Here is a 57,671-nt window from a genome sequence, read left to right as displayed (position 1 = left end):
ACACTTGTTCATGAAGTCGTATCGCCTTTACAATGGATTGGAATCATTTGTATTTTATCCGGAATTTTCATACCTCAAATGTTACAAGTACAAAAAGAGAAGAAACAAATCCGTTTTCGTGAAGAAACTACAGAACTTTAGGTAGGTATCTATAAAGTTATACAAACTAAAATCAACTTTTGATTTTTTCAAAAAAGAATCCATTTTGATCAAACCTTTTCAAAATGGATTCTTTTTATTTGATGTAAAATATATTAAACAATAGTTATCATGATTTCAGTTTCTCTACAGAAACAATCAAACATAAAGCCTCATATGTATTCCCCGAAAATTCTCTGGGCACTGTACCAGTTCAATCAAATCATCCGTATTGTTGGTAAGACCAACCATTTTCAGATAGCCCTTCTAATCCATTAACGAACTAATTCAAAATAATAAACTCAAAGAATAGATTATAGGACAAATGCATTTTATGTATTTTACTCTTCCTTTATAAAACTTCAAATTCCATTTTCCTCATACGTTCTTTTCTAAATATCGCTTTGGCATCTTTATAATTAACAGGTACAATAGGACGCATTATCGCACTTAACTTAATATTCGATTCTATAACATCAACACCCGTATATTCTAACAATCTATAAAAGTATCTATTTTGGTTTATAGTTACAGGTAATATATTCCCTAACTTAAAATCGTATATACGCGGATCATTAAACTCACACTGAATACTTACTTCTATTTCATCTCTAGCCCTAGTTTTTTTAAACTCTGTATCGTGTGGTATAAATTGATTTTTACTTAGATCTTGAACTATATAAACTATCTCTATCATTTTTTCTTGCGTAATCTCAAAACACTCAATACCTATAATCAAATAGTATTTCTCGTCGATTTCACTTACTTCACCAATTTTCTTTGTACTCTCAAAAGGATAAAAACTAACTTTCATTTTTCTGATTACACCTAAATCTATATCAAGCAATATTCCCACCTCACTAATGATTATTTATTTATTTATTTATTTATGATAAGCTTGTTTTTTTATTTTAATAACATATGTAAATATTATTTAGTCATCAGATTTTGTATTATAAAGAAATGTTTCGCAATCAAATTTATCACCCTCTCTTCAATTACCTATACCCGTTATCTTCTTTCTCGAATCATCTGAGAGCGTTTTAAATTTATAAAATTACTCGGACTTAATTTTAAAACGTATTTTAATTATCAATATACACTCGAAAAAAGTATCTATTCTGATAATTTTATCTAATAAAAGTAAATTAGTATATACAAATATTGTAAAGACATAAAAAATCTTTAACAACTCCAATATAAAGAGAGGAATTGATCTTCTTTCAACAATTCTTCATTTGGGTAAAGTACTTATTCGTATTTATTCCCTTTTAACAGATCTTCGTAGAATCCAACCTTACAAATCAAAACGTCCATGTTTTTTTCAAAGCTTTCATCTCCAATTCCACTAGACATCTATGACTTTCATGGAAATCCATCCTTTCAAATATAATTATTCCAACAATATTAGTAAAGGAAAAGCTGAGATAAATGTATATAAAATACTAGTATCTCAACCTCCATTCTCTTATTTAAAATTCATTTTTTCTACCCTCTGCTTCTGCTTCAGCTTTGTCTTGCATTTCCTTTTTCTTGACATATAGTTCTTGTTTACGACGTTGGTTTTTTTCTTGTAGATTTACTAATTCTTCTTCACCAGCAAATTCCATACTGATTTCAGCTTCACGAATATTTTTTTCCGTATTTTCAATCATGCTCTGTACTCTTGCCGCACTGTTTGATTTGTCATTAGACTTTGGGACATTTTGATCTGCCATTAATTGACCTCCTCATTCATTTAATTATTACTGTATTAGTTTGTTTTTCTTTGTACACTTTATACTGTAATAAAAAAAGAAAGCCCGCCTTTGATAGACCTATAAAAACTCCAGACGTGCAAAATTCTATATTAATGGAAAAAAGCCGCTATCGAAACTTCCATAGATAGCGGTTTTTTCATACCATTTCTTTTTACGAAACTGTTCCCAGCAGGCCTTCTTCTCTTTAATTTCATTGGAATATTTTACATTTTGAATCCGATGAAATTTTACAACTTACACCTAACATCGTTCTAATTCATAAGATAAGATACACACTTTTAGTTAGGAGGAATCCAATTGTATTACAGTCCTTACCCATATGTTCTCTATGCAAATCAGTATCCACAGTGGGTCATGGCAAATCATTCTTCATCTACTCAAATCCCTAGACAATTAGCAATGCCAACGAACCCAACAAACACCAGCCCATTTCCCCCTGTAAATACACATAAGTTTAAGACTTCAGCAAAAGAGATACAAAACATTATGCAACAAGCTCATCTGCTTGTAGATAAGATATCAGTTTCAGAGAAATTTGCACATGATCTAATAAACGCTGCACAACTTTCAAATAAAACTGAAGTCGACAGATTAATCTCTTCAACAGGAATTACCATTACATTCGATACTAAATATACACCAGACAGTATTCGAATTAATTTGACTGAGAATGGTTGTTGCGGGCTAACGGTCATTTTAAATTGGTGATTTAAGAATTTACAAACCTAAGACCTCTTTTATTATTGTCTTAGAATATCAGCATTTCGTATATTCACTACTTGAAAGAACGCATGAAATTGAATCTGTATACGGTCATAAAGCAGGAATAGCAAACATATTTAGATAGACTGTATCGTTTGTTTCAGTCCTTGCAACTGTTGCAATTCGTTCACTTTCAACCTCTAGCTGAAGTAGTCCCCTAAATAACATGTTTCCTTCAATTTGCTGAACATAATCAAGATAAAATCGGTTATTCTTGATTCATTCTATGAACAACCAATGTGGCTCTTGCCACATTAAAAGTTATGGACAAACCCATTTTAAGTATACGAGCTTAATTACAAAGATGACATCAAATTTCAATTTTTCTGTTATTTATCGATTGTTTCTTTAAATGATTTTCTCTGTGCTTTTATTTTATTAATTTCAACTTTGATATTGATCGAATCTTCATTTAACTCAACTTTCCCGTTCTTCTGTAACTTTTTCCATTCCTTTATATTTTTACGATATAAGTACTCTGATAAACGATAGATGTCTACATCATTTTCTAATCCCTCTTCATAAGTATCTTTAACTTCTTTTTTAACTCCCTTTATTACCGCCTTTTTAATTTCATCGATTGATACTTTGTCCTTAAACTCACTAATATTAAAATTCAATTTTATACGAACATTAAACTTCACTTTATCTTTAATAATTGGTTTCACTGTTACTTTTACTTTGTCTACTACAACTGTGAAGTGTAGTTCTTCGTTTGAACCTACGTTGGCCGTAACTTCTCCCCTCTTAGTATCATTTGTCATCCATTGTAATCCTCGTGACTTTTCAGCTGGTATAAAACCTTTAAACTCTTTAGGAGAGAGTATTCCAACTCCCAATAAATCAGCTTCGTTTTTGGTTTCTTTTTCTGTTTCCCAGTCTTTGATAGTAACGAAGGGTATACCTATTTCATGATTTGGTTCATTTAGTCCGATTATCAATGTTCGAAAATTAATAGGTTTAATAAAGGATTCTTGTTCATATGAGTTTTCAGGATTTCCTAATTTTGATAAAATTATCGATTTGTTAATATTTGGAGTAGTTAAAAGTATATCGTTTACTGGATCCTTAGTACCGTAAACCCATATTTGATATCTCGTTTCTCTATATCGAATAAAAGCGTCAATAATTTGATTAGATCTTCCGTTTTTTAATACTTCTTCAGATAATATAACATATGAAAAAAAACCCCAAAAAACCTGTTCATCCATTGAATGATATAAATTAAAAACCGCTTCATTAATGGTTTTACCTGAAGCATGCCCTACTTCAGCCTGTGGAACATTAGTGACTGGTTGTTCATTTTTCGCAGTATTAGTGAAATCAACTATTTGGGCATATACCTCATACTTCCCGTCCTTATAATCCAAGCCCATACCATGAATATATAACATTCTCTCTGGTGCGTTTACATCCCAACAACCTGTGAGGAGAGTCGTAAGCATAATAACTAATATTAATATTCCTTTATTCATTTGCGGCTTCTTTTGGACGTAATTTTTCTTGAGGGACTAACATAGCTGAACGTCTATAATAGAATTTTACTCTACTCGATATATCATCAATGAAGCTATTCATTGGTCTTTTTAAATTGAGTGTAAACCAAAGAAAATAAGCATCTTCAGACTTCGAAAATGACTGTCTCAAGTCATTAAAATCTATTGAATCTTTGGCATGCTCCATCCCACTCACTACTTTCTGCATTATTATTTTCCTGCAATAAAGAATTGTTCATTATTTGTTAGTTATCACCAACAACAAGGAATATTATAAGTAGGAAATTATAATGTTTCATTTGCTGATTTTTTTTACTACTAATTGTATCCTGGTAGATCAATTAAAAATCTTCGTAAAATAGAAAAAACCTTCAAGTTATTAACTTTGAAGGTTTTCTATATCTATATTAATAATTCTTTCGGTTACTATGTTATCCATAAATCGAAAATAGTTAGTAAATGTACATCAATTTTTTTCACTTCAATGTTCAGGAATTGATATTCGTATTTTATATCTTCTGTTTTACTAACATGAACGTTTCTACTAGTAATACTAGAAGTAGTGAGATACCGAATAGTGGCATAGCAATACCCAGCAAAATCATGATGATTATAAATCCAATAGAAGTACCTTTTGATGTACTAGGTGGTGCAGAAAATTCACCTTTCTTTTTACGAGAAAGCCAAGTTTTAATACCCCAAAAAATAACGAAAACAAAGGCAAGACATACAATCAAATTGATAATCTTATTTGGCCATCCAAATAAATGTCCTTCATGTAAAGGAATTCCCCAAGTAAACCACTTAGCTAAGATACCATAGTCTTCATAGCCCGCTTTAGAAATTAACTTCCCGCTATATTGATCAAAATATGATGTCATTTCATCGTATGGACTAACATCTAATCCAGTTACACCAGTGTTACTACTTTTAGCAACAGTATATACCCCCTCTTCATCAGAAGGGTAAATAATAGAATATGGCTTAGAAATATTGGCATCTTCTACTTTTAGCATCAGTTGATGGACATTTAGCATATTTTCATTATCAGACATATCCATACCAGACATATTCATACCTTTGTGAAGTGCATGTGGATCATCATTAGAAGAAGCCGGTGCTGCATTTTTTCGAGTAGCCCAAGGTATTTCACTCATATCAGAAGTAGGTGGGTTTACTTGTTTTTCTGGATTACCAATAGATGGGTGCTCTTGTGAGGCTATATAAATGAAATTCCCCATAAAAGCCGACCAAGGTAATCCAGTAAGGATGATAACAAGCATCGGAATAGTAATAATTGTTCCTACAAGTGCATGCCATTTCTTATTTTTTTGACGAGTGGAAGCATTTTGTTTTTTCTTCAATACCTTCCCTTTAAAAGTCATGTATACACCTGTAATTAGTAGGAATATAGCCCAACAAGCAGCTAATTCAACAAGATAATTGACAACTGTTCCTCCAACAAATAATGAACTATGAACATTTCGCATGATATTTGCAAATGTATATTTCGCATTTTGGGTTCCTACGATTTGATTGTGTTCATCTAAGAAAACATATTTTTCATCGCCTTCTTTATTTCCCATCGTTAAACGTGTATTATATGGGTCGTCAAGAACTATGATTTTAGATACTGAATATCCTTCATTTTGTTCTTTAGCTTTAGCTATTCCCTCATCAATCGTTAACTGTTCAGAATATGTACTATCACCAAAGAAGTAATCATCATATACATTATTTTCAACATTCGTATAGAACAAAAAGCCAATTCCACTAAGTGTTAAAGTAAGTAGTAGTGGTGTAATAAATAACGCAGCATAAAAATGCCATCGCCAAAAGCGATTATATAAACCCTTATTCATTTCTTTCCTCCTAGAAATAATCCCTTTTTATAGAACAATACTATTCTATAAAAAAAAAGTGAAATTTGAATGAAGTTATTCAACTTTTTTTATTTATTGTCTCTAGTAATTTATGGATAATATTTCAATAGTCTTGACAAAAATAGTTTGTGAATCAAGGCTAGAAAAATTACTAACTACTCTCTAATCATCTTTCAGGTTATTTTTCATATACTTGGCTGCTTTTAGTACGTAACTTTAAGTCTGATCGATTTTAAGCGTAAAAAATATTATACTAATTATAAGTATGTCCATTTTTGGACGATCGCTCATCTTCATAAACTTATCATCTTAGAGGAGAAAAGTTGGACCGGCCCTTTTAAATCGACCAATTAGCAAACATATTTCAACTCAAAAAATAAAATAATGAATACCTAGCTGTCTAAATGTCACTGATAGAAAGGAAAATAAACGAATAATACAGTAACAGGCAGTGACACACAAATAGCAATACCCTGATAATATTACGGAACTCATGATGGTTCTACAAGTATCATTGGATAAAAACAAAAAAAGCGATCCACTCTCAAATTGAGTAGAATGCCTTTTTTTTCTTATTTTCTCTGAAATCGTATTTTTAATATTACTAACAAATTTGATAAAACAATAAGAATTAGCCTATAGAAAAAACAAAACTAACTTCTCTTTGATAAGTTCTATTTGTTTAAGTTCATAAACGTATTTTTTTAGACCTAATTCATTAACTAGTATTTTAAAAAATGACTCTGAATTAGATAAAATCATGTTTAATAATAAATCTGTACTTACGAGTAATTCCTGATTATCAATTGAAATTTTCGTTTTACCATTTGTATTTTTTTCTAAACGAACCTCTATTGGCTGACTTGGATAATAAAAATTAGCTACTTCTTCATCCAAGAATTCTTCTATTGCATTCACATAATAAGCATATAGAGTAGCTAAATCATCAAAAATTGGGATTCCCCCAATTTCTTTATATCCTACTTTAAAAATTATCCCCCCCTCTAGATTTAACATGCCAGCTTCTACATATTTCTTTTTATTTTTTTTAACAACTTCCACCATAAATTCATTGTTAACTCCGCCTATGTAAGATAATGGACTATTTGTTAAATCACCTAAATCAAAAACTTCTTTTTTTAAGAAAAAATTTCTAATCTCCATTTTTCTACCTACCTAACTCCATTATTTTGGATAAAGTTGTTTAACATGTCCTTTAGGTAATTCCAAGAACATATTTAACTCCTCCTACACTTCCTTCAACTTGGAATGTAGAATTTGTTCCTTTTTTCGCTAAAGTTTTCGAGTTATCTTTAGCAATCGTCATAGCAATATTTTTAACTTCGGTTACTGATAGATTGGGATTATAAAATGTTTGTGATTTCTTAACAGTCCCATTCCAATACTTTGGATGATGTCTTTCCAACATATGTTTCATATCAGTTTTTGTTAATTTAAATGAGTGACTTCCTGTTTTATACGTTGCAGTTTTAAAAGATGATAAAGCATTAGTCACTTTAGATTTAGGTGCTATTTTAAATACTTTAGAACCCCATTTAATTACATACTTACCGCCACTAATAACAAGTCTTGCAACAGTTCCCCAAATAAAGGGTTGAACTGTATTATGCTCTGCCAATTCGATAGGAATCGAATCCCAATCAATATCATGAATACCATCAGCGTTTTCTATAAATGTAATATTTTCCTGATTAATCTCTTCAAGAGTTGAAAACAATTCAGGATTTTCATCATAAGAAACAGCATTATTTTCTTCTTCAATATCTACCCAAAGAACTTCTTCTTTATTCGCTCCATTTACTACTGGTTTCTCTATTGTTTTTGCTTCCATACCAAATGTTATTGATGGTACAAAAAGCGAAAATAATAAAGAGAATGAAGTAACAATACTAATTAATTTAAGCTTCATTTTATTCACTCCAACTATTATTTATATTAATATAATAATATTTATAATAAAAAATGAAAATTAAACCATTAATGTATATGATGTTTTAGACGCTATTAATATAATTTCTGATATTAAAGAGTTAGAATTCCATTCATATATTATGCCTCGTCTTGACCATTCCTGGTATTAATTTAATCGACAGTGTTATACGTAAAAGTATCAGCTATTACATGTGAATACGATTCAATTGGAGTAAAAACCATTTTTTTAGTACGAAAAAAGCCATTCATCTAAGTTAAGGCTTGATAAATGGCAGTTAATTTTTAAATGCGATTCAATATATCTTATTTCCTAATAAATATTGTTTTTTTGGGATGTCTCTTAATTAAGTGAAGCTCAACTAAATCACTTGATATCTTTTAACTCTCAAAGTTTTCTAGAACCACCTTACACTTTTAATTCATTAAATAGAAAAACTAGACCTTATTTAGATATATATTTTAATGTCCTTATATACTAAATAATCACCGATTCACTAGAATATTGTAAGTCTCCTACAGCCTTCACACGTATTAACAATGCATTGCCTGGTAAGTATGCGAGAGGGATATCTTCAATCGAAATGATTGATATTGTTTTTTCATCTGCACCTGCTTTTATTGCTTCATGAGTCGCTAGTTTCTTTGCATCTGTTAATGCTTCTTCACGATTCATTTTGTCTAAACTATATATTCTTTCAACATCACCGCTCACTTGACCAAGGGCAGCTCCTATAGCATTTGCCGCACCATAGTGCTCTGGCATAATGACTTCTGAAACCCCTTTTAATGATTTAGAAACGATGATACTTCCTCCACCTGATAAAATAAGTGGTACTTCTTTTGAACTTGTCTTCATTTGATCAATAGCATCTTCTAACATCTCCGTCATTTGATCATTTACTTTTTCACAGAATTCAAAGGAGAGATGTTCTACTTCTTTTGCTCTATCTTCAAAGGCATAGCCTAAGCGCGTCACTATATCCGAAGTGGTTAGTACATCTCCACCAAAAAGTAGTGCCTTTTTCGTAATTTCGTAACCTACGCTCTCTGGTCCAACAATGATTTTTTCGTTATTTTCAAGAATTCGAGTGCCCCCACCTAACCCAATAGATAAAATATCTGGCATTCTGAAATTCGTATTTACTCCACCAATGATAACTGCCAATGAAGATTCTCTAGGAAACCCTTTTGATAGTACACCAATGTCACTCGTTGTTCCTCCAACATCCAGTACAATCGCATTATCTAGCCCTGTTAAGTGAGCTGAACCTCGAATGGAGTTTGTAGGCCCACATCCCATCGTAAGAATTGGATAGCGTTCTGCATATGCTGCGTTCATTAAAGTCCCATCGTTTTGACTGAAGAACATTTCAGCTTCGATATTTAGGCTACTTAAAGCTTTAGAGAAGCCATTAATAACGGTTTGACCTGTAGTCATCAATGCTGCATTTAATATCGTCGCATTTTCACGTTCAAGTAAGCCAATACTGCCAATCGCATGTGATAGAGAAATAGGAATATCTCCAAGCTCTTCTCTTACCCAGGTTGCTACGATTTCTTCTTGTTCTTTATTTACTGGAGCATATACACCTGAGATAGCGATACTTTCTGCTTTGCCTCTGATTTCTCTACAAAACTTAGACACTTCTTCTTTGTCCAACTCAGCTATTAAACGTCCATCAAATTCATATCCACCAGAAACAATAATGGATGCTACTTCAATTTTTGCTCTTATGTCTTTTGGCCAATTAGTAAACGGCGGAATGGCTGTTGTAGCTGGCCTGCCAATTCTTATAACACCAACTTTATCTAAACGTTTACGCTCTACGATGGCATTCGTACAATGGGTAGTGCCAAGCATGGCATATTTAATATCGCTACTATCCACCTTACTCTCTTTCACCACTTTTGCGATTGCTTCGATTATTCCACTTTCCACCTCTTTAGTAGTTGGTACTTTTACCGTATGAAAAACCTTTAAATCTCCATCTATTAATGCAGCATCCGTATTAGTTCCACCAACATCCAATCCTAAGCGATACATTATACTCTCTCCTTTTGTAACTCTTCAACTGGCTGATACTCAAAATCATATCCAAAATAATAAGGTCCTACTGTTTCAATACCCTTTTTTGTTCTCCATTTACTATGACATGGAAAGGCTACAACCACTACACGGGCTCCGTATTTCATCCTCTCTGTTGTAATAGGAAAACCAGTCTCTGCATCTAATACTGCAATTAAATCTGGTGTTGAACATAATAAATGCTCGGCTTCTTTGGCCACTAGATGCTCATTTTGAAAATCGATGCTAAACGATCTTCCTTGTTCATTACGTATGCCTTCAAATATTGCCTTTCCTCTTGTAAAGCCTCCAATCAATCTACGTTCTATGTCTGTAATTTTTGCTTCAAACAATTGATATCCATTTAATTCCTCTAACATTTTATTAATACCTTGGCGTTCCTTACCTTTGTTATCAAGTAGATACCCACCAATTGTTTCAGCTAATGTAAGGGTGCCAGGAATAGCACTGCTCTTTACCTCTTTTCCTAATAAACCATAATCACAGACAGAAGCACTTCCTCCCATTTCTATCGTAATGACACGTGCTAGTCTTTCGTGCCAAACTCCATCTCGGGGATATAATACGACTACATTTCCTTTTTCATCAGACATTGTAACAGGTGAAGATTCTAAACCATCTAGATGAAAAGTAACCATTTGCGCTTCAGGGAAGGCACGTCCCATAGCATCTGCATCTAATAATGGTAAACCCTTTTTGGCAGCAGCAATAATAGGGAACAAGGAGTTAATACCCCCTATCTCAATAGGCATCACTACGTCAACCTTTTTTCCTATTACCTCTTCAAACTTATCAAGTGGTGCAGTGAATTCAATTTCTGACGGTATTTTCTCAATCGTTACAGAGGGTGCCCCCATCCCAGATATAGGAACCACTATCTGATTATCTCTTAACTCTTCTAATGAGATTAGTGCAACTGGTCCGTATTTGCGTATCGCTTCTTTTGCGATCAATTTCCCAATATAAGGATCCCCGCCTCCACCAGTACCTAATACAGCAGCTCCTAACGCTATCTTTTCAATAGCTTCTTCATCAATGTATCTCATTTTCTAAAGTTCCCCTCTTTCTATATGCTTATTGACGTTCATTTGATGTATAGATGCCTTTTGACTTGATAACTTCCCTATTACAGTTTGTACAACAAACCCTGTTATAAAGCCATCTAAAGAAGGAATCGTTGTAAGAGAAAATAATTCTAAACCCGAGGGCTGTGCTGTTGTCATAAAAGTAACCACCATTCCTATAATCCAGGCAATGTTGGAACGAACAACAATTGTCTGCTCTTCTAATTGATTCTTGTAGCGGTTAAATTCAGTTTTTACGATAAAGAATTCAGAAATATAGATTCCACCTATAGGAGCAATAACAACGGCTAAAATATTTAGGAAAGAGATAAATTGTTCAAAAATACCGAGAACTGCCAGGCTCGTTGCTATTAATCCTAAAATAATGGTTAACAACTTTTTTGATATCTTCGGAAATACTATTGAAAATCCAAGAGACGAGGAATATAGATTACTAGTATTTGTTGTCCATTGTGCCAGTGTTAATACTAAAATTCCTGGTATGGCCATTCCCAATATTATAAAAATTCGCATCATATCATCTGTTCCGATATATCTTGTCAACAGAATGGCTATGATGATCATAAAACTATTACCTATGAAAATCCCGAAAAACGTGGAGATAATAGCATCCTTTTTACTTTTAGCCCATCTAGAAATATCAGGTGAAATAGTTGCACCTACAATAAAAATACTGATAACAAGGGAAACTGCGCTACCAAATGTAAAAGCCCCAGTATTTTGAATTTCAACAGGTAATGAGTAATCTTTTAGAGTTAAAAATAAAGTTAGTAACATGATGCCCAATAAAAGCGGTACTGACCACATACTTAATTTTTCAATAGCACGGAATCCGTAAATGGCAGTTGTCATCATCAAAATACCACCTATAAAAGATAGCACTTTCACATTTATTGATACGTCAAACGAATCTAATAAAATAATGTGGGCATTTTCAGCAAAAAAACCTACTTGGACACCAAACCAACCTAATAAAGAGATACCAATAACAAGGGAAAATGCCAGCGCTCCATACTTTCCAAATACATACTTTGTAATCATAGAAGTGGACAAATTGGTTGAAGCACCTACGATTGCACAAATAGAACATAAAATAGCTAGAAGAAATGATCCTACACATACCGAAATAATCGCTTGATTCATTGCCATTCCGTTTGCTAATTCAGCGCCTAATAAAACAGAAGCTAAATCGACTCCTATGGCAACTAATACAGAGAACATGGAAAACCACGATCTACGCAAATGTTCCGGTACAGCTTCTCGTTCGTAATCTAATACCTTTTTACCTTCGTCCATTCATGTACCCCCTTGTTTTTTCACTCTGTTATTCTTTACAAATACCATTCCAATAAATGTTCCACGTCTGCTCAAAACGCCTTTTGAATTTATCTTCTTCGTAATAGTACAATTCCAAAAAGATACCATCCATTAAACAAAGAAACGAGGCAATTAAGTCTTCTATAGGTTGTCTTTTGATTTCACCTTGCTCTATTCCTCTAGTGAAAATTCCCAATAGAATTTCATAATAGAATTCCTCCTTTTCGTTAAAGGTTTTTTTTATGTCATCGTTTAATTCATGAGGTAGGAAAAAAGCAAGCCTCATATATGCCGCTGTTTTTTCAGGTTTACTCAAATGATAATCACTAACATCCTTTACCATTTGATAAAGCATTTGCTTTACAGTCGCATTCTTCAAATTTGCCATCGACAGTTTAATATATTGGAATTGATCATCCAACAAATCATTATATACAGCCATAAACAAATCTTCTTTCCCCTTATAAAACGCATAAATGGATGGTGTTTTTATACCTACTTCTGTAGCAATACTTGCAAGTGTGGCTCGTTCATACCCTTTTTCAGCTAATTGTTTACAAGCAACTTCTTTAATTTTGTTTTTCGTCATGTTTTCATCACCTAACTAATTTAGTTAGGTAAATTATAATTAAAGTTTTCTAAATATTCAATATTTTTTTGAAATAGAATTATCTATAATATTATTTAAAAAGTGTTTTAATTAATATATCTCTTTAATCTGCTTTTTAAGGCAAATTAAAAGAATCCATTTTGATAATATTAATCAATAATGGATTCCTTAATTGTAACTAGATATTAAGCTCTACTAAAAAAGTGCTGAAGTTAAGCAAAATTACTGCTAACTTCAACACTTTCTGTTGCTTTCTTTAATAATGTTTCTTATTAAAAGATAGCAATAATTTTATCGAGTATTCCAGTAATATCAAGGAATACGATGATAATTACTAATGGAATAATATATCTCATGATAAAGAACCATATGTTAAATGCAGTAGCACCTAAACTAGAATGCTGTAATACTTCTTCTCGCAATTTACTTTTCTTAATCTTAAGTGGAACGAAAATAGAGATTAAAAATACACCAAGTGGCATTAAAATATTACTAACTAAATAATCTGCGGAATCAAATATATTCTTAGAGAAGATTAAAATATTATCAAAAACACTATATGATAATGCAGATGGAACTCCTACAGCGAATATTAAAACTCCAATAATATATGCATATTTTGTTCTCTTCTCTTCTTTTCCTTTAACTATAGAAGCTACAATAATTTCTAACATAGAAAATGCCGATGTTAATGTGGCAAATAAAAATAAGGCTAAAAACCCTAATAAGAAAGCTTCTCCAAAAATGATTTGATCAAACACAGCAGGTAATACAACAAACAACAAACCAGGTCCTTCAGCAGGTTCTAAACCGAGTGAAAATACAGCTGGGAAGATTGCTAAACCTGCTAATAAAGCGATGAATAAATTCATTGTAACGATTGAAATAGCGGGTTGAATTAAGCTTTCTTTCTTTGAAAGATATGAACTATAAGTAACCATTACTGATACACCGACACTTAGGGAGAAGAAAGCTTGACCCATTGCATATAGAATACTTTGAGATGTGATACTTGCGAAATCCGGTGCTAAGAAGAATTTTACACCTTCCATAGCGTTATCAAGTGTAAGTGAACGAATGATTAGAACAAAAAATAGGATAAATAAAGCGGGCATTAAAATTTTGCTTACTTTTTCAATTCCATTTTGAATGCCTTTTGCTACAACTAAAACTGTGAAAGCTAAAAATGCAAATTGAGCTCCGATAACTAACATTGGATTTCCAATCGTGTCGTTAAAGACAGATCCATAATCTGCGCCTTCACTAATAATTCCACCAAATAAACCTTTTGTAAAATATATAACAATCCAGCCACCAATTACGCTATAAAAAGACAATAGGAGGAAACATGTGAATACTCCTAACTTGCCGATCCAATGCCAATTAGTATTTGGAGCTAAAGTACGATATGCACTAACTGCTTCTTTTTGCGTGCTTCTACCAATGACAAACTCTGCTAATAACAGCGGAAAACCTATGAATAATGAAAATAGGATAAACAGTAGAAAGAATGCTCCCCCTCCACTGATACCAGTCACATAAGGCAGCTTCCATATTGCGCCTACTCCTATAGCTGATCCTGCTGCAGATAAAATAAAACCAATCTTAGATGACCATTGCTCTGATGTTTTAATACATACCAATCCAATCTATATTTATTACGTCCTATCCTCATTAAAAACTAAGGAAAAGACAAAAAAGCCACGTCTCTATCTTTAACGATAGGGACGTGGCTGTTCACGCGGTACCACCCTAATTGGAAACAAATCTAGTTTCCCACTTACTTGGTAAAATAACGGTTTAATCCGTTTTTATACTACTATCACTAAGATGTAATATAAAAAAAGCTCTAAGAATGAAATTCACCAAAGTCTATGTATCAGTTTCCACCAACCACTGATTCTCTGTCAACAGGGAGACCCGGCTTAATATGTTCTTGTCATCGCTCATTTGCTATTTAGAATATTAAACGAAATTATAGTATGAGAAAACATTAAGGTCAAGACTTTTTTTCAGACTTTTAATATTATTCAACTTAATTAGTTCGCTATGCCTCTTTTATATACTCCCGCTCACAGGTATTTTCTAAGTTCAAAATCTGTGATTTAATCGCATTAATAAAAGGAAGTTTTATATGTATAGAGATAATAAATCCGTTTAATTTTTAAATAATAAATCCAATATCCTTACAACGATGAAATGACTTATAAGGGTATTGAAGTTATGTAATTCCATTTTTCAATGTATTCTTATACAGTAAATTTCCCACCATGATAACAATAGTAAGTTTCAGCCTTAAGATTTTTAATCTTTCTTAAAGACTGCTGCGCATTATCGACATCTAGACAAAAGTTAGGATTAGCAATGACGAATTCCTGTTTTTCATTAACAGCTGCATCACCTGTAATTACGCTATTCAAACAGGGGAAATACAATGAAATATGCCCTGAAGTATGCCCCGGTGTTGCTATTACCCTACATTTGTTATCTAAAATCATATCACCATCATGTACTTTTTCATCAATTGAAATATGCTTCAAATTCTTTAATTGCTGTATAAACCATTTACCAAAATCGACTTCGTTATTCGACATAGTCTTTAGCATCTCTTCAGCTTGAATCAATCTCTCTGACTTCATTTCACCACTAATGTATTTTGATTCAGTTTCACTAGCTATTATGTTAATCCAAGGATACTTTTCTTTGAAATCATAAAGGGAACCTATATGGTCATCATCATAGTGAGTAATAATTATATTCTTTAAATTCTTCACTTCATATCCATTTTTTAAAATTTCATTTTCAATTAAAGGTAAGAAATTCGTATACCCTGTATCGACCAAAGTTAGTTCATCATTTAATATAATTAAGCTAGGATAAATGTAATTTTTTTGTCCATTAAATTCAAATTCAATTGGTAGCTCTATTATCTTCATTTTCTTTCCCCCATTACTGCATGTTTGTTAAATTCGCTAACCGAATATGCTATACATTTATTATATTAGATATAGAAAAAAGAGGATATAAAACCTTTCATATCAACTAATTTTAAACAAACATTTTATTTTAGCTGTTTATGTGAGTTTCATTAAGATGAAAAAAACCACCCCTTTTGACGTAAAAAGCAACGACAGTAAGAGGTGGAAATTTAATCTATTTTAAAATATGTTTTAATTTATTTTACATCATCTTCATCAAATCTTGCTTTTGAAAATCCTCTTCCAAGTATTTCAGATGCATTTAAGAAAATGACAAATGAATTGGGTTCTCTATCTAATAAAAGCTTCTTAAAATAAACAGCTTCTGATTGTTCCACTACACATAAAATCATTGTTTTTTCTTGGTTAGAATAACCACCGAGCGTCTTAATTTTCGTTAAGCCTCTATTAATTTCATTCTTGATAATGGTTTGGATTTCTTCTTCTTTATCGGTAATAATCAGTACTAATTTGGTTGGTGATGTTTGTAGTTGCACAAAATCGATTACTTTACTTGTTACATAGATGGCAATCATGGCGTAAAGTGCTAACTCAAAGTCAAATACTAGTGCTGAAGTAATAACCACTAATCCGTCAACAAGTAGCTGTGCAAAGCCACTTGAAATTCCCGTGAATTTCTTCAATATTTGAGCTATTAGAGCTGTACCACCCGTTGATCCATTTCCTCTATAAACAATTCCAAGACCAACACCTAACATAATTCCTCCATAAATAGCACTTAACAACGGATTATCGATAGGCAAATGGATATCAGATGTTAACCATATTACAAGTGGAACAAACGTAGTGCCGACAAGCGTTTTCCAGCTAAAATCTTTCCCCACTACTAAAATCCCTAAAATAAACAAAGGAATATTAATCATCCATTGTACATAAGCGGGATTAAATTGAAACAGTTCGTATAGAATAGTACTTATTCCTGAAACTCCTCCAGCTGCAAGCCTAGCTGGCAACAGAAACATATTGAATGCAAGACCAACAAGCGCTGCTCCCAACATGATTTGAATATATTCAATGATAACTATCTTCTTCTGATTTTTTTTCATCATATAGCCTATACTCCCTCTTTGTTATAAATCCTTACTCATTCTAACAGAAAAGGGCCGTTATAACATAATTTTTTAATCTATTACGTCTTTTAAAATGGGTTTTAAGAACTAAAAAACACCCACTGCTATAAACTAACATCTAGAAACGCCAACCATACTAAAGTTAATAGAATTCAGCTGCAACTATTATTCAAATAACATCACAGCTTGTTCTTTCCCTAATAATGTTATGTACAAATGCAATTGCGCTCGGTGATGATTTAGATGAGCTAAAATCTCTAGTAACCACTCAAAATAGCTATAAGTTGTTCCCCAATACGATGTTACTGTATTAATAACATCAGGAATACTTTCATAATAACAAACTAATTCTTCATACCCCTCATTCAATTGCTCCAGCATTTCCTTTTTACTATTGACCGTATTAAGTTCATAAAATGCATTCATTTCCTCCATTGATGCTTGGCCAATTATTCGAAGATCTGCCTTGCATATAATGGCTAAATGGCTCACTAACTCCCCCACTGTACGCTTTTTTTCTATCGGCGCAATTTGAAAATCAGATTCATCAACTATTTCAATTAATGCTTTAATACTATTAATCGTAAATTGTATTTGATGGAATGTATTTCGTAAATATGTATTCATTTTATTCACTTCCATGATGAAATTATTTAATGCAGTCCAACTATTCCAACAAGTTTACCTTTATATCGAATCCCTGTATCCCATTATTACTAGCAGAATTGGTTATCCAAATTGGTATGATTCTCATCCTCATTAATAACAAAAACAGCAGAAATTTCACAGTTTCTGCTGTTAAATATTATTGTTGAAACTAACTTAATTACTTTAACGGAATCCAAATCTCAGAATACAAATCCGGACTGAATGGGTCATCGTCAGTGTATACTTCTAATTCTGGTGTACCTGCATGTTTATAATTATTTGATGGGAACCATTCTGAGAATATTTGTTTCCATGCTTTTGACATTGCATCAGGCATAGGTCCACGAACTTCGAATACACCCCATTTTGATGCAGGAATTTCTAACTTTGAATATCCTTCAGGTGTAGTACCCTCATGTTCTGTCGCTATCCAATAGTCGATTTTTTCTGCAGATTGAGTCTCTCTTTTATCTACACATACACCTAGAACACCTGTAATTTCTCCGTTGTTCAACTTAAATAGTTCCTGATCAGTTCCTTTTGCATTGATTTCATCCCAAAATACAGGGATGCCTTTAAGATTCTCATCATTCTTTAATGAAAATTCACGATTAATCCCTACAACTTGAAAGCTTTCTCGTTCAACAATTTTATATTCCATCGGTGTTGCTCCCTTCAGATTTACCTGGATAGCCAGGCGATTATAAGATTTCAGCTTTCCAATGTTCTTTCGTACATCACTAGGCGTTACACCGTGCTGTCTACGAAATGCTTTTGAAAAAGCCTCGGGAGTGTCATAGCCATATTTGTAGGCGACATCAATAATTTTGCAGTTAGAATTTGCTAACTCATGCGCAGCAAGAGTTAAACGCCTTCCTCGAAGATACTCTCCTATAGACGTATCGGTTAATATCGCAAAGGTTCTTTGAAAATGAAATTCCGATACATTCGCTTGCCTCGCAATATCCTCAATAGATATATTCTCCGTTAAATGATCTTCCATATAGTTGATTGCCTTCTGTAATGATTCAACCCACCCCATATCGCTCACTCCTTAATTGAATAATAACAATCTCAAATAACTAAATCCTGTCATTTTATGCTGAGATTAGACCGTATTCTATGTATTGTTTTACAAAACGTAACCTGGCACCCTCACCCCTGAAACGTAATCCACGTTGGACACGACTCATTAGGAAATAGCTCTAAAATTTCTAAAGCATATGGGCTTGTCGTATCGAATTCACCTATTAAAGCTTCATAACCATTTGTCTTTGCATATGTAATTTGGTTGTAGGTTAGTAGTTGAAGTAGAGGTAGATGCACTATTCGATCAACGCCACTCCACCCAATTTCCAATTCCGTTTCAACTTCTGTTTCGTGTAAAAATGAATAAGCGATAATGTTTTGATTTTCAGGATAACACATCAAAAAGCTACCTTCTAAAATGGCATCTTCATATAGTAGTTGCCATTCTTTTAGAGACAAATCTGCTACAGGATTTGCAAGATGCGTTTCTTCATAATTGCGCTTTACAAGTACTGTTAGTTGCTCCATCAGATGCTGATTATCTTTAATGTCTTTTAAAGTTTTCAATTCGTAATTGCTCTGATTCAATGTTTGAAAATGTTGGTCTAAATGTAATTTAGGCATGTATGTTTTTCTAATGATTTTCATATTAAATTGTTCAAACGTGTCCATTAATTTTCTTGACGTTTCCCATAAAGATGTTTGCAAAGGAAGCTCCAACACCTCTTTTTGTTTCACATATTGCAACAATTGATGCGCTACATTTTGAGAAGATGACGGGTTACTATAGACTCGAAAATACAAGCAATACGGATGCATTTTACTTTTCCAAGTAATTATTAGTCCTACTAATTTCTCTCCTTCATATGCCATATAAGCAAACTCATATTTTAGTTGTTCTAATATATGAACAAAGGGCTCTTCATAGTTATATTTCATCAAATCTTTCACTTCGTCTAACTGATTACCAGTGTACTTTTTCATGTTGAATTCCAAATGAATCCGCTCATTTCAATTTATTGTTTAGTGTAACTACTGCTTCCCACAAGCATAACAACGTTTATCTTTATCTGCTTGGCCATACATGCGTAGTTCCTTTTCAATCCCACAAGCTCGGCATTTCTCAAAATAGATTTGCGGTAGCTCTCCTGCTTCAGCCAATGGTACCCATTCCATTTCGTACAAACTTTTTGTCATACCAAAATCAATTAATACTAGATTCCTTTCAGCGTTTAAACCAAAGTTACTGCTATCTTTTAAATCAAAACTATCAAACCTTTGATCGAGTTCTCTTAAGAGTCCTCTCAATCTTGGGGACATTCTATTATCTTCAACTACGTTTAACTCATATGTCTGATTGTCTCTTAACTCTAAATTTTCGTAATAACGTTGTATACAAATATCCTCATTGACATAAACCATCTCCGCCAATAAATCTTCATTGTTTCGAGCTTTCATATATTCATATATTTCAATCTCATTCAATGATTGTTTGTACCCTATCGGATGTAAATGTACTTTTATGACAAACTCGTCCACACGGTATACCTTCCTTGATGACCCGATGCCGATACAGTTTTCTTCAATACAATAGGGTTGCCAATTTGAAATTATTCTGTTTACCATTTAATCATTCCTCACTGTCCGTTGAAATTCGAGAAAACTAGTACTCAACATATAAGTCTATTATTCGCTATATAACCTTGATAATAAGTTATATTCCGGATTTACTTCCCATGTTTCATACGGGACAAAAGATTTCGCTCTCATTGCATCGAGAGTGCGAGTTTTTTGTTGTGGGCGGGTTATATATTGATCAATATTAGATTCGTTTAGCTGAATATATTTGGCTTCTTTAATTTCTTCTGGTTGAATTTTTATTTCCCCGCTTACATACTCTGCTTTAAAAACAACAGATAAAACATGCTTTGTAGCATTAAAATAGACACCTGTTATGCCAACAGGACGTATTTCAATGCCAGTCTCTTCTAAAAATTCTCTATAAACTGCCCTATCTAATGGCTCTCCTACTTCAACATTTCCACCTGGCATTTCCCACGTATCCGAACGCCAGTGAGTTCTAAGCAATAAAACCTCATTTCTCTCGTTCCTTATTAAAGCTGAAACCGAAATAGTCTGTTTTGGCGGTTCATACTCCAATTGAAATCACCTCAATGTATAGATAATCTAAACTCTTTTTTAATCTTCATAATAACTACTAATTCAATAGTTCATTGTTTTAGCCAGCTATTTCTTTATTTGACCTATAAGTCCTTTATTTTTTCGTAATCACTTTTATATATACATAGTTTATTTTAACCTAATATTTAGTTATTTAGATAGATATATGTAAAAATTTAAATAATAATTTTTGTTACTATAGAAATAGTGAAAAAGTAACAATGCTATGAGAAATAGTGATTGCATGATGTTTAGATGCAAGTTAATAGTTTTTAATGTTGGTGTAATCCCTACTATGTCTTATAAAATCAGTTTCCGTTAAAACAAAAAAACAGTTGTAAAATTAGCAACTGTTTTTGAACTACAATATGAAAAATAAAGTAAAATAACTCCCCTTATTAAGTTGTTTCTTCCTTTTTCAAAATATCTCCCGATCCACTTTTAATTCAAAGCCCTTTTTCCAAGAAAGAATCACGAATCCAGAAGCTACAATCAATAACCCACTAAGTATAATAAAACAATATATGATTAAATCTGAGGATATCATTTGGGTAAAGAGAGCAAGTAAGACGATCCTAAATAATAATCCAATTGAGCGGAATAAACTATCCACTCTTCCAATGATTTCATTAGGAATTTGGTCCATCAAGAAAGAGTTTCTAGCAACTCGAGCTCCACTATTTCCTACTGCTATAAAAAACATAAGCGATAAATATAAGGGTAGGTTCACAAGAACAATCAATGATATAGCAATGGTGTACGTAATAACACTGAGGATGATTGTCTTCTCATTTCCTATCTTTCTCGCGAGTACGGGTATGAACATCCCAGCAATAATTGCACCAATAGCATAAATCATACTTTCGATCCCATAAGCACTTGCTGATGCCTTTAATACATCTCTTAAATAAACAGGAAACAAATAGTTTGTGACCATCACACCAATAAAGGGCATTATAGAGAATAGTAAAAACAAGAACATAGTAGGACGAATCATCATATATCTTAATCCTTCACTAACTCTTTTTTTATCCGTTTTCTCCGTTTTATCAATTGGTTTCCCCATATAAGGAAGTTTCATATAAAAGTAGATAGCTGCCGCATATGATAGAACATCAAGTAACAAAATATAGTGCAAATCCCATTTCAATAATAAAATGCTCGCTAAAGCTCCCGCTATCATACTTGAAAGCTGACTCTGAACTTCCATCGTGCCATTTAAAGCTTTGTATTGATCCTTATTAAAAATCTCTTGATTTAAAGCAAACATAGTAGGAAAAAAGATTGTATAATATAAACTTCCTATCATATAAATAATCGTGTAATGCCATACCTCATAAGTTAAACCGATAAATCCTATTAATGTGAAGAGCGTTAATAATAGAAAGCATACGAATTCACTGATTAACAGTATTTTCTTTCGATTCATCTTGTCGACTAGGTTCCCTATAAACGGCGTAATAAGAAAGTTAATAATTGTCATACATATCGATATGTAACCAAATGCTGTATTGCCATTTTCACTAGTCACCAACATCCAAGGTATAGCGATCATCGTAATACCTGAACCAATTGAAGAAGCGATATTAGCAAAAATAATCAAACGAAAACGAGAATCATTATATAAATCCCTCATATTAAAGTACCCCTTTTATCTAGTGAGTTAAATCTAATACTCCCCAGCTATTTAGTACTTTTACTATAATGGAAAATTCCAATTTCAAATTCAATCATAAGTTCGAACTTCACCTCATCTAATTGACTGAAAATACAGAAATTACCGTAATGGTTTTGAAATAATTACACCATCGAATTCTTTAATATATTGACACTTTCATCATAAAAATCTTTATGTTTCACTATCCCTCTCCTACTACACCAAGCAATTGATCCAATAGCATCTAATAAGGAATAGAACGGAAGTATTCTGTCTAAATCAATGATTGGACGGATACTCTCATAACCCTGCATATAAGCATCACGAGTTCCAAGGTGATTACTCCAAATATCTCTATTTATTTTAGTAAAATCTATTTCCGTAGAACCTGCTCTTGCACTTTCGAAATCAATGATGCCGGCTACTCCGGTATCGTTGATTAATATATTGCCTGGACGAAAATCTAGATGAACTAAGCATGGCCCATCCGGCTTAGGTAATGACTTGAATAGCTCGTTGAATTTATTTTCACTTTTATCAATTAGCTCAATAGGTAAGATTGCTCCACATTGAACCAAATACTGATTAAATAAATTTTTTATATATAATCTCCAGTCATTTTTCTCAAGATATCGAAAGCCATTTTGTTCTTCATACCCATAGCTTTGGAAACTCACTTCATGAAGCTTTGCATGATTTAGGCCGATTTGATAAGCAAGCCGAGTATCAACTTTGCTTGTACAAGGTACACCCTTTATCTCTGAAAGTAGCAAAGCTCCACTATCCGCATCATCACCTACCCAATAATCTAACACACGAGGAACAGGCAAATCTGATTCTAGCTTTTTTAGAATTGTATATTCACGAAACAGTTTATCTTTTGTAAAAGGAATTTTAATATATACATTTTCATTATTTGACAGACCGAGCTTATACACCTCTGAACTAAAAGACTCCGGGACATTTTCTATAGATTTGACATTTAATTTGAAATGATCCATTACAGTTTGTAATTGTGTGCTCTGCATAAAATCCTCCTTTTGAATGTAGTACAGTTAAGATATATACAAATTTAAACAATATTTTAGTTCATATCTATTATATCTCAATTTGTTAATATATTGGTATGGATCGTTTTTGAGTGGCAATATTGTATGAAGTGGGATATGGGGTATTGGAGAGATTATTGGCGCTGCTTGCGGGCTCTTTGGCGCTTCTCGGGCTTTCTTTAGCTCTACTCGCGGGCTTTGGCGCTGCTCGCAGACTCTTTGGCGCTACTCACGCTTTCTTTAGCGTTACTCGCGGGCTTTGGCGCTGCTCGTGATCTTTTTGGCGCTACTCGCGGGCTTTTTGGCGCTTCTCGGACTCCCTTTAGCGCTACTTCCAGACTTTGGCGCTACTCAGGCTATTTTTAGCGCTGCTCGCGGGCTCTTTGGCGCTTCTCGGACTCCCTTTAGCGCTACCCGCGGGCTTTGGCGCTAATCGGTCTCTTTTAGCGTTACTCGCGTGCTCTTTGGCGCTGCTCGAACTCTTTTTAGCTCTGCTCAAGCTTCCTTTAAATCTACTCGAGAACCTCCCACAATGATATCTTTTCAACTTTGACTTTCTTATTTAAGATATGATAATTTTAAATAAGGTTAATTTTTCCATTAAAATGAATTTAGGGGGTCTCATCATATATGTCAACCGCTCAATTTTATGCTCTCATTATATTTGCCATAAGTTTAATTGGCGTATTTTTCATAAAACGAATGGGGAAGTACATTTATGCGTTTATACTATTCGAAATTGGAATAGTCCTTATTGTAGTAACTGGATTTCTTCCTATAGATAATTGGGGTAAGATGGGATATGGAATAATTGGTCTTTCTGTAATGGTTTTGGCAATCGTAGTGGTAATACTAATTGGAGTATTCACTTTGATACTTAGTTATTTCAAAAAAGGAACCTCATATTAATTGTGAAGAGATTTATTGCATAAAAATTTGGTGATTTTTATTTTCCGTTTTAGAACTAATTTCTTTAATTCTATAAAATTAGTTTTTTAGCTTGTTTAATATTGAACTAACGAAAGCTGTTTTATCTTCAGCGTACTTGTGCTTGTTACTTTTATTTGTTGTAGATAATTTTTGCTTAAGCCGCTCATATTGTATTCTTGTATTTTCATTGTTTCTTAAATAATCTCTAAAACCAATTTGTTCTAATAAATATTTATTTCCACTTTCATACATATGGATTTGATGGGTTCTCGGTTCACCTTTATTAAAGTAATGTCTATTGGGTAAAATATTTATCCCTTTATATGAGTACCCCAATGATTCTAAGGGAGGAACACAGATCTCACCATCTTGAAAATTTTTTATTTCAATCGCAATATCAATAATTGGCTTTGCACTTAAATGTTTAACCGCTGTACTCCCTATATGATGAACAGCTACAATTTGCTCACCAATTACCTCTTCAATCTTGCTTTTCTCCAATAAAAACTCCACTTCCCACACACTCGTCCAAGGAACTAAAAATACCACTCCCTTTGGTAATCCAAGCATTATAATACCTCCCTATATCATTTAAGTAAAACAGGTCATCAATCAATCTTATAACTATTTCTATAATTATGGAATTTTTTTGTATCTCTAATCTGTCTGTTTTCCCCTTTATAAAACAGACATTAATAATAGAATCCCCTTTTCTACAGGTATTCTTGAATATCTGTAGAATCTAATTATTAGATTTATTAATACTCTTATTTCAAAGAATCAAAAGTTCGATGAGGAGGGATTGGGTGAAGCAAGTAACGTTTTTGCTATTTATTTTTACATTGTTCTTATCAGGATGTGGATTAAAGAATAATACAAAAGATGTTATGCCTGAAGAAATGCCAAGTGACTTTGGTTTTTCAGTTAAGTTCGGTGTTGGTAAAAAGAATGAAGTCAATACTTTTGAAGGGATAGTTACAAAGGATTTAGTAGCTGATGGAACTGCAACAATAAATCTGCCGCTTACAATAGAAGAAAAGTCCAATATTTATAAAAAAATGAAAGAGATCAATATAATAAACATGAAAGAATTAGTCCCTAAAACTAAGTGTATGACAGAGCCCTATAGTGAAGATGAATGGAAAATCATCATTAGTGGTGAAACGATAACACCATATATTTCTGGAGCATATTGTGAAAAAGCCACTGATGAAAATAAACTGATTGATTTACGAAATTACATACGTAATATAGTTCAAAGCAAAGTTGAATATAAAAAACTCCCAAAAGCTACTGGTGGATATGAATAGTTAGTTGTCTTATAAACACACGAAAACGCTTGGAAGACTATCCAAGCGTATTTACGTGTTAAATATGTTAATTATTTAATATAGAGTCTAGTTCTTCTATATTATTTACAATATAAGTTGGTTCCTCTAATGCCAATTCCTCTTTACTACCGTACCCATAAAGGACACCAATATTGGCTATGCCTTCCTTCTTCGCCCCGATTAAATCATGCTTACGGTCACCAATCATAATGACTTCACTTTTATCTGGAGAAGATAGTTGTAAAAGTACTTCATGAATTACATCAGCCTTTGCAATTCTAGTACCATCTAAATTACTTCCTACTATTACTTCAAAATATTGATCCAGTTTAAAATGCTGCAAAATTTTCTCAGCAAAGATAGTTGGCTTAGATGTGGCAACAGCTAGTGTTTTTTCTTTTTTCTTTAAAGTTTCAAGAAGTGTTTCGATTCCTGGATAGACTTCATTTTCATATAAGCCGTGCTGTTGAAATCTTTCACGATAATAACCGATTGCCTCATTTACTTGTTGTTCAGTTAAATCGTAATAAGCCTGAAAAGACTCTTGCAAAGGTGGTCCTATGAAAAAATCTAATTTTGAATAATCGACTATTTCTATATTCAGCTTTTCTAATGCGTATGCGACACTTTTTGTAATTCCGACTTTTGGATCCGTTAATGTGCCATCTAAATCAAATAATATATATTGGTAATTCATTCGTTCCTCACCTCTGAATATTAGTATTAGCTACATCTCTTTCGGTGCCTGAATTCCTAATAAACGCAAACCTTCTTCAATCACGATAGCAACACAAGCACATAATGTTAGTTTCACCTGCATTGTAGCTTTGTCTTCTAGTATTCTTGTGTGGGCATAATACTTATTAAATGCTCTTGAAAGTTCGATTAAATACTTGGCAATTTGCGAAGGGTCCGCAAGTTCAAGTGCTTTTGCCACAACTTCAGGGAAACCTTTTAGTGAGATGACAACTGGCCAAGCCTCATCAGATAACCCCTCAAATTGGCTGACCTCAGTACTATACTGACCTTTTCGTAGAAGTGAGCAAATCCGTGCATACGTATATTGAACATAAGGACCTGTCTCCCCTTCAAAATTCAACATTTCTTCAAGCGAAAACTCAATATCATTCATACGATGATTTTTTAAATCGTGGAAGATTACTGCTCCTGTTCCTACCACTTTCGCTATCTCTTCTTTTTGCTTTAGGTTTGGATTTTTTTCCTCAATATTCTTGCCTGCTAATTGGATAGCCTCATTTAATACTTCTTCAAGTAATACAACTTTCCCCTTACGAGTAGACATTTTTTTGCCGTCTTTTAACATCATGCCAAACGGAATATGCTGTAACTCTTTTGCCCACTCATACCCCATTCTCTCTAGTACGTTAAATAACTGTTTAAAATGTAGAGATTGTTCATTTCCCACTACGTAAAATGATCTTGTTGAATTATAAGTTTCATTTCTATATAGGGCAGCAGCTAAATCACGGGTCGCATATAAAGTTGTGCCATCCGTTTTCTTAATCAAACATGGTGGCATATCTTCTAAATTTACAACCATTGCACCGTCCGATACTTCAAGAAGTCCCTGTTCAGCTAATAATTCAACAACTCTCTCCATTTTATCATTATAAAATGCTTCGCCCGCAAACGAATCGAAACGTATGCCAAGTAATGCATAGACCTGTTCAAATTCCTTTAGCGATGCTTCTCTAAACCATTGCCATAATTGCAGTGCTTCTTCATCACCCTGCTCTAACTTTTTAAATGCTGCACGTGCTTGATCATTCAATGAGTCATCTTGATCTGCTACTTCATGAAATTTGACATATATCTTCAGTAATTCACGTACTGGAGACTGCTCAATCAGCTCTTTATTCCCCCATAAATGATAAGCGACAATCAGCTTGCCAAATTGAGTACCCCAATCTCCTAAATGATTGATGCGTACTACTTCATAACCATTTTTCTCTGCAATATTAGCTACTGCATTACCGATAACTGTTGACCGTAAATGCCCCATTGAAAAAGGCTTTGCAATATTAGGGGATGAAAAATCAATCGTAATCGTTTGACCTTCTCCAAATTTTTGTTGTCCGTATGCAGATTGAGAGGAAACTATGCTAGATAATACACCTTTCGAGATTTCCGATTGCTTTAGAAAAACATTCACATATCCACCAACAGCTTCAACCTTTTCAATAATGTCATTGTTAACTTTTTCACTTATTTCTTTAGCTATTATATTTGGTGATTTGCGGAAAATTTTCGCTAATGCAAAGCAAGGAAAAGCATAATCACCTAAATGTGCATACTTTGGCTTTTCAATTGTTTGTTCAATATCACTCTTTGCTAATTGACCTTCTACTGCTTCAAATAATGTATTGATTATCAATTGTTTGTCTTCCATTCTATTTCCCCCTCAAATAATAAAAACATTGTTCGTTCCAAACAAAATTTCCGTTGATACTCTGCCGTAATGGTACAGAAAGCCATAAAAAAAGCCCCCGTCTCAAAACAAGAGACGAGAGCATAGATCCCGTGGTACCACTCTGGTTGCCACAATATGTGACCACTTTCAATTGTTAACGAGGTGACTCCCCGATCTTTTCTACTGCTATTTCAAAAAGTTTCTCCAAAGTGCGCTTCATTCATGTTCCATGTATTAGGCTCCCACCATCCCTAACTCGCTTGACATATCCTCATAAACTACTCTCTTTATCAAAGAATTTTTTTATTAAATTGTAACTATGGTATATTTAATTTGTAAATAAGTCAATGTTTGAGAAAAAAATATAACTAGAAATTTATTTTCACATAAAAATCCCAAACCAATTTTTGGTATAAATCAAAATTTTAATAAAAAATTCAACTGTTTGTCATAGAAATTTCAATTAGTACTTAGTCATAACACTTTGTTGTAAAATCACAAAAAACACACTCGAATTCCTCGAATTTCTCCACTTTAATATTCTTTCATTTTAGATGAGTATTTCCAAAAAATTTCCCTTCATGTTTGGCAATAGTCAAATCAATTACAACTATTTGATAAACTTTTTGTATAATACCTTCCTATTTATTAAATCTACAAAACTCCTATTTGTTACGTTCTTTCCTATATATAATAACAAGTCTTCATACGTTAATAATTCAAGTTGAACTGACCATCAACTTAAAGCAGATTAAACCTCTCTATCTTTTACTTTAGAAAAATTACATTCTTCCATTTTTCACATACCCATTAATTTAGCCAGCTAATATATAACCTAGTCATAATATCAACCATTAATTAACTAACTACAAATTCTATGAATTAAATGATGGTCTCATACAAACTCCTAAAAAATACAAGTCTGTTTTTCTTCAAAACTAAGAAATTCATATTATTGACACAAATATTTTAATCGTATACTATTGAGACGTAAAGTAACTTGAAGTCAAAAAGTTACCATGTTTAAACGGTTCAGGAGGTAGAACTAATTATTTAAGTTCATGAGTAATAGAGTTTCAAATCAAAGTAAAAATTAATTGGTCAAGAAGTACTCAAAATTACATAATCATTTTGGGTCCTTATAAATTATTTTACGAAGACAATTAGATCATGAAAATATTTAAAGGGTATTTTATTTTAACGCTTTCTATAAATCTCATTAAAGAGATTTTGGGGAATAGAGAGTAAAATTAGACAAGCTCAGGTATTTTTCCGAATAAGCAGTCTGATAAGGTAAGTATATAGGTTAAAAAAACAAGAAAAAGAGGTACAATACGTGAGCACAAATAAGAAAAAAATCCACTACGCATGGTGGTTATTATTAGGTTTATCTATTATGGTCGGTTTGGCTAAAGGCGGAATCATGACTGCAGGTGGATTATTTTTAACTCCAGTAACAGAAGATTTAGGTATTGGAATGGGAAGTCTAACACTTTACTTTAGTATTTCCTCTATAGTAACAATGATTTTCTTACCATTGGCTGGTAAGATCATTGCTAAGTATGATATTAGAACAGTTTTAGTAACAGCAATTATTTTACAAGCGGGTTCGTTCGCAATGTTTGGTTTAATGAATTCTGTTTGGGGTTGGTACTTATTCTGTATCCCTATGTCAATCGGTTCAATTTTTGTCACTCAAATCGCAGGCCCAGTATTAATCAACAACTGGTTTAAAAAACATAACGGTTTAGCAATTGGTATCATGGTTGCATCTGGTGGTATTTTCGGTGCTATCCTACAACCTATGGCTGGTAACTTAATCGCAAGTGAAGGTTGGAGAACGACTTACTTCATCTTAGGTGGAATTGTTATAGCAATCGTTGTGCCTATCGTATTATTAACAATTAGAATGTCTCCTAAACAAAAAGGTTTACAACCATTAGGTTTAGAAGTTGAAATTAATAAAAATGAAGATCCTTCTTCAGTTAAAGTTGAATCTAATACAAACACAGGTATTTCAGCTGCAATCGCTAAAAAATCAAGTGCATTTTATGCATTATTATTATTCTTCTTCTTTATTACTGCTATTAGTAGTTTTGGTCAACACGTTGCTCCTTTTGCAATGGGCTTAGGCTATGACGTTAAATTTGCTGGTGGTGCAATGGGCTTCTGGCAAGTGGGTGTACTGATCGGTGCATTAGCATTCGGTATTTTAAGTGATAAAATTGGTGCAAAAAACACAGCTATCTTCGCGATGTTATTAGGTTTAGTTCCAATCGCAATTCTATTAACTGTTCCTGACAATTCTACTATGTTCTCTTTAGCAATTGGAATTTATGGATTTGTTGTTGCATCACTTGGAACATTAGGACCGCTATTAACTACAGCTATCTTTGGTAACAAAGAATACGGTCAAATTTACGCTTCTGCAGTTATCGGTTTAGCAGTTGCTGGTATCGTTGCATTACCAGGTTATGGATATGTATTCCAATTAACTGGTAGCTATACTTTTGTACTTTACGCAATTGCCTTCATGCTAGTTATTAATGTAGTATTAATCATTATGGCATTTATCGGTAAAAAGAAACTAGTACAAGCTGGTCATTGGAAATAATCACTATGTATCTCCCTTAAAACATAAGTGAAATCTTCCCTTTAAATTAATTTTTCTTGATGAATTGTTTACTTCACCATTTCATCAATCTTACTAACGAATTTGAAAACAATAACTCACATTCTATTCACTCCGTTTCAAACACTTCTGAAACAAATAGAGAGAATAAATAGACCTTATTGAGCAATGTAAATTGAACACTTCTAAGTTGATACAAACAACTTAGAAGTGTTTTATTATATTACAATTAAGTTTAACTTTTAAATATAGGTAGATAAAATGGTTTTCAAATAATCTGTTCAAACTCTTCTCTCAAAATAGAATACATTTTTAAATCACGATGGGTGTCTTTAACTAATAGCCCTTTTCGAATTAGTCCTTCATAAGACATACCGACTTTCTCCATAACCCGAGCAGAACCTACATTCTCAATCAAACATTTCGCTTGAATTCGAACTAAATCCATTTCTTCGAAACCATATGCAATTACTGCTGTTGATGCTTCAGTAACAATGCCTCTCCCCCAATATACTTGTGAAATTGCATAACCGATTTCAGCTATTTGTTGTTTTGGCTGCCAAGATACAAAATCTATTGTTCCAATTAATGTACCTGTCTCTTTTTCTTCAATGCCCCAAAGAGCATATTGATCCAACTCGTATTTGTTTAATATCAATCGTATAAACTCTTCTGTATCCTCTAAACTTTCATGCTTAGTCCAAGTACAGTACCGTGCAACTTCCTCATTCGAACAATATGTATGCATATCGTATAAGTCATCAAGTGAGATTTTCCTTAAACTTAATCGATCTGTTTCTAAAATAGGTAGCTTGCTGTAGACATCCTCCATTTTCATTACATCACCTCATTTCAAGTTTTCATACCAACGTAACGCTTTTTGTTCTATTTCAATAGCAATAGTCGATTTCCCTTGTATATATGCCTCCATATTAAATGGATATTGTGATGCATTTGCTTGCTTTATTCGGCCATATTTTGTCGCTTCAGCAGGATGGTTTCTTAAATAATCTCGAAAAGCTAGATGTCTATTAATTCCTGCATGTCCTATTTCATAAAAGTGGATATGATGTGTGCGATTGTCATCACCTTTTGTAAAATATCGTCGTCCTTGGAGACCATTCTCCCCTTTAGCTACATAACCGATTTCTTCTAACTTCTCATTAAATTGATCAACTAGTTCAATATGATAAACTACTGGCATTATATCAATAATAGGTTTCGCAGGAAGGTTTTCAACGGACGTACTACCAATATGAAAGATATCATGAATCTCATCACGTAAAATATCTCTTATCATCTTTTGTTCTTTGTTGAATAATGCCACCCATTCTCGATCGTATTCTACCACTTCAACCTTTCTCATTTTTCACCTCTATTTTGTCAGTCTTTTAAATTCAGTATATTCAGTCTACTATAATCATAGCATATTTATTTAAACTATCTATCAAATTGCATTAACTTATGAACACCAGTATAAATGAATAAAATTAAAATCCCCAATACAATAAAAATAAATGTAATTCCGTTTTCCGGAATAAACTGCATACCCCAAATAAATAAACTAGCTATCATCCCACCAATTACACTCATCAAACCTAATATAGATAAATGCGTTCCCCTTAACTCCTCTGGAATCGATTTAGCTACTATGGATTGGGGAGTAGGCAAATACAGTAGTGTGACAAATGACAGTACCATTAATCATTTACAGACTACAATAATATGTAACTACCTAATGATACTCTAAAGGAATCATTACTAATAAAAATTGATTCTAAAGAATCGTTAAATCGCATAAACCTAGTATTATTACGATTTTACATGAATTAAATATCAGAAAATTATAATCATTAATACCTTTTTATATAGGAATTATTTATCGCAATTATTATAGTATTCTGTTAACGAGTCTTATTACTATGCCATCTTAGACTTTTTTGTATATAATGGAGAGACACCCACTTTTAGGTGTAAATAAAAAGATAAAGGAAGTGAAGGTTTATGATTACTTTACGCATTCACAAGGAGAATTCAGATTACGTGGTGAAACGGATCAGTAACCAAAATGCCGATCAATATTCTGTGCACTCTGCTGAGTCACTCTATGAAAGTTTGTTTCATTTAGGTCGCAAAATGCATATTAGTAACATCCATTTCAACATTCCACATGATTTAAAATCCAAATTAATATCTTTTCTATCCGTCGAATTTCCTGCCGAGCTTTACGATTATCATATTAAGATTATTGACTAAACCGTTACCTCATTGATTATATCCTCTAGAAGCGACAGTCAGTAACCATCTAGGTGCGATTTTAAATCGTTCCTGATGGTTCAATTATACATATTGTATCATCTTACCAAAATACCGACACAAGCCTTCTAGCGCCATGTCGGTATTATTTCTTATTAGCATTAGCTATCATTAATCTTTAAATTGCAGCCCCTTTTCTTGTAGAGCTCCTTTTAAGACTTCTATAGATTTAGGTCCCATACCATGAAGCACATTTAAAGTCTTTTCATCAACTGTTGTTAATTGCTCCAATGTCGTGATTCCTACGCTATTAAGTGCTCTTACCGCTGGCTTTGATACACCTTTTGGCCAGATCTGCATGTCTTCACCCCATCCGTTTATTTTAAGTTGCAGAAAATATTATTTACCACTCATATACTTCGACATCATTTGTCTTCACTTTACGATATCTATTTTTACACAGATGGTTATTATTAAAAAGTCACGATACGCTTTCCTGTATATCTTCATATCTAATCCCCTACACATAAAAATCCCTTACTTTTATCGGATAGTGCTTTAACAAATAACTGAAAACCAACCAGTTTCTTTTGGGAAATCATTTCGGGTAAGCATTTGCCCAGAAAGCATTTGTCGATAAGAAGTAATCGTACCGTCGTGTGACACTATATAAATTTTTTCTTTATGTAACTTTTTACAATCACTAATAAACTTTTCAGCAAGGTTTGTGAATTGCTGTTCTGTAAGGGTATTGATACCATCCGACCAGAGTTCGATTGGCGCCTTACTATCTACTTCAAAAGTTGGGTAATCCTGTTCAATAATTTCTAAATCCATTATCTTATCACAAGGCAATGTTTTCATACTTGAGTGAATGGGAAAGATTCTTGGAGATACTAATGGACTTACAATCTTACGAACATTTTTATTTTCACTCCAAATGAATACTGTTTCAAGCGTTCTTCTAAGCGGACTAATAATTATTACATCTTCATCTGTTAGCGGAAATTGATTTCTTAATAACATTGCCTGCTCTACTCCTGTAGAAGTTAGTGCTGGGTCTTCTATTTGCAAACTTTTAGGTACATCCAATGTATGTTCACCTTGGCCGTGACGAATAAATACCAACTCCATTTAACTCCTCCTATTCTATTGTTTAAACTTGTGATCAATCTTTTGATTTTACAATACCGAAAACTTTATTATCCAATTATTCAAAAATAATAGAAAGGCTTTTTTCTAAAATGGATTGGGGTATTCGCTTAGCCATTTAATACTTTTCTCTACTAGTAAATATTTCAAACGAAAAGCGATTTTAAATAGTTTTGAAACCTTCAGCACAAAGCCATTTAGCATTATTCTGCTCATAAAATTTTATTGAATTGAACCCCGTTTTAATAAACAATTGCTCCAATTCTTCTCTCGTTTTATAAGTTTGCATATGATAATTTATTTTGTATAATTCTGCAATAATTAGGAAGTGACCATCTTTTTTCAATACTCTAAATGCCTCTTTTACTCCCTTTTCTAGATCTGGCCAGAAGTAATGTGTTTGAAAAGCTGTTATTATATCAAATGTATTATTTGAAAATGGCATGTCAGTAACACTTGCTTGGAGGATATTTACTTTACCCTTTTCCACATCTTGTTTATTTGCTCTAATTGAATCTTTTACTGCTTGTTCGGAATAATCTATACCGACAATTTTTCCGGACGTATTCCGCTTAGACAATAATTGTATTGTTTTACCCCCTCCACATCCTATGTCCAATATTACTGCTGATTCTTTTACTTTTACCTTTTCTAAAGCCCATTGGTTCATGCTAGTGTGTGCAGAGTTCATAATTCTCAACATTATTGAACCTATGATTCCTCTTGGGTTCTTAGCTTGTTCTATCAATTGGTTTAGTAAGTTCATTTTTCTCCCCCATAATCTATTCATTTAAGAAAGAATAATTACTACAAATCGCCCTTGCTTGTAAATTCACTATTACTTATATTTGAATATTTTTTACTCCCAATTTTTAACTCGATAAATATTTTAACATATTTTACCTAACAATAAATAAAAAGCAGTGGGATTCCTATTAGAAACCCACTGCTTATATATATTTCTTCATACGTGGAAACCTTAAAAAAAGTATCCCTTAGCACTCTACAAACAATGCATCGCTGCCTTGGCTTCTTTCCAAGGAACAGAATACCCCTTCCCTTTGGCACAGAAAATCGAAGTAGAAGTATACTCTGGATCTGCATTCTTATCATAACCAATTTCTTCAATCACTTGTTCAGTATTATGGCATTGATCATAGCCAGCAAAGTTAAGTGTGAGTGCGCCTTTACCGTTTGTAAAAGCAGCAAAGCTTGTACTGTAGTTCATAAAAGTGGCAACTGGAACACGTCCTTTAATGACAACCTTGTCCCCTATGTTTTCAGGCGGATTAAAACGACCATGAGCCTGTTGAACATCAGACATTACACGTCCAATATGATCCATGTCTACTTTAATCTTAAAATCATAATACGGTTCAAGTAGAATATTTTCCGCTTGTTCCAAACCTTGTCGTAACGCTCTATGAGTGGCTTCTCTGAAATCACCACCGGATGTATGCTCGTTACTTCCACGCCCTGTTAGTAGGGTTATTAACACGTCTGTAACTGCAGAACCTGTTAGTAAGCCGTGATGGTTTCTTTCAAGTACATGTTGATGGATTAAATTTTGATTGCCGATAGATAAATGATCTGCATGACATTTATTCTTGAATGTAACACCTGAACCTCTTTCAGCTGGTTCGATTTGTAGATGCACCTCTGCATAATGTCGTAGAGGCTCGAAATGTCCATACCCAGTTACAGTTGCCCCAATCGTTTCTTTATACAAAATCTTCGGTTCACCAAATGACACTTTATATGAAAAACGCTCTCTAACAATCTGTTCTAGCACTTCAAGTTGAATAACCCCCATTACATGAACATGAATTTCTTGAAAATGCTCGTCCCAAAAGATATGGAGAGATGGATCTTCAGCATCCAAAATCTTAAAACAACGGAACATTTCTTTCACATGAATATTAGAGTCGAAAATGACTTTCGATTTTAATGTAGGAATGAGTTCAAAAACAGCTTTTTCTCTAAGCACACCAAGACCTTCTCCTATTTCTACACCACTTAGGCCCGTAACCGCGAAAAGTTCACCTGCTCGAACTTCATTGACTGTTGTGAATTTATTGCCATTGTACAAGCGGATTTGTGTGATCTTTTCTGAAGTTTCTCCGTACTTCACTTCGTCCCTTACTTGCAAATAACCACTTAAACATTTCATAAACGTCACTCGTTGATCATTATCATCATGTCGTATTTTATAAACCCGTGCAGCAAAATCAATGTCTTTACTATAAGAAGTCACCGTTAATTGATCTAATTTTAAGAAAAATTCCAGCACTCCGATATCCTTTAATGCCGAACCACTTGCTGAAGGGAAGATTTCGCCAGATGCAATAAGTTTTTTGAATGCTTCAAGCCATTTCGCATTGTCATAACCTGAATCCATATACTGTTCCAGCAGCTCTTCATCCCGCTCTGCTATAAATTCAATGAGCTCCTCTTGCATTTGTCCATCTTGGAAAACAGTTGTTATATCACAAACATTTTCTGTCAGATTCGATCGGATTTCATTCAATACTAATTCCGTATTGACCCCCTCTCTATCTGTTTTATTTAAAAAGAAAAAGGTAGGGATGTTGTGTTTACGTAATAATTGCCACACCGTTTCCGTATGTCCTTCCACACCATCAATTGCACTGATAATTAAAATTGCATAATCCATCACTTGAATAGCGCGTTCCATTTCAGGTGAAAAATCGACATGCCCTGGTGTGTCAATAATGGTATACGTATGATCGTTGTATGTAATAATGCCTTGCTCAGCAAAAACGGTAATGCCACGCTCTCGTTCAATGGCATGATTGTCTAAAAAGGCATCCTTGTGATCGACACGCCCCCTCTGGCGGATACTATTCGTATGAAACAGTAACTGCTCAGAAAAAGTAGTCTTGCCAGCATCTACATGGGCAAGTATCCCAATTGTTTTATACATATATGTTCCTCATTTCGTGTAGTACAGATGACTATATTATAGCATCGAATTGGGGAGTTTAAGCTAGATTAGAAGTGCTGATTGATTTATACGAAATACAATAGACACATAGAAGCTTTACTGTGCCTTTTTCGTTGAATACTTTTGAACTTCTATTACAATATTTACCTTTAAACGGTTTTTCTTAGGGATTCAACTGAAGCTAGTGTATGATATATACGGAAATAGATTGAACCATTTTATTTAATTTTGAAAGGTGTAGATTTTACAATGACACATTTAATAGAGCAACAAAATATGAAAGAACTTCGAGTAGAGCTAACTCGTTTTATGATGGCCTATAAATTTGCATTAGATGAAATCGGGACTAAGGTTCGTATTTTAAGAGAAGAATTCCGGTTAATACATGAATATAATCCAATCGAACATGTCAATACACGTATAAAATCACCAGAAAGTATTTTGAAAAAGATGCATAAAAAGAATATCCCTACAACATTGGAAGGTATCCGTGAAAACATGAGGGATATTGCGGGTATCCGAATTACATGCTCTTTTGTTTCTGATATTTACATCATTAGTGAAATGATTCAGGCTCAATCAGACATCGAAGTCATCGATGTAAAGGATTATATTCAAAATCCAAAGCCAAATGGCTATCAAAGTCTTCATGTCATTTTGAAGATTCCTGTTTTTATGTCCGATCGTGAAGAGCATGTGTACGTAGAAATGCAAATCCGTACGATTGCTATGGATTTCTGGGCAAGTTTGGAACATAAAATCTATTACAAGTACAACAAACAAGTTCCTGAACGACTAACAAATGAGTTAAGAGAAGCCGCTTTTACTGCAGCTGAACTAGATCGTAAAATGGAACGACTAAACAAAGAGATCAACATCCTAAAAGAAATCGAGCATGATGATCAGGATATTTTATCCTTAGACGATACAGTATCAACGAAAGCTATCATTCAAATGATGAAAAAGATTGCTTTGGATAGGCTAATATAATAAATTAAACAAAAAAAGCTGTTCCCAAAAGTCAGTTTTCACCTACTTTGGGACAGCCCTATAAAAGATAAATCATTATTAAATTACTTGGTGTTTTTTTGTATTACTGAAAAAGGTCATGCAAATTGTAAAAATACAAATCATCACAATTGGACTACCTAACAATAAATAAGCAAAACCTTCAAATCCTCTTACTACTGTAGATCCATATGCAATAAGTGATACTCCCAAAGCTAATGATGTCAACGTGTAAATGATAATTGTTGTTTTAGAGTACCTTTTTTCTTCAGCATCGATGCTATAACTGCCAGAACTACACCAACGATAATGCCATATAATAAAGGTAAAAACATCATATACATTTCCCCCTTCTTGTTAGAAAATACCATAAAATAGAATGTATTTAAATATTTATCGTCTGTTTCTTGTTTTTTAAGTATATGCTCCGACATAATATATTTTATGCATTATTCGTAAAGAAATAGTACATTGACACAATAATTGTATCAATAACCGTCATACCTATGTTTGGTATAGTAGCATTCCTTAGAATGAACTCTCCGTACCGAGACCAATTTCTTTAAACACGCACACACGTTTACCTATGATATGAGCTAAAGCTTGTTTACTCTTCCGCATTGGCCTATTTAAGAGAAATTGTTTAACCCTGCTTGTTAGTTCAATTAAAATAACCCGAAATCATGGAGTGATTTCGGGTTATTAATAAGAAAGTGCATTTTATAAAAAACTTAAGTTTTTTATACCTTCTTCGTGTTAATCATAAAAATGGTTATGTAAGTCAGTTTACAAATAAACAATACAACCATTTTCTTCTAATTTCCCTAACCATTTCGGTATTTCTAAGTCATGATTCCATCTTAGATCTAAACGTTCTAACCCTTTAATGTCCATCAAAGATTCCGGTAATTTAATTAATTGATTACTTCTTAAATCTAATTCTAATAATTTTTCTAGCTTTCCAATTTCATCGGGTAAAGTAGTCAATTGATTATGTCTCAAATTCAAGCGTCTTAACTTCTTACAGTACTCAAGTGATTTCGGTACTTGTTTTAATTGATTTTCTTCCATATCTAGTACTCGTAATAACATCAAACTCTCAAAAATTTCTGGGAGAGTACTGAGTTGATTATTTCTCATATGAAGCTCTCTAATATTCGTTAACATACTAAAGCTTTCAGGAATGCTTTGAAGTTTGTTATTCATTATGCGTAACTCAACTAGATTGGTTAGTTTACCAATTTCTGATGGTAATTCACTGAAATTATTATCACTTAAATTTAAATATTTTAGCTTTTTAAGATTCTTAATTTCAGTCGGGAGCGTTTCGAATTTATTATTGTGAAGATATAAATAACCCTCTAGATTCGTAAGATTTCCTATTTCTGTAGGAATTGTTTCAATCTGATTGTGTCCTAAATCCATCATCGTAAGTTCTTTTAAATTTTTTATATTGGGAGAAATTTCTTTAAGCTTATTAGCAGAAATATTTAACACCTTTAAATTATTCATTTTATAGATTTCTTCTGGAATTGTACTTAAACTATTATCAAATAGGTTTATATCTGTAATTTCAGGTGATGGTAATTCTATTTTTGGCAAAGCATTAAGCTCGGCATGAGGTAAGTTGATTTCATGTAATTTCCTCCTAGTAATTGTACTATTCTCCAATTTAGGTTCAGTTATCTCGACAATAAATATACCTTATTTATATCAAAAGTAAATCAACTTTTTCCTCTTCTCTTAGTAAGACTCTGGATATCACTTAAGATAAAGAAGCTTTGAGAAACATTTTAAATCATCTCATAATTGGCAGATGCAAATGAAAAGGTGAATTACTAATTCTAGTAGTTTATGTTCAAAAAACTATAACCTTGCTACTCTCTTTTATATACCACCCAATAATATTATATCGTATTAATCCCCTAAAAGAGGCGGATGATTTAGGGATTTTATATAAGTTACATTCAGATTGCCCAATAACACCTATTTCAACACTATTCTCTGTATGGGCCGCTGTAAATCGACTTACAATTGATGATATCGTTCTTGGCCCAAATCAAAGAATTGATGTAGAAACTGCGTTAAAAGCAATGACAATCTATGGAGCGAAACTCAATTTTGAAGAAGATAAAATAGGAACTATTGAAGTCGATAAATATTCAGATTTTGTTGTTTTAGATCAAGACCCAACATCAGTCGAACCAATTCTAATTAAAGATATTCAGATTTTAAGCACCATTATTAATGGCGAAGTTGTATATGAAAACAAAGAAGTAGATTTTGTACTTAATTAGTTATTTTAAAAGAAAAAGCACTATGCAATCGAAATTGCGTAGTGCTTTTTAATGCTCTTTATCTTTATAACATCTTTCAATTCTAAAAGAACTTTTTAAAAGCTCATATCAATATAATCACTTCGTAGGTACATCTAAAGTTGGATGCGTATTACTCAAATCGTTATAGTGCCACCATTCTGAATTGATTGTTTTAAAGCCAGATTGTGTCATAATCTTTGTTAAATAGTCCATGTTTCTTTGTGCTGTTTTAGAGTTCCCTTTATATGAACGCCCTGCTTTAATAGAAAAAGAGTCAAATTTGGTAGGCATTTTTAGCTCTTTACCTTTAGAATCCACTAATGTTACATCGACACTAACACCTTTACTATGGTTGGAATCTAACGCAGGATTAGCTACATAGTTGTGGTTTTGAACCTTGTTGTACATTTCCCATTGCACAGATAAAGGTCTATATACGTCCCAAATCTTAATCTTATAACCTTTTTTATGTGCTAATTGATTGGCATTTTTTAGTTTTGCTGCTGTTGATTTTGCCACTAATGCTTTACTGTCTTTTGGGTATAATGCATATCCCATGAAGTTTTTCTTTGTCGCATATTTTAAGTCAATGATAAAGCCCTCTTTTTCGGATAATTCAACAAGACCTGCTTCCTTATAGTTTGCCGGTGCAGATGCTAGGTATTTACCAGAGACCCATCCTGTTTTACCGTTAGCACTTACTTTGTACCAACCTTTCGAGTACTTACTCGCAGTCACAAACAACCCTTTTTCAACTGTCATGATTTTTTTATATTTTGTGCCGACCCCTTTTCTCATATTCACAGCTGTTGTTGCTTTTAATGTTTTATTTAGGGACTTTTCAGCTGGTGAGGCTTGGGCAGCTGCTGTCTTTGACATCCCAGTGATACCAATCGTAAATAGTATGCCCAGCACCGAGCTAGCTATAAAAATTTTTTTGATATTCAATTTTAAGTTCAACTCCTTATGTACCTTGCAGCTTTGGGGGATTCACTACCAATCTATAACCTTTATTTAAGCAATACATTGATTGATGAATCATTTGTATGTGCTTGAATATACCAATTAATAGAAAGCATTTGCTCTAGAATAGGTTGCTCTTCTTTTGAAAGATTTAAATCCATTATTCCTGAATCACAAAGCTGATAGTCTTCCCCATCTATTTTATGAAAACGGAATTTCAATAAGCTTTTCAGACCATTGAAAGTTAAAAATTTCACGGAATAACCTTGAGTTAGTGCACTTTCAAGAGTGTTTTTATCATCTTGATATAAAGCTACTAAATCATCTAAGTTAAGCGTTGGATCATTTTCTTTCCAGTTTTCCATTTGTTGTTTTTCTAGTCCCTCAAGAATTTGTTCATTTGAAATGGCATTATCACGTAATTTTTCGATTGTAAAAGCATTCATCATATTTATTGCTACTACTGACATTGTCATACACCCTCTACTAAAATATTTTTAACAGTAAAATCCTCACAGAGAATTTTTCAGAATATAAAAACAATAACATTAGGAGTACATTTCTTCAATATGACGCATGATAAAAATATTTTGAAGATAAATTTATTTGACTTCGCAGAATCGTCTTCAACTAAGATGGATTACTATATTTGCGCCTTTACCTCCTCACTTTTTGAAATACAATTTTATACAAAATTATATTTCAAATCCTCGAATTATCAGTAATGATATCGAATTTCGCGAATATACTTGTATTAATACTAAAAAGGAGATGGATCGATTGGGTGCTAAATGGATTAAGATTGCTGTCCTGTACTTCGCGTTAGGAATTGGTTATGGTCTGTTTATGCATTACACTATTCAGTTGAAGTGGGCTGCAACACACGCTCATATTAACCTTGTCGGATGGGTTTCCGCTGCCATTATTGGACTTATTTATTCTGTTTATAAAGATGCAGGCGAGACGACTTTGGCTAAGGCTCAATTTTGGTTATTTAATATCGGTTTACCGTTCTTATTATTGGGCATGATCTTTATTTATGTCGATGTTCCACGCGTTATTATGGAGCTATGTGTATCGGGTGGTGGCTCAGCAGTCGCTTTATCTGTTGTCCTCTTTATTGTAAACGTCTACAAAAATGTAAAACCTAAAACTTAACTTCTCCTCAAAACAGATTCCTATCAATATTGGGAGTCTGCTTTTTTGTTGAAATTATATTTGGCTAACCACCTTGTCATACCAAACCTCATTTGCTAATGCTTGGGTTTGAATACTCCTTGTCAGACGCTTAATTGTTGTATAAATTGCTCCATGTAAATGCAGGATTTTTCCCAGCTTAAATGCATGAATAATTGAAAGTAAAGCGTTTCGATATAAGTCTTCATGCTCCTCAAGAGAAATATTTCTGTCGACTGCTGCTTTTGCTTTGTAAACAGTACCCGCTATGCAGTAAAGATCCTCCATCTGGAAAAATGATGCAATTGCTTTGATGGCAGAAGGTAATTTTGTTATCAAGCCTTCTTTTAATGCAATACTTTCATTTACTTGATCAGTTATTTCACGTTTTTCTGTATCATATGTATTTTTAGTATTGCTAGTTTTTATAGGGGCTTCTTTGGGCGGACATTGCGGTAGGACATCTGCTTTTGGCGCTTGAATGACAATAGCATTTGACGATTGCCTACGATCCCCATTATGTCGCTTTAATGGATATTGCTTAATGATGCCAAGAGATTCTAATGTATTACAAGCACGACGCACGGTTCGAATATTCACTTCCAACATATCAGCAATTTTCGATTTCGCTAAATAACAAACTCCAATATATTTACACGCAAAACGTGCAAGTAAATCTAAAGTGGCTTGTTCTGATTTAGTTAGCTGATTGCTGAAATTCTGACGATGCATCTTAACTGCTTCGTTTAATTTGCTAATTGACGTAAATGATTGAAGTTTTGAATATGTTTCTGTAGTATTTAGTAATTTGGATGTCATTAGTTTGTCCCCCTCTCCCTTTATTAGTTATATAGAGGCTTTTGGGTGATATGGGGACAGGTTGGTGGAAATTAGATATAAGATTTGGAATTTGATTGTTGCACTAACTTGGATGTTTGTTGCGTTATCTCTATTGTTTGTTGCGCTAACTCACCTCTTTGTTATTTAGCAGAATATTCACGTCCTAAATGCTGCATTTTCTATCGAAAGGTATTTTGGAATATTGGGAGAATACTATAAATAAGACAATTCGAATATATAATTACTCCTCGTATATAACTAGAAAATTCGTTTGGGAGGTATCGATGATGCTATTTATGTTCATTTTTCAGATTGTTTTTGCGCTGCTCATTGTTACTTTAGGTATAGTAGTTTGGCGGTATAACATGATTGAATTTATTGGTTTTTATAATAAATCTGAAAGAAGTAATGGCAAACCAGAAAAAGTCACAAGAAAAGTCGGATTATATTGCATATTATCAGGAATAGGTCTTCTTATTACTGCATACTTTGCATCTATTGCAGACTTTGGTGGAGTAGCATATGTCCCTCTTCTTACATTAATGATTACGGGTGCAATTTTCTTGAGACTAGGTTTGTGGCTTGATCAATAAAATAGCCAGCTAATCGCAGTGTTGAAATGCAATTAGCTGGCTATTGTTTATATAGTAGAAAAAAACTTATGTAGTAGTAATTATTGCCCTATTAGCAAAATAGTTATTTTTTTAATAACTTTATTTATTGAATGACAGCGAAGGTCATCGTTAAGTAGGTGGATAAAGGCATTTTAACGACCGTTCTTGATAGGTGCTCACCATTTGCTAAATTAAAAGCATTTATTTCACCACGTTCAATAGCATCATCACTATCATTATTGCGAAGATTATACATAGTGAAAATGTACGCTTTATTTCCTTTAACGGTTATTTGTTCTGTAAATGTACTTTTTTGTTCTAGAGCTGAACGTTGATCCTGTGGTATTTTGAAAGTAAGTTTTTTCATCTGTTCTTGATCATTCATCACATACGCTTCTGAATAGTCACTTAAAATAACAATTTGATCATCGACAACCGCTAGTGAGCCTGGATTAAAATTTTCATCACCAATCGAAATTTTTTTGACGATTTTTAAAGTTTTAGGGTCAATTTTCACAAGCTTCCCTGTATTTATAATTGTATCATCAGTATCCGATACAGTCTTCATTTGATTGACTGTATAATACAAATATCCTTTGTAATATACTAGTGTCGGATTGCTTGGTAAACCAGTTTGTGAATACTCCTCATCCTCTAAATCTAATTTTTTTGAGGAAATGACCTTATTGTTTTTTAAGTCGACGTGATGGATATACGTAATCGCATCCGGATCAGCCGTCGTAATGTATGCCTCATCCTTTTCAACATGCATGGAATGAGCAAAACCGTGTGGAATAACGATTGATTTCTTATCATTCGGTTTATTTTGTCGCCAATATACAAGCTTTTGACCGTTATTTAGACTCCCTGCAATATCATAAATAACATAATCATTATTCGAATAAAGTGAAAAGGAATTACTTGATTGTTTATTCATATTAATTGACTCAATCTTACCTGTTTTCAAGTCGATTGATGAACGCTGTAGAGAGCGGTTATTAACGACATACGCTTTATTGTTGGCTGTCGTCATACCGATTGGCTCTGATAGATCTTGCTTGACGCTTTGCGATAAAAAACGGCCTGTTTCATCAATAACGTAAAAAGCTCCTGTATCAGAATCACTTTGACTTTTTAATTCCGAAAAGGCTAATAAGTATTTTCCATTTTCCATCTCTAATGTGTCAGTTGCTTTGGGTAAGTTTTCTACGAGTGGTACTTCTTTCTCCCCTAATTGAGGGGAATACGCAATGTTAAGAAGAAGGCGTGGTAAAAAATAGCCTGCTGCTACAATCACAATTAAAATACCACTGATAATGTAAAACCATTTATTTTTCTTCATCTTAATCTCCTATTTTATTTCTGTAGTTATTAATACTATTTTAACCTCTCTATTTAATATAATATTTAACTTCATTATAACGATAAAATATATTCCCATTAAAGTATAGAGAGATATTTTTAAAGAAAATTCAATTAGCTACTGATAATTTAATTCTTCATCTTTTATTTTAATCTCATCTCTTCTAAAATTTGACGAATCCAATCTTTTACATATACCTCTTTTTGAATTTCTGTAAAATTTATCGGTAGATTAAGTGACTGTATATTCTTAGGCAATAGATGCATTTTATTTCTCATTTCTTCATTGTCGGTCGATTCAGTATCGATTAAAAATAAGTACTGACCTTTTATCGCTTCTCGATATACAGCTGAACAATCCAATGTTTTATATACAAGTGTAGAATAAAGCTTGTTATTAAGTTTCACCTCGAAATGTCCTCGTACATTGATATCACATCGAATATGCTTACCGGAATGTTGAGATACCTCATTTTCAAATTCAATCAATCTTTTTTCTTCAATATTAAATTTTCGAATTGTATACTTTCTTAATCAAATTCAACTTCTATAAAATCCTCGTTTCTTTTAACATCCTCTGATAAAAAATATTCTTCTATTAGCCGATGAATCGAATTATTATCCAAGTTACAGCCATAACTAAAAAATGTCAGTTGCTCCCGACCCTTGTTTGCAAATTTAAGCATTGCTTTATAATCATTTATATCCCACCCGTAATTACGGTGATAATGAATATATTCATTCTGAAGCATTTTACATTTCTCCTTTTTAAGTAATTTGCTATTTTACTCTATAAAATTATTAGTTCTATTTTAGATTACAGTATTTCTTTGGTAAGGTACTCACATGAAAAGTAACAATAATCTATATAGTATGACCTTTCCACATGGTCGATATTTCCATTTACCATACTATCACTAAACTAATTTGGAAGTTGCTTTTTGAAGGGGTATTAATATTTTGTGAGATTGGATCGAGTGAAAAAGCTGTTTGTTGCGCTATGTCAGCTGTTTGTTGCGCTAGGTACATTGATTGTTGCACTATCCAGGGCGTTTGTTGCACTAACTCCATCGTTTGTTGCACTAACTCGGTCCTTTGTTATTTAGCAAAATATTCACGTCCTAACTACCTCCCATATTCCGTCTCACAATCAAAAAACCTCCACAGAAAAAATCTGTGAAGGCCAATTTTTACATATTCAATTGTTTTTGTTTACATAGTGTTATTACCATACCACCTACGCCAATTATGCCGAATATTAAAGAGATGATGCTATAACTTAAAGCTTCTAATCCTCCTATATCAATGAAACTTACAAATGTGTAGATGACGCTTACTAATGAAATAAAATAAAATACGTTGAAGATTTTCGAGCTTTTCAAGTATTCAGAAAGTATGAGTATAAAAGCTAGCACGCTGCTGGCTAATATAAAGATCAACTAGACCACCTCTTTACTTTTTTTCATTATATGCAATTTTATATAAATATATTTGCTTTTAATAGCGCCAATTATGAGTCCATTTCATTGAAAGTACAGCCTAATCTAGGTGGCTGTTTGGAGAGCTTAAACTTTCATACTCTCAATATGCTCATTTCGTAAATGAACTTTTTGGATTTTACCCGATGCTGTTTTTGGTAATTCGTCTGTGAATGTCACACTTTTAATCGCTTTAAAATGAGCTAATTTTGAACGGGAGAAGTCGATGATTTCCTGTTCTGTTACTTCTGCATTTTCCCGTAGAACAACATACGCATGTGGTGTTTCTCCCCATTTCTCATGAGGAATAGCAATAACTGCTGCTTCTAAAATAGCGGGATGATCATATAGTACGCCTTCTACTTCAATAGAAGAAATGTTCTCACCGCCACTGATAATAATGTCCTTTTTGCGGTCTGTAATCTCGAAATAGCCCCTTTCATCAATGGTTCCCACATCACCCGTGTGGAGCCATCCATTTTGAATTGTTTCTAATGTTGCTTTCTCATTTTTCCAATAGCCTTTCATTACGCCATTACTGCGAACGACTATTTCTCCTGTTGCTGTACCATCATGAGGCACTTCTTCCCCGAACTCGTCCACTACTTTTACTTCGGCACCAATCATCTGATATCCTGCTTTTACTTTTAAACGTGATTTTTCGTCATCTGATAGGTCACTGAACTGTGGCAGAATTCTAGAAACGAGACTTAGTGGTGAAGATTCCGTCATACCGTAAACCTGGATAAATTCCCAGCCAAGTTCTTGTTCCACTTTTTTGATAAAAGCATGTGGTGGCGCAGACCCTGCAAGGACAACACGTACCTTTTGATCAACGACAGGCTTGTGCTCATCATAATATTGTAATAGTGAATTAAGTACAGTTGGAGCCATATGGACAATTGTTACTTTTTGCGCTTCGATTTCACGGAAAATTGCCTCTGGTGTGGCCTTCTTCAAGCAAATATGAGTCGCGCCATTCGCTGTATAATAAAACGGAGCACCCCAGCCGTTTACATGGAACATCGGTAAAACATGCAAGTAAATGTCCTCATCTGTTACACGCAAATGATGCATCGAACTTAATGCATGTAAATAATTGTTGCGATGCGTCAGCATAACTCCTTTTGGATCCCCAGTTGTACCACTTGTATAAAGTAAACTGCAGACATCATTTTCATCCAATTCAGCACGTTTAACTGGTTCTGGAGAAAATGTTGCTAACCACTCATCATAACCAATTTCCTCCGTAGCTTCTTCTTTATAATGCACAATAATATGCTCGATTGTTTGTAACAGGTCTTTAATTGGCAAGATTAATTCGTATAAATCTTGATCTACTAATAGCACCTTCGATTCACTATGATTTAAGATAAATAAATAGTCTTCTGGTTTTAATCGGATATTTAGAGGTACCATTATCGCGCCTAATTGGTATATGCCATAAAAGCCTTCAAGCATTTCTACTGTGTTAGAAGCTAGATATGCTACTCGGTCTCCCTTTACAACTCCAATTGATTGTAATCCTCTTGAAAGTTGATTTACACGCCCTTCCAACTGGCGGTATGTAAATACTCTCCCTTCGCATTGCACAGCTTCCTTATCACCGTATAGTGTTACAGCACGATCAAGGAACTCCGATAAAACTAGTGGTACATTCATTCCTAAACACCCCTTCTATTTTATGTAATTATTACCATTTTACATTTGTTAGATAATTCTGTCATCTCCTATTTATCAAAATGACATTTTATAAGTTAAACTCTCTACTTATAACCTACTAAACAAATGGAATATAATAGTGATATGCTGTGCTAGTACAGGAAATGACAAGAATGTTTAGTGCTTTAAAACAACGAAGTAATTAACGTTATAATTTATTGAATATAAATTTATTTTTGGAACTAACGTAAAAACGAATACATCAATGAAACAGCGCTTGGGAACACGAGCCTTCACACTGGCTGGAATTAGGAATAGTTTTCCATGAAGTAAATACCTAGAGAAAAGGACTCGGTACACGTACTTTGAAGTTATGGATTAACCACTTATTTAATACATTACCATTGGTTCGTGTTGCATTTAGTACATGGTCAGGGAATGAACGTATGATTCGTGTTGGTGAAAAGTTAGGTATGCAAATAGAAGCGAAAATTCACAAAGCACTTTATTACAATGGTCAGTATTATGATTCTATTCGTATGGTTTATTAAGAGAAAGCGTATTCGATTTTAATATCGAATACGCTTTTTTATTTGAAGAAAATCAATATTCAATTTAAACAGGTACATTACATAAAGGGTTCCTTTCTAACATGTTCAAAATAGCGCTTTATACCTTTACTATTCGATACAATCAGAACCTTATCCCGACAATCATCATATCGCGTAAAGAAATTTGGTTTTCCCACATCTTCAAAATATTTATTCCACTTAAACATCTTCAAGAATATTTCAAATGTCGGTTTGTAATGAGATTGCTCCACTTTCAACTTTTGCAAAATGAACCTTTTAATAATTCGATATGTTCTCACCTTATAATTTATATCTAAGAAAATGATTACTTCAGCATGTTTGAAACTATTAGCAACCCATTCTTCGTTATGTACGCCTTCTATAATCCAGGAATCAGACTTTATAATTCCATTTAATACATCTTTCCTCTCGTCAACCGTTCTCCTAATTTCATCTGTTTCACTTCGTTTCCAAACTACATTGTCTAGCTCATAATAAGGTATTTCCAATTTACGAGAAAGCTCTTTCGCCAAAGTAGTTTTACCACTACCTACTGAACCTATAATATGTATTTTCTTCGGAAGAGTTTTGTCCAATATGTTCACCCCCTACTACATATTCTATTTTGTAATTCCATTCCCTTTAAAAAGTTAATGTGAATGATAAAAAATAAGCCAAGAGTAGATCATCTCCTGACTCATTTCATTTATTCTTAAATTCATGTTTCACTATATAGTCATCTCTTCTTTTTCGGATAAGCTAAAATCATTTTTGTGAAAATATATAAAAACATCACGACTAATGTTATATGAATCATCGTGTTTGTTTTGTAAAAGAGATTAATTGTCGTATATAGTAAAACCGGGTATGTACATGCATACATGGCCATTTTCCAAAGAAGCTGATATACTAGCTTCCTCTTTGCAATGGTTCTTATTAGTAATCCTGTCGTTGCAAGAACTGAAATACTTGTAATACCTGTCAAGATGACTAATAAAGGGTATAAAGTGCAGACTATTAGAAAGGTTTTATCAATGTCACCTTTTGCTATAAACTCACTCGCCATCTGTATGCCATTTGGTAACGCCATTACAGAGTGCATTAGTAGAATATACAATAAGTAATCTTTCGTTTTGATACGGTTTAATTGATAAACTGCCTTCTTTTTTGGTAATGATAAACTTACTTTAAATGTAGTAACAATGCTCATTCGACTGATTTAACTCCCAATTTTATTAACTTTAAAATACTATGCTCTAAAGTGATTTATAGCCATTATTCTCGCAGGTTGATCTGCTTCTAGTAAATCATCTTCATGATAGATAGCTTCAACCGGACATACTGTTTCACAAGCACCGCAATCAATACATAGTCTAGGGTCTATCAGATACTGGTTACCTACAGGTTTTATACAATCTACCGGACATACATCTAAACAAGATGCTGCTTTTTCATCCTGACACGCCTCTGTTATAACAAAAGCCATTTTGTGTTCCCCCTCGTCTATATGAGTTTTTCCTTCAATATTTGCGGACTTTTCTCCCAGTACTCCTCATTGAAGCTTTTCAAAAAGTGACAGAGTAATTGTTTCGACTTCGAATCTAGATGATCTATAATCACATTACCCTTCATCGCCTTATCTAGCATATTAACTTGCTCAGGAAGGGATTTATAACCTAATTTGATGCGCCTTTCTTCTTTCGAAACTAATACTTCACTTGCCGTACAGCCTGCATAATATGCACCACTACTTGAGATTTGCATAGCAATCCAGACAATCCAATATTTAAAATAATCTTGCCCTGCATGCTCACGGTTTGGTGCAAAACGTACTTTTTTCTCTATTCTACTTCGCCCATGTAATGCTTCCATATCTATAAAAACGTCTTCACACTCTACATCTATAATGACAGGTGTAATATTATTTAAATCGAGTGTCCCTACTCCAAAACCACCATCGCCATTCGTTGAATCACTACTGAGAATGTTAAATTGTATCTTTTTCTTAATTGGTTCCATATCCCTGCCCCTCTCTTATATACGATTGAAATCATTAAGAGCTACTACTTCTATTCATTACTTGATTGATACGTTTAATATAAAGATTCTAAAGTCAACTAGCAATACAATCTAGCAAAGTTCATTCAATAGTCTGAATGTTGGTTTGGAATAATGTTTGATTAAATTTAACTATAAAAATAACTTTTTACAGTAAATAAAAAGAAAGCATTAATTGATCAAATGCTTTCTTTTCTGGTAATTTAATATACGGTTTGATAAAAAAAGTTTGATTTTTTATAGCTCTTCTTCAATGAAAGCCCCGTTAGTTGAAACTAGAAAATTACGATTTTATATCTTATTGAACAAATCTGCTCCGTTACTTGAAGTAGAAAAAGGCTTTGCTGCTAATTTATATAATCACAGGAATGTTACACTGTTAGTATGAATTTAAACATGCTAAAAAAGTTCCCTTTTATAGGCTCAATTTTACCAAATAGGTCTTGAGAATGATGATAATTTACCTTCATTTTCTTTGAAAATTAATTTTGATAAATCTCCTTTAAGCATTTGCATTCGTTCACTACCTATATTTTCACTCCACTGTCCCTCAACCTCAGTTAGTATCTTCTCTTTTGCTTTCACTACTAACCAACCTCGTTCAGTCAAAACAATAATTTTCCCTCTTTTATCAGTGGGATGAGTTTGACGCATAACATAACCATTCTTTTCGAGATAATCTACCATTTTACTTACAGCCTGTTTGGTAATTCCTAAATACTCAGATAGTTCTATACCAGTTGCTCCATTAGGTATGATACATTTAAACATAAAACCATGTGCAGGTCTTATATCTCCAAATCCCAATTCGCTTAATCTTTCATGTAGTTCATTAATCGTTGCACTATAGGATAATGATAAAAGTGATGTAAGATCCAATTCACTAAATTCACTATGATTCATACATAAACCTCCTTATAAAAAGTCAAACTGGTTGACTATATGTAAATTCCATTGTACTATCAGAAATACAGTCAATCAAGTTGACTATATTTTAGAATAAAAGAAATAAAATTCACCGAAACAAAAATAAAGAAATTATGGGGGTTTCTCATGCCTAACATCGTTAAAATTGGAGGGAGAGTATATGCTCCATATATATACACATAATTTCAGAGAAACTGGTGACACTCCAAAAGCGCTAGATGGAGATATGGAATACAGTTTTAAAAAGACAATCTAGATATAAATATGAATTAGAAGAGTATCATTATTTGAATAAGAAGCAGCAAATATTAAAGGAAAAGCAATTGACTATTATGCGAAAGAAATTGCGACTTGTTTTGCTGAATGAATCAATGCTATGGATTACTCAATATAAAATTAAAATTACAGAGGTGTTTCTTATTACTAGCATTATTAAAATTAGAGCAAGTGTATTTATTCCGACGTCTTGGACTGAACCTAAGAAGGATATTAAAACAGGAAACTTGATTCAATTCGAAGGTGACTCACGTGAATTTACACCTAATGCTGTAAACGCTATGCGTTCTAGAATAGAACAAGAAGTGGTTGTAGATTTTTATAAAAAAGAAATTTTCACACATGCAAATACTGGTATAACAACGGAAAGAATCACAACTCCAAATGGTTCCGTTAATAAAAGATCAGGGCAAGCTAGTACAAAAGATATTTTGTGCACTGATATTGTATGGAGTTCTGATGACGTCAGATTTCAAATGAGTGCAAGTGCTAGCAACCCATTAAATTCATTTGCACCTCCTGTTGACTACCTATTAACTGTACAGATCAAAATAGATGGTACTGTCGATATTCAAGGTGAACATGATGGATTCCCATGTTATGAATTTTATAAGCAAGTAAATTTTGGTCCGTTTGAAGAAATTCATACACACGATTTCAGGGAAACTGGTGATACAGCCGAGGCTCTAGGCGGAGATATGGAATATAGTTTCAAACAGATATTGTAAAGAAAAATAATACGCTAATCATAACTTAAGAGAAGCAACAGGAGAATAAGAGAATGACAAAAATTTTATTTGTAAAAGCAAACAATCGACCAGCAGACCAATCAGTGAGTGTGAAATTATATAACGCTTTTTTAGCGAGCTATAAAGAATCACATCCAAATGATACCGTGGTAGAGCTTGATTTGTATAATGAAGAATTGCCATATGTAGGCGTTGATATGATTAACGGTACATTTAAAGCTAGTAGAGGACTTGATTTAACAGAGGAGGAAGCAAAAGCAGTAGCTGTTGCTGATAAATATTTAGAACAATTCCTTGAAGCTGATAAAGTTGTATTTGGTTTCCCATTATGGAACTTAACAATTCCAGCTGTACTACACACATATATTGATTACTTAAATCGCGCAGGCAAAACATTTAAATATACGGCAGAAGGACCGGTAGGCCTTCTTAGTAATAAGAAAATTGTATTATTAAATGCAAGTGGCGGTGTGTACTCAAATGGAGCAGCGGCTGAATTAGAAATGGCTGTTAAATATGTAGCAAGTATGATGGGCTTTTTCGGTGTTAAAGATATAATGAAAGTAGTTATTGAAGGTCACAACCAATTCCCAGATAAAGCAGAAGAAATTATTTCCGCAGGGCTTGAAAAAGCTGATAATTTAGCAAGTACGTTCTAAATAACTAACCACTTATCGTTAAATTTAGCAGTACCAACACTTTTATAGTGGTGGTGCTGTTTTTCATTTGCTTATCTCGCTATATTTGAGAAGTAATAGTCCTATTGAGATTTTTTAATATCCTTTTTCAACAATACTGCCCTTTTTTATAAAATTAATTACCTAATCACCAAGATCAGCGAACTTCCAATACGGCCAAAAGCAATTTGATTAGTTAATTTAATTACAGCAAGTCTACCTAGTGAAGTGGTACGTATGCAGATAAAAGATTTTGATTTAGATGATTTGTCGGTGAATGTTTATTTGAAGAAACAAAAGGTCAATGAAGAAAATAGACTAACACTAGATACTGTGATGGCCATTCTGGAATATGTAAAAAAATATAACTTGCAGGATGAAGATTATTTAATTGGTAGTATCCCTTTCGAATGGTAATCACGAGAAGTATATAAGTAGAGAAATTTCAACTAGAGCTTACCTTAATGATTTTAAAAAATGGACTGGTTTAACAAAAGACACTCGTTACAGATATGCATGAGCGTGGAGCTGATTTAGCGACAATAGCAAAGCAAACAGGACATAAGTCTATAAAGACAATCAATGACCACTATCTGAAATTCTCAAATCGTACCGTAGATAAATTTTCACCTTAACTTGTTAAGTGATAATATTGGTATTTAATTTTGAAATGGAAATATAAAAGCTTTGCTACATTTTATTTAGTAACGCTCTTTAAAGTTGTTCAAAAGGAATGATTTTATAATTGATTAGATGAATATCATCTCTCCTTTCTATAACAATACATATTATATATTATAGAAAGGAGGGAATTTATTATGGGAAATCAAAACTATAATGACTATGGCAGACGTAACAATTCATCATTCGTTTTAATCGTTGTCCTATTCATTCTTCTAATTATTGTCGGCGCTAGCTTCCTACATTAATCTACAGCCTCTTTTGATAGCTAACCCATAATAATAATTGTATTGTTAAGGTAATTTAGCCTTACACACCCACACCCATTTTCTACTCACCGAGGGTCACTTGCCACCGAGTGACCCTTTTAATAGTTTCTTTCCTCATTTACTGTTGATAAAATTCTACTTTAAATCAAATAAAGAGAGTGAGGAATAGATAACACTCCCTCACTCTCTTTATAATTATTCACACTTTTCGAGAACTTTATCAATCGAATCCCATTCATATATTGATTCGTTTAATACTTTTCCGCCAATCTTTATTTGAACTGTCTTAACCAACTTGGCGCCATAATACTCATAAAAATAGCGCGTTTTATTTTCTTCTAATACCTCTACAAATACTTTTTTATAGCCTAATTTGTTGTAATGGAGAAATAACTCCTTAAATAATTTTTTACCTATGCCCATTCCCTGATATTCTTCTAGTAAATAAATAGACGTTAAATCACCGGTATTTTCTTCGAGATTCGTTTCTCTTTTCCAAGCATCCGCAAAGCCAATAATTTGTCCCATTTCATTTTCAGCTACAATAACATAGTTATCTTCTTTTGCAATGTTTTGTTTCCAAGCTTCTGTTCGTTTATCATAAGATAAATTCGTTAAAAATTCATCAGGTATAATCCCTTTATATGTCGTTCTCCAACTATCAACAGAAACTTTCGCAATTCCTTGTGCATCTTCTTCTTTTGCTTTTCTGACATGCATTTTATTCTTTATCACACTTTCAACTCCTTTAAATTTAGTCCGTTACTTATATGAATCTCATATTTTATATTCTTCTACAACCTTCTTAAAAAACCTGCTTATTCCATTAACCTGTCCCTTTAGTTGAGTAAGAAGAAAAAAAGAGCTGTCTAGACAGTTCAAAGATTTTCAACTAAAGCCCCCGTTAGTTGAAGAAGAATACTTCACATTATTCTTCATAATCAAATAATAAAGCGATGCCTTATTAAAAGCATCGCAACCCATTTGTGATTAATTAATGAGTCTTAAGTTTTAGTTTAATAAGTCTTGTGGTGTAAACATGTTTAATTTGAAATAAAATCCAAAGTAAAAATAAAACTCCACTTACACTAAACAATCCAATTGGGAATAAATAAAACCAATCTGGAAAATAGCGATGTACAACATAATATTTCCCTGCATCAAATCCTTCAGTTGGATAAAATGATTCAGTTATCAAGTTCTCTTTTATTCCTGCACTTATTGGAAATACGTATTCAGCTTCTATTAAATCTAAATAGAAATATTGTATGTCGTTGACTCCATCTTTTTTTTCATATATCGCAATGCTTTCAGATGTATGAAATTTTTCATTAATAGCTTGAAGAGTATTTTCAATTTTATTAATATCATTATTGCTAAGGTCTTTACCATTAATTTGACTAATAAAATTATCACGAACCACGCTGTATTTAGACTTTATAGAATCGGCGATATTAAAACTTATTAATCCCAATGCTAAAAATAAAAGGAAAATATATAATAACCCCTTAGTTTTCTTATTAAATCCAAAAAACTCCACTCTCATCCCTCCATTCATATGTAGTTATGATAATATTCTATATAATCTCATAAAAAACCTTCATATTTAGAATTTGTATCCATTTCTTATTCAACTAAACTGCCACGTTAGTTCAATAAGGAACTCAAATATTCAAAATATAATAAACAAATTTAACTTCTGACCATTCATTTCAAATTTTTCGCCTTTTAAATCGTTAAGTAATACAAACACACCCGAAAACCTTAAAACTTTGTAAAACCCAACTAAAAAAGAGCAAGCAATTTTATGCCTACTCTGCTTAGTTCAATCTTCATATTATTAAATAAACGTATTAACCATTTGACTTTTTTAAAAAGAAAAAACGTGCGCCTGAATGGCACACGTTTATAAATCAACTGGCTGTAAATCCCATCGACTTACAAAACCAATTTGATTTTTGTAAATAATTATTAAGAAATAACCATCATAAGCAAGTGCATTGACAAATTCCCCAGGTGGTACTGTACCAATCACCTTAGATGAGTTACTTGCTAATGCATATACTTTCGCCTTACGATCTACCGCAACTGTTGGGTCTTGACCAATTGCATATTTATATACAGTAACGTTCTTTAACTTTTTCAATTTCGACGGAACTTCTATTGTCTGCAAATACTTACGAGACACATATACCGTCTTCTTATTGAAAATTGTTTTTGCCCAATATTTATCGTAATTTGTATATTTCACAACATCGCCTTTTACGAAATGAGCAACAATTTCAGCAGAATTACTTGCCCCAGTTCTAATATTCAAGCCATCCACATTTACTTGTGCAGTTTGATAATTACTTGCTGCAGATATCTTCCCGGGAATAACACTTACAAATAAAAATACTACTAATGATAAAATAATTGTTTTTAATAACTTTTGCATGTTAGTATCTCCTTTTTCAAAATAGTATAATACTATCTCAAGTATAAATTATTAATATTTACTCTAAATTTCTTGTTTATAACTACTTCACAATAAATGCGATAACCCCTACTATAATACACAGAATTCCACTTAAAAATTGTCCTAAACCCGAAGCTTGTCCCGTTAACAGTAAATTGAATAA

The 57,671-nt window shown here is 33.0% G+C and carries 60 protein-coding genes, 3 pseudogenes and 2 other annotated features (1 of these 65 running past the window's edge); of the genes and pseudogenes, 15 read left to right on the top strand and 48 right to left on the bottom strand.

All coding sequences use genetic code 11. The features are described from left to right. On the top strand, positions 1-141 hold the 3' portion of the coding sequence (locus BK137_RS17245; RefSeq protein ID WP_038182639.1) for an EamA family transporter. The gene continues 774 nt to the left of window position 1, outside the view; 141 of the gene's 915 nt are visible here — the last part of the coding sequence; the start codon falls outside the window, past its left edge; the stop codon is at positions 139-141. Positions 142-490: 349 nt separating this feature from the next. On the opposite strand, the gene BK137_RS17240 is transcribed toward BK137_RS17245, so the two are convergent. After that, on the bottom strand, positions 491-985 hold the full coding sequence (locus BK137_RS17240; protein ID WP_038182642.1) for a hypothetical protein: 495 nt from the start codon (positions 983-985) through the stop codon (positions 491-493). Positions 986-1,610: 625 nt separating this feature from the next. Beyond that, a complete protein-coding gene (locus tag BK137_RS17235; RefSeq protein ID WP_038182645.1) occupies positions 1,611-1,856 on the bottom strand; it encodes a hypothetical protein in 246 nt (81 codons plus the stop codon). Between the two features lie 339 nt (positions 1,857-2,195). Between BK137_RS17235 and BK137_RS17230 the strand changes: the two genes are divergently transcribed. Further along, complete coding sequence (locus BK137_RS17230; RefSeq protein WP_038182647.1) at positions 2,196-2,606, top strand: YuzC family spore coat inner layer protein; 411 nt, start codon at positions 2,196-2,198, stop codon at positions 2,604-2,606. 383 nt (positions 2,607-2,989) lie between these two features. Here the strand turns inward: BK137_RS17230 and BK137_RS17225 are convergent, their stop codons facing one another. The 19 genes from BK137_RS17225 to BK137_RS17135 form a co-directional block, all read right to left on the bottom strand. Beyond that, positions 2,990-4,135 (bottom strand): Ger(x)C family spore germination protein, encoded by a 1,146-nt coding sequence (locus BK137_RS17225; RefSeq protein WP_038182648.1) that lies wholly within the window; start codon positions 4,133-4,135, stop codon positions 2,990-2,992. Then, positions 4,128-4,364, bottom strand: coding sequence for a hypothetical protein (locus BK137_RS17220; RefSeq protein ID WP_038182651.1), 237 nt, complete (start codon positions 4,362-4,364; stop codon positions 4,128-4,130). The genes BK137_RS17225 and BK137_RS17220 overlap by 8 nt, the downstream gene beginning before the upstream one ends. Positions 4,365-4,665: 301 nt before the next feature. After that, complete coding sequence (locus BK137_RS17215; protein ID WP_038182654.1) at positions 4,666-6,018, bottom strand: PepSY-associated TM helix domain-containing protein; 1,353 nt, start codon at positions 6,016-6,018, stop codon at positions 4,666-4,668. A 657-nt stretch (positions 6,019-6,675) separates the two neighbouring features. Next, positions 6,676-7,203: a hypothetical protein gene (locus tag BK137_RS17210; RefSeq protein WP_038182656.1), complete on the bottom strand. Its 528-nt coding sequence runs from the start codon at positions 7,201-7,203 to the stop codon at positions 6,676-6,678. A 52-nt stretch (positions 7,204-7,255) separates the two neighbouring features. Beyond that, positions 7,256-7,969 (bottom strand): hypothetical protein, encoded by a 714-nt coding sequence (locus tag BK137_RS17205; protein WP_038182658.1) that lies wholly within the window; start codon positions 7,967-7,969, stop codon positions 7,256-7,258. 498 nt (positions 7,970-8,467) lie between these two features. Then, positions 8,468-10,036, bottom strand: coding sequence for an ROK family protein (locus BK137_RS17200; protein WP_200866434.1), 1,569 nt, complete (start codon positions 10,034-10,036; stop codon positions 8,468-8,470). After that, positions 10,036-11,124, bottom strand: coding sequence for an S-methyl thiohydantoin desulfurase family protein (locus BK137_RS17195; RefSeq protein ID WP_038182665.1), 1,089 nt, complete (start codon positions 11,122-11,124; stop codon positions 10,036-10,038). Before BK137_RS17195 ends, BK137_RS17200 begins: the two co-directional genes overlap by 1 nt. Positions 11,125-11,127: 3 nt before the next feature. Next, positions 11,128-12,459 (bottom strand): cytosine permease, encoded by a 1,332-nt coding sequence (locus tag BK137_RS17190; protein WP_038182668.1) that lies wholly within the window; start codon positions 12,457-12,459, stop codon positions 11,128-11,130. A gap of 28 nt (positions 12,460-12,487) precedes the next feature. Next, positions 12,488-13,069: a TetR/AcrR family transcriptional regulator gene (locus tag BK137_RS17185; RefSeq protein ID WP_038182670.1), complete on the bottom strand. Its 582-nt coding sequence runs from the start codon at positions 13,067-13,069 to the stop codon at positions 12,488-12,490. Between the two features lie 293 nt (positions 13,070-13,362). Continuing rightward, complete coding sequence (locus tag BK137_RS17180) at positions 13,363-14,724, bottom strand: sodium-dependent transporter (protein ID WP_038183198.1); 1,362 nt, start codon at positions 14,722-14,724, stop codon at positions 13,363-13,365. An 86-nt stretch (positions 14,725-14,810) separates the two neighbouring features. Continuing rightward, positions 14,811-15,042: a binding site (T-box leader), on the bottom strand. A 297-nt stretch (positions 15,043-15,339) separates the two neighbouring features. Beyond that, complete coding sequence (locus BK137_RS17175; RefSeq protein ID WP_038182673.1) at positions 15,340-16,026, bottom strand: MBL fold metallo-hydrolase; 687 nt, start codon at positions 16,024-16,026, stop codon at positions 15,340-15,342. Between the two features lie 239 nt (positions 16,027-16,265). Beyond that, positions 16,266-17,135, bottom strand: coding sequence for a YitT family protein (locus BK137_RS17170; RefSeq protein WP_038183201.1), 870 nt, complete (start codon positions 17,133-17,135; stop codon positions 16,266-16,268). Between the two features lie 189 nt (positions 17,136-17,324). Then, positions 17,325-17,786 carry a DinB family protein gene (locus BK137_RS17165; RefSeq protein ID WP_038182675.1) on the bottom strand — a complete coding sequence of 154 codons (462 nt, stop codon included), beginning with the start codon at positions 17,784-17,786 and terminating at the stop codon, positions 17,325-17,327. Positions 17,787-17,985: 199 nt separating this feature from the next. Continuing rightward, positions 17,986-18,849, bottom strand: a complete 864-nt coding sequence (locus BK137_RS17160) for an AraC family transcriptional regulator (RefSeq protein ID WP_038182678.1) — start codon at positions 18,847-18,849, stop codon at positions 17,986-17,988. A gap of 113 nt (positions 18,850-18,962) precedes the next feature. After that, positions 18,963-19,820 carry a hypothetical protein gene (locus BK137_RS17155; protein WP_038183204.1) on the bottom strand — a complete coding sequence of 286 codons (858 nt, stop codon included), beginning with the start codon at positions 19,818-19,820 and terminating at the stop codon, positions 18,963-18,965. Positions 19,821-19,868: 48 nt separating this feature from the next. Then, a complete protein-coding gene (locus tag BK137_RS17150; RefSeq protein ID WP_038182682.1) occupies positions 19,869-20,462 on the bottom strand; it encodes a hypothetical protein in 594 nt (197 codons plus the stop codon). A gap of 60 nt (positions 20,463-20,522) precedes the next feature. Beyond that, entirely contained in the window at positions 20,523-20,996 is a 474-nt protein-coding gene (locus BK137_RS17145; protein WP_038182684.1) for an NUDIX hydrolase, read from the bottom strand. 439 nt (positions 20,997-21,435) lie between these two features. Continuing rightward, entirely contained in the window at positions 21,436-22,653 is a 1,218-nt protein-coding gene (locus tag BK137_RS17140) for an MFS transporter (protein WP_038182686.1), read from the bottom strand. 164 nt (positions 22,654-22,817) lie between these two features. Beyond that, positions 22,818-23,702 carry a phosphotransferase family protein gene (locus BK137_RS17135; protein WP_038182688.1) on the bottom strand — a complete coding sequence of 295 codons (885 nt, stop codon included), beginning with the start codon at positions 23,700-23,702 and terminating at the stop codon, positions 22,818-22,820. Between the two features lie 651 nt (positions 23,703-24,353). Between BK137_RS17135 and BK137_RS17130 the strand changes: the two genes are divergently transcribed. Then, entirely contained in the window at positions 24,354-24,632 is a 279-nt protein-coding gene (locus tag BK137_RS17130) for a hypothetical protein (protein WP_038182689.1), read from the top strand. A gap of 78 nt (positions 24,633-24,710) precedes the next feature. Here BK137_RS17130 and BK137_RS17125 read toward each other — a convergent pair whose 3' ends face one another. After that, complete coding sequence (locus tag BK137_RS17125; protein WP_038182690.1) at positions 24,711-25,223, bottom strand: GrpB family protein; 513 nt, start codon at positions 25,221-25,223, stop codon at positions 24,711-24,713. A gap of 236 nt (positions 25,224-25,459) precedes the next feature. Here BK137_RS17125 and BK137_RS17120 point away from each other — a divergent pair, with 236 nt between their 5' ends. Continuing rightward, positions 25,460-25,963: a hypothetical protein gene (locus tag BK137_RS17120; RefSeq protein WP_038182691.1), complete on the top strand. Its 504-nt coding sequence runs from the start codon at positions 25,460-25,462 to the stop codon at positions 25,961-25,963. Between the two features lie 67 nt (positions 25,964-26,030). On the opposite strand, the gene BK137_RS17115 is transcribed toward BK137_RS17120, so the two are convergent. Further along, positions 26,031-26,681: an HAD family hydrolase gene (locus tag BK137_RS17115; protein ID WP_038182694.1), complete on the bottom strand. Its 651-nt coding sequence runs from the start codon at positions 26,679-26,681 to the stop codon at positions 26,031-26,033. A gap of 30 nt (positions 26,682-26,711) precedes the next feature. Next, positions 26,712-28,394 (bottom strand): arginine--tRNA ligase, encoded by a 1,683-nt coding sequence (gene argS, locus BK137_RS17110; RefSeq protein WP_038182696.1) that lies wholly within the window; start codon positions 28,392-28,394, stop codon positions 26,712-26,714. A 107-nt stretch (positions 28,395-28,501) separates the two neighbouring features. Further along, positions 28,502-28,718: a binding site (T-box leader), on the bottom strand. 1,033 nt (positions 28,719-29,751) lie between these two features. On the opposite strand from argS, the gene BK137_RS17105 reads away from it, so the two are divergent. Further along, complete coding sequence (locus BK137_RS17105; RefSeq protein WP_038182698.1) at positions 29,752-31,029, top strand: MFS transporter; 1,278 nt, start codon at positions 29,752-29,754, stop codon at positions 31,027-31,029. Positions 31,030-31,315: 286 nt separating this feature from the next. On the opposite strand, the gene BK137_RS17100 is transcribed toward BK137_RS17105, so the two are convergent. From BK137_RS17100 to BK137_RS17075, 6 genes are all read right to left on the bottom strand, one after another. Further along, entirely contained in the window at positions 31,316-31,885 is a 570-nt protein-coding gene (locus tag BK137_RS17100) for a GNAT family N-acetyltransferase (protein WP_038182700.1), read from the bottom strand. Positions 31,886-31,894: 9 nt separating this feature from the next. Then, positions 31,895-32,413 carry a GrpB family protein gene (locus BK137_RS17095; RefSeq protein ID WP_038182703.1) on the bottom strand — a complete coding sequence of 173 codons (519 nt, stop codon included), beginning with the start codon at positions 32,411-32,413 and terminating at the stop codon, positions 31,895-31,897. A gap of 1,061 nt (positions 32,414-33,474) precedes the next feature. Further along, positions 33,475-33,663, bottom strand: coding sequence for a helix-hairpin-helix domain-containing protein (locus tag BK137_RS17090; protein WP_038182708.1), 189 nt, complete (start codon positions 33,661-33,663; stop codon positions 33,475-33,477). A 198-nt stretch (positions 33,664-33,861) separates the two neighbouring features. After that, entirely contained in the window at positions 33,862-34,437 is a 576-nt protein-coding gene (locus BK137_RS17085) for a histidine phosphatase family protein (protein WP_038182714.1), read from the bottom strand. Positions 34,438-34,618: 181 nt separating this feature from the next. Continuing rightward, positions 34,619-35,221 carry a class I SAM-dependent methyltransferase gene (locus BK137_RS17080; RefSeq protein WP_051448653.1) on the bottom strand — a complete coding sequence of 201 codons (603 nt, stop codon included), beginning with the start codon at positions 35,219-35,221 and terminating at the stop codon, positions 34,619-34,621. A gap of 237 nt (positions 35,222-35,458) precedes the next feature. Further along, positions 35,459-37,399, bottom strand: a complete 1,941-nt coding sequence (locus BK137_RS17075) for a GTP-binding protein (RefSeq protein ID WP_038182716.1) — start codon at positions 37,397-37,399, stop codon at positions 35,459-35,461. Positions 37,400-37,669: 270 nt separating this feature from the next. Here BK137_RS17075 and BK137_RS17070 point away from each other — a divergent pair, with 270 nt between their 5' ends. After that, entirely contained in the window at positions 37,670-38,410 is a 741-nt protein-coding gene (locus tag BK137_RS17070; RefSeq protein ID WP_038182718.1) for a GTP pyrophosphokinase, read from the top strand. A gap of 804 nt (positions 38,411-39,214) precedes the next feature. Here the strand turns inward: BK137_RS17070 and BK137_RS17065 are convergent. After that, on the bottom strand, positions 39,215-40,099 hold the full coding sequence (locus tag BK137_RS17065) for a leucine-rich repeat domain-containing protein (RefSeq protein WP_235175701.1): 885 nt from the start codon (positions 40,097-40,099) through the stop codon (positions 39,215-39,217). Positions 40,100-40,302: 203 nt separating this feature from the next. Between BK137_RS17065 and BK137_RS17060 the strand changes: the two genes are divergently transcribed. Continuing rightward, entirely contained in the window at positions 40,303-40,725 is a 423-nt protein-coding gene (locus BK137_RS17060) for an amidohydrolase family protein (RefSeq protein WP_038182720.1), read from the top strand. Between the two features lie 117 nt (positions 40,726-40,842). On the opposite strand, the gene BK137_RS17055 is transcribed toward BK137_RS17060, so the two are convergent. Together BK137_RS17055 and BK137_RS17050 are read right to left on the bottom strand one after the other, a co-directional pair. Then, positions 40,843-41,694 carry a M15 family metallopeptidase gene (locus BK137_RS17055; RefSeq protein WP_051448654.1) on the bottom strand — a complete coding sequence of 284 codons (852 nt, stop codon included), beginning with the start codon at positions 41,692-41,694 and terminating at the stop codon, positions 40,843-40,845. A gap of 62 nt (positions 41,695-41,756) precedes the next feature. Then, positions 41,757-42,179, bottom strand: a complete 423-nt coding sequence (locus BK137_RS17050; RefSeq protein ID WP_038182723.1) for a hypothetical protein — start codon at positions 42,177-42,179, stop codon at positions 41,757-41,759. A gap of 310 nt (positions 42,180-42,489) precedes the next feature. On the opposite strand from BK137_RS17050, the gene BK137_RS17045 reads away from it, so the two are divergent. After that, a complete protein-coding gene (locus tag BK137_RS17045; RefSeq protein WP_038182725.1) occupies positions 42,490-42,867 on the top strand; it encodes a hypothetical protein in 378 nt (125 codons plus the stop codon). Positions 42,868-42,921: 54 nt separating this feature from the next. Here the strand turns inward: BK137_RS17045 and BK137_RS17040 are convergent, their stop codons facing one another. After that, positions 42,922-43,704 (bottom strand): helix-turn-helix domain-containing protein, encoded by a 783-nt coding sequence (locus BK137_RS17040; RefSeq protein ID WP_051448655.1) that lies wholly within the window; start codon positions 43,702-43,704, stop codon positions 42,922-42,924. Between the two features lie 305 nt (positions 43,705-44,009). Here BK137_RS17040 and BK137_RS17035 point away from each other — a divergent pair, with 305 nt between their 5' ends. Beyond that, entirely contained in the window at positions 44,010-44,318 is a 309-nt protein-coding gene (locus BK137_RS17035) for a hypothetical protein (RefSeq protein WP_155981174.1), read from the top strand. A 124-nt stretch (positions 44,319-44,442) separates the two neighbouring features. Here the strand turns inward: BK137_RS17035 and BK137_RS17030 are convergent, their stop codons facing one another. The 6 genes from BK137_RS17030 to BK137_RS17015 all read right to left on the bottom strand — a co-directional run bounded on the left by BK137_RS17030 (position 44,443) and on the right by BK137_RS17015 (position 48,841). Further along, positions 44,443-45,681: an NHL repeat-containing protein gene (locus BK137_RS17030; protein WP_038182730.1), complete on the bottom strand. Its 1,239-nt coding sequence runs from the start codon at positions 45,679-45,681 to the stop codon at positions 44,443-44,445. A gap of 164 nt (positions 45,682-45,845) precedes the next feature. After that, the gene (locus tag BK137_RS21750) at positions 45,846-46,190 is read right to left on the bottom strand and encodes a hypothetical protein (protein WP_051448656.1); all 345 of its coding nucleotides are present in this window, start codon (positions 46,188-46,190) and stop codon (positions 45,846-45,848) included. A gap of 41 nt (positions 46,191-46,231) precedes the next feature. Continuing rightward, positions 46,232-46,453: a hypothetical protein gene (locus tag BK137_RS21745; RefSeq protein WP_051448657.1), complete on the bottom strand. Its 222-nt coding sequence runs from the start codon at positions 46,451-46,453 to the stop codon at positions 46,232-46,234. 151 nt (positions 46,454-46,604) lie between these two features. Next, positions 46,605-46,784: a hypothetical protein gene (locus BK137_RS21970; protein ID WP_143691078.1), complete on the bottom strand. Its 180-nt coding sequence runs from the start codon at positions 46,782-46,784 to the stop codon at positions 46,605-46,607. Positions 46,785-46,891: 107 nt separating this feature from the next. Beyond that, positions 46,892-47,140 (bottom strand): hypothetical protein, encoded by a 249-nt coding sequence (locus BK137_RS17020; RefSeq protein ID WP_038182732.1) that lies wholly within the window; start codon positions 47,138-47,140, stop codon positions 46,892-46,894. Between the two features lie 126 nt (positions 47,141-47,266). After that, positions 47,267-48,841 (bottom strand): long-chain-fatty-acid--CoA ligase, encoded by a 1,575-nt coding sequence (locus BK137_RS17015; RefSeq protein WP_038182734.1) that lies wholly within the window; start codon positions 48,839-48,841, stop codon positions 47,267-47,269. 278 nt (positions 48,842-49,119) lie between these two features. Between BK137_RS17015 and BK137_RS17010 the strand changes: the two are divergent. Then, positions 49,120-49,392, top strand: a pseudogene (locus BK137_RS17010) (GNAT family N-acetyltransferase); the annotation flags it as partial. Positions 49,393-49,469: 77 nt separating this feature from the next. On the opposite strand, the gene BK137_RS17005 reads toward BK137_RS17010, so the two are convergent. The 5 genes from BK137_RS17005 to BK137_RS16985 form a co-directional block, all read right to left on the bottom strand. Next, positions 49,470-50,009, bottom strand: a complete 540-nt coding sequence (locus BK137_RS17005; protein ID WP_038182737.1) for an AAA family ATPase — start codon at positions 50,007-50,009, stop codon at positions 49,470-49,472. Between the two features lie 140 nt (positions 50,010-50,149). Next, positions 50,150-50,623, bottom strand: coding sequence for a DUF1189 family protein (locus tag BK137_RS17000; RefSeq protein ID WP_038182740.1), 474 nt, complete (start codon positions 50,621-50,623; stop codon positions 50,150-50,152). A 39-nt stretch (positions 50,624-50,662) separates the two neighbouring features. Next, the gene (locus BK137_RS16995; RefSeq protein WP_038182741.1) at positions 50,663-50,899 is read right to left on the bottom strand and encodes a ferredoxin family protein; all 237 of its coding nucleotides are present in this window, start codon (positions 50,897-50,899) and stop codon (positions 50,663-50,665) included. Positions 50,900-50,916: 17 nt separating this feature from the next. Next, positions 50,917-51,423: a YwhD family protein gene (locus BK137_RS16990; protein WP_038183220.1), complete on the bottom strand. Its 507-nt coding sequence runs from the start codon at positions 51,421-51,423 to the stop codon at positions 50,917-50,919. A gap of 477 nt (positions 51,424-51,900) precedes the next feature. After that, entirely contained in the window at positions 51,901-52,374 is a 474-nt protein-coding gene (locus tag BK137_RS16985) for a MarR family winged helix-turn-helix transcriptional regulator (protein WP_038182742.1), read from the bottom strand. A gap of 136 nt (positions 52,375-52,510) precedes the next feature. Here BK137_RS16985 and BK137_RS16980 point away from each other — a divergent pair. The 5 genes and pseudogenes from BK137_RS16980 to BK137_RS23005 all read left to right on the top strand — a co-directional run. Next, positions 52,511-52,654: pseudogene (locus tag BK137_RS16980) on the top strand (DUF3238 domain-containing protein); the annotation flags it as partial. A gap of 163 nt (positions 52,655-52,817) precedes the next feature. Continuing rightward, entirely contained in the window at positions 52,818-53,402 is a 585-nt protein-coding gene (locus BK137_RS16975; protein ID WP_038183223.1) for a DUF3238 domain-containing protein, read from the top strand. 53 nt (positions 53,403-53,455) lie between these two features. Next, a complete protein-coding gene (locus BK137_RS16970; protein WP_038182744.1) occupies positions 53,456-54,082 on the top strand; it encodes an FMN-dependent NADH-azoreductase in 627 nt (208 codons plus the stop codon). A 255-nt stretch (positions 54,083-54,337) separates the two neighbouring features. Beyond that, positions 54,338-54,517 carry a hypothetical protein gene (locus BK137_RS16965; RefSeq protein WP_051448658.1) on the top strand — a complete coding sequence of 60 codons (180 nt, stop codon included), beginning with the start codon at positions 54,338-54,340 and terminating at the stop codon, positions 54,515-54,517. 440 nt (positions 54,518-54,957) lie between these two features. Further along, positions 54,958-55,029, top strand: a pseudogene (locus BK137_RS23005) (YjcZ family sporulation protein); the annotation flags it as partial. Positions 55,030-55,245: 216 nt separating this feature from the next. On the opposite strand, the gene BK137_RS16955 reads toward BK137_RS23005, so the two are convergent. The 3 genes from BK137_RS16955 to BK137_RS16945 all read right to left on the bottom strand — a co-directional run bounded on the left by BK137_RS16955 (position 55,246) and on the right by BK137_RS16945 (position 57,487). Next, a complete protein-coding gene (locus BK137_RS16955; protein ID WP_038183226.1) occupies positions 55,246-55,770 on the bottom strand; it encodes a GNAT family N-acetyltransferase in 525 nt (174 codons plus the stop codon). A gap of 274 nt (positions 55,771-56,044) precedes the next feature. Further along, positions 56,045-56,590 (bottom strand): hypothetical protein, encoded by a 546-nt coding sequence (locus BK137_RS16950; protein WP_038182746.1) that lies wholly within the window; start codon positions 56,588-56,590, stop codon positions 56,045-56,047. Positions 56,591-56,956: 366 nt separating this feature from the next. Further along, a complete protein-coding gene (locus BK137_RS16945) occupies positions 56,957-57,487 on the bottom strand; it encodes an SH3 domain-containing protein (RefSeq protein ID WP_038182748.1) in 531 nt (176 codons plus the stop codon). Between the last annotated feature and the right edge of the window lie 184 nt (positions 57,488-57,671).

Source organism: Viridibacillus arenosi, assembly GCF_001955655.1.
In the GTDB taxonomy this organism is placed as follows: Bacteria; Bacillota; Bacilli; order Bacillales_A; family Planococcaceae; genus Viridibacillus; species Viridibacillus arenosi.
This window is presented reverse-complemented; position numbering and strand designations above follow the sequence as displayed.

Coding starts and splice junctions, on each gene's coding strand:
- BK137_RS17235 (WP_038182645.1), bottom strand. CDS start 1,856: ATGGCAGATCAAAATGTCCCAAAGTCTAATGACAAATCAAACAGTGCG.
- BK137_RS17225 (WP_038182648.1), bottom strand. CDS start 4,135: ATGAATAAAGGAATATTAATATTAGTTATTATGCTTACGACTCTCCTC.
- BK137_RS17220 (WP_038182651.1), bottom strand. CDS start 4,364: ATGCAGAAAGTAGTGAGTGGGATGGAGCATGCCAAAGATTCAATAGAT.
- BK137_RS17215 (WP_038182654.1), bottom strand. CDS start 6,018: ATGAATAAGGGTTTATATAATCGCTTTTGGCGATGGCATTTTTATGCT.
- BK137_RS17210 (WP_038182656.1), bottom strand. CDS start 7,203: ATGGAGATTAGAAATTTTTTCTTAAAAAAAGAAGTTTTTGATTTAGGT.
- BK137_RS17205 (WP_038182658.1), bottom strand. CDS start 7,969: ATGAAGCTTAAATTAATTAGTATTGTTACTTCATTCTCTTTATTATTT.
- BK137_RS17200 (WP_200866434.1), bottom strand. CDS start 10,036: ATGTATCGCTTAGGATTGGATGTTGGTGGAACTAATACGGATGCTGCA.
- BK137_RS17195 (WP_038182665.1), bottom strand. CDS start 11,124: ATGAGATACATTGATGAAGAAGCTATTGAAAAGATAGCGTTAGGAGCT.
- BK137_RS17190 (WP_038182668.1), bottom strand. CDS start 12,459: ATGGACGAAGGTAAAAAGGTATTAGATTACGAACGAGAAGCTGTACCG.
- BK137_RS17185 (WP_038182670.1), bottom strand. CDS start 13,069: ATGACGAAAAACAAAATTAAAGAAGTTGCTTGTAAACAATTAGCTGAA.
- BK137_RS17175 (WP_038182673.1), bottom strand. CDS start 16,026: ATGAAGATAATAGAGCTACCAATTGAATTTGAATTTAATGGACAAAAA.
- BK137_RS17170 (WP_038183201.1), bottom strand. CDS start 17,135: ATGAAAAAAAATCAGAAGAAGATAGTTATCATTGAATATATTCAAATC.
- BK137_RS17165 (WP_038182675.1), bottom strand. CDS start 17,786: ATGAATACATATTTACGAAATACATTCCATCAAATACAATTTACGATT.
- BK137_RS17160 (WP_038182678.1), bottom strand. CDS start 18,849: ATGGGGTGGGTTGAATCATTACAGAAGGCAATCAACTATATGGAAGAT.
- BK137_RS17155 (WP_038183204.1), bottom strand. CDS start 19,820: ATGAAAAAGTACACTGGTAATCAGTTAGACGAAGTGAAAGATTTGATG.
- BK137_RS17150 (WP_038182682.1), bottom strand. CDS start 20,462: ATGGTAAACAGAATAATTTCAAATTGGCAACCCTATTGTATTGAAGAA.
- BK137_RS17140 (WP_038182686.1), bottom strand. CDS start 22,653: ATGAGGGATTTATATAATGATTCTCGTTTTCGTTTGATTATTTTTGCT.
- BK137_RS17135 (WP_038182688.1), bottom strand. CDS start 23,702: ATGCAGAGCACACAATTACAAACTGTAATGGATCATTTCAAATTAAAT.
- BK137_RS17130 (WP_038182689.1), top strand. CDS start 24,354: ATGTCAACCGCTCAATTTTATGCTCTCATTATATTTGCCATAAGTTTA.
- BK137_RS17125 (WP_038182690.1), bottom strand. CDS start 25,223: ATGCTTGGATTACCAAAGGGAGTGGTATTTTTAGTTCCTTGGACGAGT.
- BK137_RS17115 (WP_038182694.1), bottom strand. CDS start 26,681: ATGAATTACCAATATATATTATTTGATTTAGATGGCACATTAACGGAT.
- argS (WP_038182696.1), bottom strand. CDS start 28,394: ATGGAAGACAAACAATTGATAATCAATACATTATTTGAAGCAGTAGAA.
- BK137_RS17100 (WP_038182700.1), bottom strand. CDS start 31,885: ATGAAAATGGAGGATGTCTACAGCAAGCTACCTATTTTAGAAACAGAT.
- BK137_RS17095 (WP_038182703.1), bottom strand. CDS start 32,413: ATGAGAAAGGTTGAAGTGGTAGAATACGATCGAGAATGGGTGGCATTA.
- BK137_RS17090 (WP_038182708.1), bottom strand. CDS start 33,663: ATGCAGATCTGGCCAAAAGGTGTATCAAAGCCAGCGGTAAGAGCACTT.
- BK137_RS17085 (WP_038182714.1), bottom strand. CDS start 34,437: ATGGAGTTGGTATTTATTCGTCACGGCCAAGGTGAACATACATTGGAT.
- BK137_RS17080 (WP_051448653.1), bottom strand. CDS start 35,221: ATGAACTTACTAAACCAATTGATAGAACAAGCTAAGAACCCAAGAGGA.
- BK137_RS17075 (WP_038182716.1), bottom strand. CDS start 37,399: ATGTATAAAACAATTGGGATACTTGCCCATGTAGATGCTGGCAAGACT.
- BK137_RS17070 (WP_038182718.1), top strand. CDS start 37,670: ATGACACATTTAATAGAGCAACAAAATATGAAAGAACTTCGAGTAGAG.
- BK137_RS17050 (WP_038182723.1), bottom strand. CDS start 42,179: ATGTCAGTAGTAGCAATAAATATGATGAATGCTTTTACAATCGAAAAA.
- BK137_RS17040 (WP_051448655.1), bottom strand. CDS start 43,704: ATGACATCCAAATTACTAAATACTACAGAAACATATTCAAAACTTCAA.
- BK137_RS17035 (WP_155981174.1), top strand. CDS start 44,010: ATGATGCTATTTATGTTCATTTTTCAGATTGTTTTTGCGCTGCTCATT.
- BK137_RS17030 (WP_038182730.1), bottom strand. CDS start 45,681: ATGAAGAAAAATAAATGGTTTTACATTATCAGTGGTATTTTAATTGTG.
- BK137_RS21745 (WP_051448657.1), bottom strand. CDS start 46,453: ATGCTTCAGAATGAATATATTCATTATCACCGTAATTACGGGTGGGAT.
- BK137_RS17015 (WP_038182734.1), bottom strand. CDS start 48,841: ATGAATGTACCACTAGTTTTATCGGAGTTCCTTGATCGTGCTGTAACA.
- BK137_RS17000 (WP_038182740.1), bottom strand. CDS start 50,623: ATGAGCATTGTTACTACATTTAAAGTAAGTTTATCATTACCAAAAAAG.
- BK137_RS16995 (WP_038182741.1), bottom strand. CDS start 50,899: ATGGCTTTTGTTATAACAGAGGCGTGTCAGGATGAAAAAGCAGCATCT.
- BK137_RS16985 (WP_038182742.1), bottom strand. CDS start 52,374: ATGAATCATAGTGAATTTAGTGAATTGGATCTTACATCACTTTTATCA.
- BK137_RS16970 (WP_038182744.1), top strand. CDS start 53,456: ATGACAAAAATTTTATTTGTAAAAGCAAACAATCGACCAGCAGACCAA.
- BK137_RS16965 (WP_051448658.1), top strand. CDS start 54,338: ATGCAGATAAAAGATTTTGATTTAGATGATTTGTCGGTGAATGTTTAT.
- BK137_RS16955 (WP_038183226.1), bottom strand. CDS start 55,770: ATGCATGTCAGAAAAGCAAAAGAAGAAGATGCACAAGGAATTGCGAAA.
- BK137_RS16945 (WP_038182748.1), bottom strand. CDS start 57,487: ATGCAAAAGTTATTAAAAACAATTATTTTATCATTAGTAGTATTTTTA.